The organism is Curtobacterium sp. MCLR17_054 (assembly GCF_003234335.2).
GTDB lineage: Bacteria > Actinomycetota > Actinomycetes > Actinomycetales > Microbacteriaceae > Curtobacterium > Curtobacterium flaccumfaciens.
In genome coordinates this window covers 1,530,258-1,587,928 of sequence record NZ_CP126263.1, presented here as the reverse complement: position 1 = coordinate 1,587,928, position 57,671 = coordinate 1,530,258, and the positions used below count along the sequence as shown (strand labels likewise).

Annotated in this window: 48 protein-coding genes (2 of these 48 cut by a window edge); 12 read left to right on the top strand and 36 right to left on the bottom strand. The window is 70.2% G+C overall.

What is annotated here, in order from left to right:
• Positions 1 to 15, bottom strand: partial view of a TetR/AcrR family transcriptional regulator gene (locus DEJ08_RS07590; RefSeq protein ID WP_111039135.1) — the 5' end (the start) only. It extends 633 nt beyond the left edge of the window; the window shows 15 of its 648 coding nt (coding positions 1–15); the start codon lies at positions 13 to 15; its stop codon lies beyond the left edge, outside the window.
• A gap of 153 nt (positions 16 to 168) precedes the next feature.
• On the opposite strand from DEJ08_RS07590, the gene DEJ08_RS07585 reads away from it, so the two are divergent.
• Positions 169 to 1,233 (top strand): App1 family protein phosphatidate phosphatase, encoded by a 1,065-nt coding sequence (locus tag DEJ08_RS07585; RefSeq protein ID WP_110864632.1) that lies wholly within the window; start codon positions 169 to 171, stop codon positions 1,231 to 1,233.
• Between the two features lie 78 nt (positions 1,234 to 1,311).
• Entirely contained in the window at positions 1,312 to 3,243 is a 1,932-nt protein-coding gene (locus DEJ08_RS07580) for a glycoside hydrolase family 15 protein (protein WP_111054983.1), read from the top strand.
• Between the two features lie 114 nt (positions 3,244 to 3,357).
• On the opposite strand, the gene DEJ08_RS07575 is transcribed toward DEJ08_RS07580, so the two are convergent.
• From DEJ08_RS07575 to DEJ08_RS07550, 6 genes are all read right to left on the bottom strand, one after another.
• Complete coding sequence (locus tag DEJ08_RS07575; RefSeq protein ID WP_071405720.1) at positions 3,358 to 4,731, bottom strand: glucose-6-phosphate dehydrogenase; 1,374 nt, start codon at positions 4,729 to 4,731, stop codon at positions 3,358 to 3,360.
• 158 nt (positions 4,732 to 4,889) lie between these two features.
• Positions 4,890 to 5,306 (bottom strand): cytochrome c oxidase subunit 4, encoded by a 417-nt coding sequence (locus DEJ08_RS07570; protein WP_111030352.1) that lies wholly within the window; start codon positions 5,304 to 5,306, stop codon positions 4,890 to 4,892.
• A gap of 4 nt (positions 5,307 to 5,310) precedes the next feature.
• Positions 5,311 to 7,047, bottom strand: coding sequence for an aa3-type cytochrome oxidase subunit I (gene ctaD / locus DEJ08_RS07565; RefSeq protein ID WP_027465266.1), 1,737 nt, complete (start codon positions 7,045 to 7,047; stop codon positions 5,311 to 5,313).
• A gap of 11 nt (positions 7,048 to 7,058) precedes the next feature.
• Positions 7,059 to 7,961: an aa3-type cytochrome oxidase subunit II gene (gene ctaC, locus DEJ08_RS07560; RefSeq protein ID WP_027465265.1), complete on the bottom strand. Its 903-nt coding sequence runs from the start codon at positions 7,959 to 7,961 to the stop codon at positions 7,059 to 7,061.
• 292 nt (positions 7,962 to 8,253) lie between these two features.
• Positions 8,254 to 8,622, bottom strand: coding sequence for a HesB/IscA family protein (locus DEJ08_RS07555; protein ID WP_035808216.1), 369 nt, complete (start codon positions 8,620 to 8,622; stop codon positions 8,254 to 8,256).
• A 58-nt stretch (positions 8,623 to 8,680) separates the two neighbouring features.
• The gene (locus DEJ08_RS07550) at positions 8,681 to 10,132 is read right to left on the bottom strand and encodes a dipeptidase (RefSeq protein WP_111054958.1); all 1,452 of its coding nucleotides are present in this window, start codon (positions 10,130 to 10,132) and stop codon (positions 8,681 to 8,683) included.
• Positions 10,133 to 10,184: 52 nt separating this feature from the next.
• Here DEJ08_RS07550 and DEJ08_RS07545 point away from each other — a divergent pair, with 52 nt between their 5' ends.
• Positions 10,185 to 10,760 (top strand): DUF3043 domain-containing protein, encoded by a 576-nt coding sequence (locus DEJ08_RS07545; RefSeq protein ID WP_111023129.1) that lies wholly within the window; start codon positions 10,185 to 10,187, stop codon positions 10,758 to 10,760.
• Positions 10,761 to 11,000: 240 nt separating this feature from the next.
• On the opposite strand, the gene DEJ08_RS07540 is transcribed toward DEJ08_RS07545, so the two are convergent.
• From DEJ08_RS07540 to hisD, 3 genes are read right to left on the bottom strand one after another with little or no spacing between them, the layout of a single operon-like run.
• Positions 11,001 to 12,077, bottom strand: a complete 1,077-nt coding sequence (locus DEJ08_RS07540) for a quinone-dependent dihydroorotate dehydrogenase (protein ID WP_084741082.1) — start codon at positions 12,075 to 12,077, stop codon at positions 11,001 to 11,003.
• Positions 12,074 to 12,574 (bottom strand): transcriptional regulator NrdR, encoded by a 501-nt coding sequence (gene nrdR, locus DEJ08_RS07535; RefSeq protein ID WP_111054959.1) that lies wholly within the window; start codon positions 12,572 to 12,574, stop codon positions 12,074 to 12,076. Before nrdR ends, DEJ08_RS07540 begins: the two co-directional genes overlap by 4 nt.
• 13 nt (positions 12,575 to 12,587) lie before the next feature.
• Positions 12,588 to 13,895: a histidinol dehydrogenase gene (gene hisD, locus DEJ08_RS07530; protein ID WP_111054960.1), complete on the bottom strand. Its 1,308-nt coding sequence runs from the start codon at positions 13,893 to 13,895 to the stop codon at positions 12,588 to 12,590.
• A 53-nt stretch (positions 13,896 to 13,948) separates the two neighbouring features.
• Here hisD and DEJ08_RS07525 point away from each other — a divergent pair, with 53 nt between their 5' ends.
• From DEJ08_RS07525 to DEJ08_RS07510, 4 genes are all read left to right on the top strand, one after another.
• A complete protein-coding gene (locus tag DEJ08_RS07525) occupies positions 13,949 to 15,307 on the top strand; it encodes a rhamnosyltransferase WsaF family glycosyltransferase (protein WP_111023125.1) in 1,359 nt (452 codons plus the stop codon).
• Positions 15,304 to 16,758: a glycosyltransferase family 2 protein gene (locus DEJ08_RS07520; protein WP_111054961.1), complete on the top strand. Its 1,455-nt coding sequence runs from the start codon at positions 15,304 to 15,306 to the stop codon at positions 16,756 to 16,758. The genes DEJ08_RS07525 and DEJ08_RS07520 overlap by 4 nt, the downstream gene beginning before the upstream one ends.
• Positions 16,758 to 19,346, top strand: a complete 2,589-nt coding sequence (locus DEJ08_RS07515) for a glycosyltransferase (protein WP_111054962.1) — start codon at positions 16,758 to 16,760, stop codon at positions 19,344 to 19,346. Before DEJ08_RS07520 ends, DEJ08_RS07515 begins: the two co-directional genes overlap by 1 nt.
• Before the next feature lie 147 nt (positions 19,347 to 19,493).
• Positions 19,494 to 19,649: a hypothetical protein gene (locus DEJ08_RS07510; protein ID WP_175529707.1), complete on the top strand. Its 156-nt coding sequence runs from the start codon at positions 19,494 to 19,496 to the stop codon at positions 19,647 to 19,649.
• An 18-nt stretch (positions 19,650 to 19,667) separates the two neighbouring features.
• On the opposite strand, the gene DEJ08_RS07505 is transcribed toward DEJ08_RS07510, so the two are convergent.
• Positions 19,668 to 20,246, bottom strand: coding sequence for an SGNH/GDSL hydrolase family protein (locus DEJ08_RS07505; protein ID WP_111030345.1), 579 nt, complete (start codon positions 20,244 to 20,246; stop codon positions 19,668 to 19,670).
• Positions 20,247 to 20,296: 50 nt separating this feature from the next.
• On the opposite strand from DEJ08_RS07505, the gene DEJ08_RS07500 reads away from it, so the two are divergent.
• Together DEJ08_RS07500 and DEJ08_RS07495 are read left to right on the top strand one after the other, a co-directional pair.
• Entirely contained in the window at positions 20,297 to 21,412 is a 1,116-nt protein-coding gene (locus tag DEJ08_RS07500) for a glycosyltransferase (RefSeq protein WP_111054963.1), read from the top strand.
• 44 nt (positions 21,413 to 21,456) lie between these two features.
• Positions 21,457 to 22,305, top strand: a complete 849-nt coding sequence (locus DEJ08_RS07495) for a DUF6270 domain-containing protein (protein WP_111109790.1) — start codon at positions 21,457 to 21,459, stop codon at positions 22,303 to 22,305.
• On the opposite strand, the gene DEJ08_RS07490 is transcribed toward DEJ08_RS07495, so the two are convergent.
• Both DEJ08_RS07490 and DEJ08_RS07485 read right to left on the bottom strand, forming a co-directional pair.
• Positions 22,295 to 24,034, bottom strand: a complete 1,740-nt coding sequence (locus DEJ08_RS07490; protein ID WP_111054965.1) for a glycosyltransferase family 2 protein — start codon at positions 24,032 to 24,034, stop codon at positions 22,295 to 22,297. The genes DEJ08_RS07495 and DEJ08_RS07490 overlap by 11 nt on opposite strands.
• Entirely contained in the window at positions 24,031 to 25,647 is a 1,617-nt protein-coding gene (locus tag DEJ08_RS07485; RefSeq protein ID WP_284180519.1) for a glycosyltransferase family 2 protein, read from the bottom strand. Before DEJ08_RS07485 ends, DEJ08_RS07490 begins: the two co-directional genes overlap by 4 nt.
• A gap of 63 nt (positions 25,648 to 25,710) precedes the next feature.
• Between DEJ08_RS07485 and DEJ08_RS07480 the strand changes: the two genes are divergently transcribed.
• On the top strand, positions 25,711 to 28,446 hold the full coding sequence (locus DEJ08_RS07480; RefSeq protein ID WP_111054967.1) for a bifunctional glycosyltransferase/CDP-glycerol:glycerophosphate glycerophosphotransferase: 2,736 nt from the start codon (positions 25,711 to 25,713) through the stop codon (positions 28,444 to 28,446).
• Here DEJ08_RS07480 and DEJ08_RS07475 read toward each other — a convergent pair.
• The 3 genes from DEJ08_RS07475 to DEJ08_RS07465 are packed head-to-tail and all read right to left on the bottom strand — an operon-like array spanning position 28,380 to position 30,657.
• On the bottom strand, positions 28,380 to 29,078 hold the full coding sequence (locus DEJ08_RS07475) for an acyltransferase (protein WP_258367168.1): 699 nt from the start codon (positions 29,076 to 29,078) through the stop codon (positions 28,380 to 28,382). The genes DEJ08_RS07480 and DEJ08_RS07475 overlap by 67 nt on opposite strands.
• 32 nt (positions 29,079 to 29,110) lie before the next feature.
• The gene (locus DEJ08_RS07470; RefSeq protein WP_258367169.1) at positions 29,111 to 29,839 is read right to left on the bottom strand and encodes an ABC transporter ATP-binding protein; all 729 of its coding nucleotides are present in this window, start codon (positions 29,837 to 29,839) and stop codon (positions 29,111 to 29,113) included.
• Positions 29,836 to 30,657, bottom strand: coding sequence for an ABC transporter permease (locus DEJ08_RS07465; RefSeq protein WP_111030339.1), 822 nt, complete (start codon positions 30,655 to 30,657; stop codon positions 29,836 to 29,838). The genes DEJ08_RS07470 and DEJ08_RS07465 overlap by 4 nt, the downstream gene beginning before the upstream one ends.
• Before the next feature lie 168 nt (positions 30,658 to 30,825).
• On the opposite strand from DEJ08_RS07465, the gene DEJ08_RS07460 reads away from it, so the two are divergent.
• Together DEJ08_RS07460 and DEJ08_RS07455 are read left to right on the top strand one after the other, a co-directional pair.
• Positions 30,826 to 32,196 (top strand): glycosyltransferase family 4 protein, encoded by a 1,371-nt coding sequence (locus DEJ08_RS07460; protein ID WP_111054968.1) that lies wholly within the window; start codon positions 30,826 to 30,828, stop codon positions 32,194 to 32,196.
• A complete protein-coding gene (locus tag DEJ08_RS07455) occupies positions 32,193 to 33,647 on the top strand; it encodes a glycosyltransferase family 2 protein (protein ID WP_111054969.1) in 1,455 nt (484 codons plus the stop codon). The genes DEJ08_RS07460 and DEJ08_RS07455 overlap by 4 nt, the downstream gene beginning before the upstream one ends.
• 59 nt (positions 33,648 to 33,706) lie before the next feature.
• Here the strand turns inward: DEJ08_RS07455 and DEJ08_RS07450 are convergent, their stop codons facing one another.
• The 20 genes from DEJ08_RS07450 to ftsL all read right to left on the bottom strand — a co-directional run.
• Entirely contained in the window at positions 33,707 to 34,510 is an 804-nt protein-coding gene (locus DEJ08_RS07450; RefSeq protein WP_111054970.1) for a hypothetical protein, read from the bottom strand.
• Complete coding sequence (locus tag DEJ08_RS07445; RefSeq protein WP_111033321.1) at positions 34,507 to 34,857, bottom strand: DUF2200 domain-containing protein; 351 nt, start codon at positions 34,855 to 34,857, stop codon at positions 34,507 to 34,509. The genes DEJ08_RS07450 and DEJ08_RS07445 overlap by 4 nt, the downstream gene beginning before the upstream one ends.
• A gap of 11 nt (positions 34,858 to 34,868) precedes the next feature.
• Positions 34,869 to 38,348 (bottom strand): DNA polymerase III subunit alpha, encoded by a 3,480-nt coding sequence (dnaE, locus tag DEJ08_RS07440; RefSeq protein ID WP_071245757.1) that lies wholly within the window; start codon positions 38,346 to 38,348, stop codon positions 34,869 to 34,871.
• 735 nt (positions 38,349 to 39,083) lie between these two features.
• Entirely contained in the window at positions 39,084 to 40,013 is a 930-nt protein-coding gene (locus DEJ08_RS07435; protein ID WP_111054971.1) for an RluA family pseudouridine synthase, read from the bottom strand.
• Positions 40,010 to 40,714, bottom strand: coding sequence for a signal peptidase II (lspA, locus tag DEJ08_RS07430; RefSeq protein ID WP_258367170.1), 705 nt, complete (start codon positions 40,712 to 40,714; stop codon positions 40,010 to 40,012). The genes DEJ08_RS07435 and lspA overlap by 4 nt, the downstream gene beginning before the upstream one ends.
• A 2-nt stretch (positions 40,715 to 40,716) precedes the next feature.
• Entirely contained in the window at positions 40,717 to 41,397 is a 681-nt protein-coding gene (locus DEJ08_RS07425) for a DivIVA domain-containing protein (RefSeq protein ID WP_071405424.1), read from the bottom strand.
• 185 nt (positions 41,398 to 41,582) lie between these two features.
• Complete coding sequence (locus tag DEJ08_RS07420) at positions 41,583 to 41,879, bottom strand: YggT family protein (protein ID WP_084741074.1); 297 nt, start codon at positions 41,877 to 41,879, stop codon at positions 41,583 to 41,585.
• A gap of 68 nt (positions 41,880 to 41,947) precedes the next feature.
• Positions 41,948 to 42,532, bottom strand: a complete 585-nt coding sequence (locus DEJ08_RS07415; protein WP_071405422.1) for a cell division protein SepF — start codon at positions 42,530 to 42,532, stop codon at positions 41,948 to 41,950.
• A 41-nt stretch (positions 42,533 to 42,573) separates the two neighbouring features.
• Entirely contained in the window at positions 42,574 to 43,299 is a 726-nt protein-coding gene (locus DEJ08_RS07410) for a YggS family pyridoxal phosphate-dependent enzyme (RefSeq protein ID WP_111054972.1), read from the bottom strand.
• Between the two features lie 7 nt (positions 43,300 to 43,306).
• The gene (gene ftsZ / locus DEJ08_RS07405) at positions 43,307 to 44,467 is read right to left on the bottom strand and encodes a cell division protein FtsZ (RefSeq protein ID WP_111054973.1); all 1,161 of its coding nucleotides are present in this window, start codon (positions 44,465 to 44,467) and stop codon (positions 43,307 to 43,309) included.
• A gap of 146 nt (positions 44,468 to 44,613) precedes the next feature.
• Positions 44,614 to 45,900, bottom strand: coding sequence for a cell division protein FtsQ/DivIB (locus DEJ08_RS07400; protein ID WP_111054974.1), 1,287 nt, complete (start codon positions 45,898 to 45,900; stop codon positions 44,614 to 44,616).
• Positions 45,897 to 47,318 (bottom strand): UDP-N-acetylmuramate--L-alanine ligase, encoded by a 1,422-nt coding sequence (gene murC, locus DEJ08_RS07395; RefSeq protein WP_111054975.1) that lies wholly within the window; start codon positions 47,316 to 47,318, stop codon positions 45,897 to 45,899. The genes DEJ08_RS07400 and murC overlap by 4 nt, the downstream gene beginning before the upstream one ends.
• A complete protein-coding gene (gene murG / locus DEJ08_RS07390; protein WP_111054976.1) occupies positions 47,315 to 48,412 on the bottom strand; it encodes an undecaprenyldiphospho-muramoylpentapeptide beta-N-acetylglucosaminyltransferase in 1,098 nt (365 codons plus the stop codon). The genes murC and murG overlap by 4 nt, the downstream gene beginning before the upstream one ends.
• Positions 48,409 to 49,674, bottom strand: coding sequence for a putative lipid II flippase FtsW (gene ftsW, locus DEJ08_RS07385; protein ID WP_027465248.1), 1,266 nt, complete (start codon positions 49,672 to 49,674; stop codon positions 48,409 to 48,411). Before ftsW ends, murG begins: the two co-directional genes overlap by 4 nt.
• Positions 49,637 to 51,172 carry a UDP-N-acetylmuramoyl-L-alanine--D-glutamate ligase gene (murD, locus tag DEJ08_RS07380; RefSeq protein WP_111023104.1) on the bottom strand — a complete coding sequence of 512 codons (1,536 nt, stop codon included), beginning with the start codon at positions 51,170 to 51,172 and terminating at the stop codon, positions 49,637 to 49,639. The genes ftsW and murD overlap by 38 nt, the downstream gene beginning before the upstream one ends.
• 4 nt (positions 51,173 to 51,176) lie before the next feature.
• Entirely contained in the window at positions 51,177 to 52,280 is a 1,104-nt protein-coding gene (mraY, locus tag DEJ08_RS07375) for a phospho-N-acetylmuramoyl-pentapeptide-transferase (RefSeq protein ID WP_071405416.1), read from the bottom strand.
• Positions 52,277 to 53,785, bottom strand: a complete 1,509-nt coding sequence (locus DEJ08_RS07370; protein ID WP_111047163.1) for a UDP-N-acetylmuramoyl-tripeptide--D-alanyl-D-alanine ligase — start codon at positions 53,783 to 53,785, stop codon at positions 52,277 to 52,279. The genes mraY and DEJ08_RS07370 overlap by 4 nt, the downstream gene beginning before the upstream one ends.
• Positions 53,782 to 55,428: a Mur ligase family protein gene (locus tag DEJ08_RS07365; RefSeq protein WP_071405414.1), complete on the bottom strand. Its 1,647-nt coding sequence runs from the start codon at positions 55,426 to 55,428 to the stop codon at positions 53,782 to 53,784. The genes DEJ08_RS07370 and DEJ08_RS07365 overlap by 4 nt, the downstream gene beginning before the upstream one ends.
• Before the next feature lie 14 nt (positions 55,429 to 55,442).
• Positions 55,443 to 57,212 (bottom strand): peptidoglycan D,D-transpeptidase FtsI family protein, encoded by a 1,770-nt coding sequence (locus DEJ08_RS07360; RefSeq protein WP_111023101.1) that lies wholly within the window; start codon positions 57,210 to 57,212, stop codon positions 55,443 to 55,445.
• Between the two features lie 49 nt (positions 57,213 to 57,261).
• On the bottom strand, positions 57,262 to 57,671 hold the 3' portion of the coding sequence (gene ftsL / locus DEJ08_RS07355; RefSeq protein ID WP_111054977.1) for a cell division protein FtsL. Its footprint extends 313 nt past the window's final position; the window shows 410 of its 723 coding nt (coding positions 314–723); its start codon lies beyond the right edge, outside the window; it ends in the stop codon at positions 57,262 to 57,264.

The following is a 57,671-nucleotide window of genomic DNA, read 5'->3' as shown; positions in this document are numbered from 1 at the left end:
CTCGGTGACGAGCACGTGTTCTCCTCTTGCGCTCCAGCGCGGTTGGTTGGTGTGACGGGGACAACTTTCGCAGAACGCACCTGGAACGTGGCTGCGACTCACCAGTTGCGACGCACCAGTTCTGTACAGCGCGCGGGTTTCGTCAGCCGCCCGTGGGAGGATGACGCCATGCCCGACCCGACGCCCCACGAGCCGTCGTTGGCCGAGCCGCTCCTGCACCGCGCGGCCCGCATCGAGGACGCCGTCCAGGAGTTCCGCGAGCACCGTGCACGCCGTCGCGGACTCGTCCCGACGGTGGTCCCGTACACCGGCTACGGCGCGCCCGGTTGGGTGCGCATCCTCTGCCGTGTGCTCCTCACCCGCCGGGGTCTCGCCTCGGACGTCTCCTACGCCGGAGTCCGCGGCTGGAAGAGCTTCACGAGCGTCGCCGTCGACCACGCCGAGGTCACCGTCACCGCCGGCGGCGTCTCCCACGTGGTGCAGACCGACCGTGGCGGTGTCGTCGACACCATCGTCCCGATCGACCTCGAGCCCGGCTGGCGCACGGTGCGGCTGTCGGCAGGTGGCGGGCGCGACGTCGAGGCCGACGTGTTCGTCGTGCACCCGGACACCCGCTTCGGGCTGCTGTCCGACATCGACGACACCGTGATGGTGACCTCGCTCCCCCGCCCCATGCTCGCCGCCTGGAACTCGTTCGTCCTGACCGAGCACGCCCGCCGCCCCGTGCCCGGCATGTCCGTGCTCTACGAGCGGATCCTCGCGCAGCACCCCGGTTCCCCGACGGTCTACCTGTCGACCGGAGCGTGGAACGTCGCGCCGACGCTGCAGCGCTTCCTGTCGCGCAACATGTACCCGTCCGGCACGCTCCTGCTCACCGACTGGGGTCCCACCCACGACCGGTTCTTCCGCAGCGGGCAGCTGCACAAGCAGGAGAACCTGCGCCGGCTCGCGAAGGACTTCCCGGACATCCGCTGGCTCCTGGTCGGCGACGACGGACAGCACGACGAGAGCCTCTACGGCGACTTCTCGCGGGAGCACCCGGACAACGTCGCGGGCGTCGCCATCCGGCAGCTGTCCACGAGCGAAGCGGTCCTGGCCGGCGGACGCTCGCGGGCGCAGGAACGCTCCCGTGACTCGTCGGCACCCTGGGTGTACGCACCGGACGGCGCCGGTCTGTGGAGCGAGCTCGCGCGGGTCGGCATCATCGAGTCCGACGCCTCCGACCCGGCCTGAGCGACCCTTCATCACGATCGCGGCCCGGAGCACCCGTGGTCGACCGCGGCGCTCGGGCACCGGGTGTTCGATCGGTCCATGAGCACCGAGCCGGCCGCGCCGCACCAAGCTGCACCCAACCAAGCCGCACCGCACACACCGCCGAACCGCATCGAGGACCACGCCCTGATCGGCGACACCGGCACCGCTGCCCTGGTCGGCCGCGACGGGACCATCGACTGGGCGTGTTTGCCGCGCTTCGACAGCTCGTCCACCTTCGCCTCGCTGCTCGGCACCGAGGACCACGGCCACTGGACCCTGCGACCCGTCGACGACGAGGCCACGGCCGAGTGGCGGTACCACGGCGACACCCTGGTGCTCTCGACCGTGTGGACCACCCGTGACGGTGTGGTCGAGGTCACCGAGTTCATGCCCGTCGGCGCGCACCGCCCCTCGATCGTCCGCCGGGTGCGCGGGCTCCGCGGCACCGTCGAACTCCGGCAGACGCTCCGGATCCGGTTCGACTACGCGCGGGCCCTGCCGTGGATCCGGCAGATCGGGGACGACGACGAACCGGCGCTGCTCGCGACGGCCGGTCCGGGCTCGGTGATCGTGCGGGGACCGCAGTTCCGCGCCGACGACCACCGGCACACCGCCGTCACGACGATCCACGACGGCGACGTGCTCGACACCGTGCTCACCTGGTACCCGTCGCACCGCGAGCCGCCGGAGCCACTCGACGTCGACGCGGCCCTCGCCCACACGGTGCAGTGGTGGACGGCGTGGACCGCCCCGGCGCAGACCACCGGTCGGTACGCCGACGCCGCACGACGGTCGCTGGTGTTCCTCCGCGCGATGACCCACGGCGACACCGGTGGCATCGTCGCCGCCGCGACCACGGGCCTGCCGGAGGACCCGGGCGGCGAACGCAACTGGGACTACCGCTACGTGTGGCTGCGCGACGCGTCCCTCGCGCTCGCCTCGCTCATCGCCCACGGGTACCGCGACGAGGCCACGCACTGGCGCGGCTGGCTGCTGCGCGCGATCGCTGGTGACCCCGCCGACGTGCAGATCATGTACGGCATCGCCGGCGAACGCGAGCTGCCCGAACGGGAGCTGCCCGAGCTGCCCGGGTACCTCGGCTCGACGCCCGTGCGCGTCGGCAACGGCGCCTCGACCCAGTACCAGGGCGACGTCTTCGGCGAGGTGCTCGCGGCACTGCACGACGCCCGCGAGCTCGGTGTCGAGGAGAACGCCGACTCGTGGGCGCTGCAGCGGGCGCTGCTCGGCTACGTCGAGGAGCACTGGCAGGAGCCGGACAACGGCATCTGGGAGATGCGCGGCCCCCGGCGGAGCTTCACGCACTCGCGGGTGATGATCTGGGCCGCGTTCGACCGCGGGGTCGCCGCGGTCGAGGAGTTCGGCCTCGAGGGCCCCGTCGACCGGTGGCGCACCCTGCGCGACACCGTCCGCGCCGAGATCGAGGAGCACGGCTGGAACGCGGAGCGCGGTTCGTTCCGCCAGCACTACGACACCGACGAGGTCGACGCGAGCCTGCTCGTCCTGCCGCAGGTCGGGTTCTGCCGCGCCGACGACCCCCGGATGACGGGCACCGTGCGCGCCATCGAGGAGGACCTGCGGGTCGGCGACGACGGCCTCGTGCTCCGCTACCGCACGACGGCCGGCTTCGACGGGCTGTCCGGCGCCGAGCACCCGTTCCTGGCGTGCTCGTTCTGGCTGGTGGAGCAGTACGCCGCCTCGGGCCGGGTCGAGGACGCCGAGCGCCTGATGGACGTGCTCGTCGGGTACGCCAACGACGTCGGCATGCTCTCCGAGGAGATCGACGTCGCCACCGGACACCACATCGGGAACACCCCGCAGGTGCTGTCGCACCTGACGCTCGTGTCGGCAGCGGACGCCATCGAGCGCGCCCGTGGCGCGACCGTCGGGCACCGCACGCGGTTGCCCGTCCACGACGGCGGCACCCGGTCGTGGACCGGCGAGGGTGAGCGCGCCGGCTCCCCCGCCTGATGCGTCCCGCGATGCCCTGATGGCGACCCCACGACGGACGGGAGGCCCGGTGCCAGCTGGCACCGGGCCTCCCGTCCGTCAGGGCGTCCGTTCAGGACGTCAGCAGCGCGTCCGTCAGGACGACGACTCCCAGTCCGCCGGGCCGCGCGAACCGGCGCGGTACTCCTCGAGCGGGACCTCGTCGGCCTTCCACGCGGCAACGACCGGCTCCACGATCTCCCAGCAGCGCTCGGCCACGTCACCGCGGATGGAGAGCAGCGGGTCGTCGTGGAAGATGCCGTTCAGGACCTCGCCGTACGGGGTGAGCTCGCCGTCGCTGAACGACGACGACAGGGTGACCTGGCCCATCTCGAACGGGTTGCCACCGCCGTTGGCCGACACGGTCAGCTCGATCTCGTCCGGGTTCAGGACGATGCGGAGCGTGTCCGCCTTCGGGCGACCGCTCAGGCCGGAGGGCAGGCGGGTGACCGGCTTGAAGGTGATCAGCACCTCTTTCCGGCTGTTGCCGAGTGCCTTGCCGGAGCGCAGCGTGAACGGAACGCCCTTCCAGCGGGCCGTGTCGACCTCGACCGAGATCTCGGCGAGCGTCTCGGTGCTCCGCGACTTGTCGACGCCGTCCTCGTCCTGGTACGACGGCAGCTCCTTGCCGTCGATCGTGCCGGCCGTGTAGACGGCGCGACGCGACGCGATCTTCGGGTCGCCGCCCTTGAGCTGGGTCGAACGGAGCACCCGGGCCAGGGACGAGCGGAACTCGACCGCGTCGATGTCCGCCGGGGCGTCCATCGTCACGATGCCGAGGATCTGCAGCAGGTGCGACTGGATCATGTCGACCATCGCGCCGGCCTCGTCGTAGTACTGGGCGCGGTTCTCGAGCCCGAGGGTCTCGTCGTAGAAGACGTCGACCTTCTCGATGTTGTCGGCGTTCCAGATCGGCTCGAACAGGCGGTTCGCGAAGCGCAGACCGATGATGTTCAGGACCGTGGTGCGGCCGAGGAAGTGGTCGGTGCGGTGCACGCGCTCTTCCGGGACCAGCTTCAGCACCGTCTCGTTGAGGGCCTGGGCGCTGGCGACGTCGGTGCCGAAGGGCTTCTCGAAGGCGAGGGTCGTGCCCTCGGGGAGCTCGACGTGCTCGAGAGCCTCGCAGATGTCGGAGGCGATCTGCGGCGGGAGGGCGAAGTACAGGATCGGCTCGGAGTCGGCCGCGGCCAGGAGCGCCTCGAGGTGCTTCGGGTCGGTGGGGTCGCCCTGGATGAACTGCGTCGACTCGATGGTCGCGTCGACCTCCGGCCCCTTGACGTCCTGCGACGCGAAGGACTGCGTGACGATGTCCTTCCACTTCTCGGGGCTGCGCTCGCTGCGGCCCGTGCCGATCAACTGCACGGGGACGGCACGGCCGCTCTGCAGGAACGTGCCGAGGCCCGGCAGGAGCAGGCGGGAGGCGAGGTCGCCCGTCGCGCCGAAGATGATGAGGGTGCGCTTGTCGGTCACCTGAGGTGACTCCTTTCGCTGTGGTGGGAGGTCCGCTCCAGTCAAGTCGCGGGCGGGCCCGTTTGTTCCGGATCGGGACCGGAGTTCGTCTCCTGGACGCACTTCGGGCGGCACCGTTCTGGTGCCGCCCGAAGTGTCAGGTGCGCTGCAGCGCCGGGTCAGTGCCCGAAGTTGCCGCGGTAGTACTCGTAGACCCAGCCGACCAGGGTGATCGCCACGAGGACGAGTCCGATCGGGACGATCCACAGGCCGGCGGCCACACCGAGGAAGCACACGGCGACCGCGGCGGCCAGCAGGATCGGCCACCACGACCAGGGGCTGAAGTGCCCGAGCTCGGCGTCGCCGTCCTCGATGTTGGCGTCGGGACGGTCCTCGGGCAGGACACCGCCCTGGGACGCCATGACCTTGCCCAGGTAGAACGCGATGAACGCGGACATCAGGCCGGTCAGACCGATGGCAACGGTGCCCACCCACTCGGGCTCGCCGTAGTAGATCAGCGCCCAGATCGTGTAGGCGGCGTCCGCCAGGATGAAGAACCCGAAGAGGATCCAGAACAGGTTGGTGTTCGCGCGCATGGCGTTACTTCACCTCGCCCTTCGCGGCGTCGTAGGTCGGGGCATCGGGGGCGTCCTTCGCGGGACCCACACCGATCGGCACACCGGCCTCGGGGTGGTTCAGGTCGAAGGCCGGGGACTCCGAACGGATGCGCGGGATCGACGTGAAGTTGTGGCGCGGCGGCGGGCAGGAGGTCGCCCACTCGAGCGAGCGGCCGTAGCCCCACGGGTCGTTCACGGCGACCTTCGGTGCGTTCCGGGCGGTCACGTAGACGTTGAAGATGAACGGCAGGAACGAGATCGCGAGGATCATCGAGCCGATCGTCGACAGCTGGTTCATCCAGGTGAAGCCGTCGTTCGGCAGGTAGGTCGCGTAGCGACGCGGCATGCCGATGACGCCCAGCCAGTGCTGGATGAGGAACGTGGTGTGGAACCCGATGAACAGGAGCCAGAAGTGGATCTTGCCGAGACGCTCGTTGAGCATCTTGCCGGTCCACTTCGGCCACCAGAAGTAGAAGCCGGAGAACATCGCGAACACGACGGTGCCGAAGACCACGTAGTGGAAGTGCGCGACGACGAAGTACGAGTCGGACACGTGGAAGTCGAGCGGCGGCGACGCCAGGATGACACCGGTCAGACCACCGAACGTGAAGGTGATCAGGAAGCCGAGGGCCCAGAGCAGCGGGGTCTCGAACGTGACCGAACCGCGCCACATCGTGCCGACCCAGTTGAAGATCTTCACGCCGGTCGGGACCGCGATCAGCATCGTCATGAGCGAGAACCACGGGAGCAGGACTCCGCCGGTGACGTACATGTGGTGCGCCCACACCGTGACCGAGAGGGCCGCGATGGAGATGGTCGCGTAGACCAGGGTCTTGTACCCGAAGATCGGCTTGCGGCTGAACACCGGGAAGACCTCGGAGACGATGCCGAAGAACGGCAGCGCGATGATGTAGACCTCGGGGTGCCCGAAGAACCAGAACAGGTGCTGCCAGAGCAGGGCCCCGCCGTTGGCCGGGTTGAAGATCTGTGCGTCGAACACGCGGTCGAGCCCGAGGCCGAAGAGCGCCGTCGCGAGGACCGGGAAGGCCATCAGGACGAGGAGCGCCGTCACGAGGGTGTTCCACGTGAAGATCGACATGCGGAACATGGTCAGACCCGGGGCACGCATCGTGATGATCGTCGTGATGAAGTTCACCGCGCCGAGGATCGTCGAGAAGCCGGTCATGCCGAGCCCGAAGACCCAGAGTGTTCCGCCGAGCCCTGGTGTGAACGTCGTGTCACTCAGTGGCGCGTAGGCGAACCACCCGAACGAGGCAGCGCCCTGCGGGGTGAGGAAGCCGCCGACCGCGATGAGCGAGCCGAACAGGTAGAGCCAGAAGGCGAAGCCGTTGAGTCGCGGGAAGGCGACGTCGGGCGCACCGATCTGGAGCGGCATGATCGCGTTCGCGAAGCCGGAGAACAGTGGCGTCGCGAACATCAGCAGCATGATCGTGCCGTGCATCGTGAACAGCTGGTTGTACTGCTCCTTCGTCGCGACCACGTGCAGGCCGGGTTCGAAGAGCTGGGCACGGATCACGAGGGCCATCACACCTGCGAGCAGGAAGAAGATGAACGACGCGATCAGGTACATGTACCCGATGGTCTTGTGATCGGTGGAGGTGATCCACCGGACGACGATGTTGCCCTTCCGACCCACCTTCGACGCCTGGAAGTCCGGCGACGAGGTCTGGGTCGGTTGGCCGACGAGTGACGTTGTCATCTGACGAGCCCCTACTTGTTCTCGCTGGACGCCTCGACCGGCGCCTTGTTGTTCGGTTCGTTGGTGTTGGTGTTGTACTCGTCACCGAGCAGACCGACCTTGCCCTGGTCCTTCAGGGTGTCGAGGTAGTCCTGGTACTGCGCCGGCGTGACGACCTTCACCTGGAAGAGCATCAGCGAGTGGTACTCACCGCAGAGCTCCGCGCACTTGCCCTGGTACGTGCCGAGCTTCTCCGGGATGAAGTACTCCCAGTTGGTCTTGCCCGGGAGCATGTCCTTCTTGTACAGGAAGTCGATGACCCAGAAGGAGTGGTCGACGTCGCGCGAGGAGAGCTCGATCGCGACCTTCTTGCCCTTCGGCAGGTAGAGGGTCGGCAGCTGCGACTCGTCGATCGCCCCGTTGGCGTTCTCTTCTTCCTGGGCCTGGATGCCCTGGTAGTAGACGCTCTCTTCGGGGTTGTCCTTGTTGATGTAGTTGAAGTCCCACGCCCAGCGCTTGCCGTACACGTGCACGGTGGCGTCCGGGTCTGCGAAGGGCTTCTCGATCGCGGCCTGGTCCTTCGCGGTGAAGGCGAAGAAGCCGAGCACGAGGATCAGCGGCACGATCGTGTAGAAGATCTCGAGCGGCATGTTGTACCGCATCTGCACGGGCAGGCCGGTCTGGCCCTTCCGGCGGCGGTAGACGATCGCGGCCCAGATGATCAGGCCCCAGACGATGAGACCGACGGCGAGGAGAACGACCCAGCTGGTGGTCCACAGGCCGACGATGCGGCTCGTGTGGTTGGTGACGTTCTTCGTCTCCTCCGTGCCGGGGAGCCATCCGTTCATCTGCTGCTGCGTGCAGCCAGCCAGTGCGATGACCAGACCGACGGCCACCGGGACGGCCGCCCAACGTATACGGCGATTCGAACGCACTGTTACCTCTCGCAAAAGACGTGAGCTTCGGAGGTCAGCCCGTCGAGTCCGACGGCGAGCCGCACGAAGGCGGCGCATGGCTGGCTCCCAGCTTGATTGGAACACTCCTAGCTTACTCGCAGCTCGGTACCGCTCGCGCACACACGACACGGTTCTGGCCTCGATCCGCACGTCTGCGGGCACGATTTCGCCCGGTCACACCGCGCCCCGGCGGGCCACGTCCGGTCACACGAACGCGAGCGGGGAGCAACCCTTCCGGTCGCTCCCCGCTCGCGTGTCGGATCGCTGGCGATCAGTGGAAGCTGTCACCGCAGGCGCAGCTGCCCTGCGCGTTCGGGTTGTCGATCGTGAAGCCCTGCTTCTGGATCGTGTCCTCGAAGTCGATCGTCGCGCCGTCGAGGTACGGGACGCTCATCTTGTCGACGACGACCTCGACCCCGTCGAACTCGGCGGTGACGTCACCGTCGAGCAGGCGCTCGTCGAAGTAGAGCTGGTAGATCAGGCCCGAGCAGCCGCCGGGCTGGACGGCGAGGCGCAGGCGCAGGTCGTCGCGGCCCTCCTGCTCGAGCAGGCTCGCCACCTTGCCGGCAGCGGCGTCGCTCAGGAGGACGCCGTGCGACTGCGTTTCGGTCGCCGGTGCTTCGGTGATGGTGTCGCTCATCGCGCGTCTCCCTCCGGGCGGTGCTGGTCACCGCGCCTGGCGTCGATTGTAAGCACCCTCAGCTGCGCGTCGCGAGCCTGGCGAGCAGGATCGTCTCCGACGCGATGGCACGGTGCAGGACGCCGAGGTGCTGCGACTCGTTCGGGCTGTGGGCGCGCGTGTCCGGGTCCTCGACGCCGGTGACCAGGATCTGCGCGTCCGGGAACTCCGCGGCGAGGTCGGACACGAACGGGATCGACCCGCCGATGCCCTGCTCGACCGCCTCGGCGCCCCAGCCCTCCCGCATGGCCGTTCGGGCCTCCTGGACGGCCCAGCCGGCGGTGTCGACGAGGAACCCGTCGCCGCTGTCCGGCTCGGTGATCTCCATCCGTGCGCCGAACGGGACGTGCTCGCGCAGGTGCCGCTCGACGGCTGCGGACGCCTGCCGGGCGTCCTGGCCGGGGGCGACGCGGACCGAGACCCGTGCCGAGACCGTGGGCAGCAGGGTGTTCGAGGCGTTCGCGACGCTCGGCACGTCCATGCCGGTCACCGTGATCGACGGCTGGAACCACATGCGGGACAGGACGGCGCCGGTGCCGATCGGGCGGACACCGGGCACGAGCGCGGCGTCGACGGCGAGTTCGTCCTCGGTGCGCTCCGGCACGTCGGCCTCGTACGATGTCAGCCCCTCGACGGCGACCGAGCCGTCGGCGTCGTGCAGCGAGGCGAGCAGCCGCACCATGGGGATCATCGCGTCCGGGGCTGCTCCCCCGAACATGCCGCTGTGGCTGGCGTGCTCGAGCGTGGTGAGGGTGAGCTTGAAGGTGACGTTGCCGCGCAGGGAGACCGTGATCGACGGGACCTCGGTGGACCAGTTGTCGCTGTCCGCCACGACGATGACGTCGGCGGCGAGGTGCTCCTTCTGCTCGCGCAGGAACGTGCGGAACGAGCGGGAGCCGAACTCCTCCTCGCCCTCGACGAAGAGCACGATCCCGAGGTCGAGGTCGTCACCGAACTGGGCGTGCACCGCGCGGAGCGACGCGATGTGCGTCATCACGCCGGCCTTGTCGTCCGAGGCACCGCGGCCGTACAGGCGGTCACCGCGGAGGGTCGGCTCGAACGGCGGCGTCTCCCACAGGGCCTCGTCGCCCTGCGGCTGCACGTCGTGGTGGGCGTAGAGCATCACCGTCGGCTTGCCGTTCCGCGCCGGGCGCACCGCGAGCACCGCGGGCTGGCCGAGCTCGGCCTCCGCGTCGGCCTCGGCGACGTCGGCCGTCGAGCCGGACACCGCGGACCGCACGATCCGGACGTCGTCCGCGCCGAACACCCCGGTCGACCGGGCGAGGTCCGCGACGGCCTCGGCACTCGCGCGCACGTTCGCCGGGTCGAAGGCCGACCAGGACACCGACGGCAGGCGCACCAGCGCGGACAGGTCGGCGATCGTCGTGGGCAGTGCACCCTGCACGTGTTCGCGCAGGGCGTCGAGGAGCGCGGGGTCGGTCGCGGGGCTGTGCTGTTCGCTGTCGGTCATGCCCGGTAATCTAGAGGAGATCCCGCACGCACACCGCCGTTAGGAACGCACCGTGGCGAAGGCAGCCCCCAAGACCAACACGACCGTCAACCCGACCGAGGCCGAGCTCCTCGAGCAGGGCAAGGGCCGCCCCACGCCGTCCCGCCGCGAGCGAGAGGCAGCGAACCGCCGCCCCCTCGTCGGCAACACGCCGGTCGACAAGAAGGCCGCCCGTGCCCGCCTCAACTCGGAGCGCGAGCGTGCCCGGGTCGGCATGGCCAACGGCGAGGAGCGCTACCTGCCGGCGAAGGACCGTGGTGAGCAGCGACGCTTCGTCCGCGACTGGATCGACGCCCGCTGGAACGTCGGCGAGGTCATGATGCCCGTGCTCGTGCTGTTCCTGATCGTCGGGTTCGCGGCCGCGCAGACGGTCATCGCGTCCTACTCGCTCCTGCTCGTGTGGGCGTTCGTGGCGCTGTTCATCATCGACTGCGTGGTGCTGTGGCTGTCGCTCCGCCGCAAGCTCACCAACAAGTTCGGCGAGTTCCAGCGCGGCACGTTCCTCTACATCCTCACGCGGGCGTGGCAGCTGCGCTTCCTGCGGCTGCCGAAGCCCCAGGTCCGGCGTGGGCAGTACCCCACGCTCTAGCTCTACGCGCACGACGAAGCGCCGCCCGGCCTGCCGGGCGGCGCTTCGTCGTTCCCGCTCCCCTGTTCCCACTCCCCCACTCCCACGCTCCGCATCGGCGATCGAGTGAGCAGAACACGACGGGTCGACTGGCGAGCCACGGCGTGTTCTGCTCACCCGATGGCGCAGGCGCGCCCCCAGGACGGACTGGAGGCCCGTGGCGGTGTCGCCACGGGCCTCCAGTCCGTCAGGTGGTCGCGTCTACCGCGCGGCGCGACGCAGCCGCCGACGGCGCAGCCGGTTGATGCGCGCGGCCCAGGTCGGCCCCTCGTAGAGGAACGCCGTGTAGCCCTGCACGAGCGTCGCGCCGGCGTCGATGCGGTCCTGCACATCCTGCTCGGTGGTCACACCACCGACGGCGATGACGCAGAAGTCGGCGGGCACTGCGGCGCGGACGCGACGCAGGACCTCGAGCGAGCGGGCGGCGACCGGCGCACCGGAGAGGCCCCCGGCACCCATCGCCTCGACGTCGGACGGATCCGCCGTCAGCCCGTCGCGGGAGATCGTCGTGTTGTTCGCGATCACCCCGGACAGCCCGAGCTCGACCGCGAGGCCCGCGATCGCGTCGATCTGCTCGTCGGTCAGGTCCGGTGCGATCTTGACGAGCACCGGCGTCCGGCCGGCGGCGTCACGCACCGCGGACAGCAGCGGTCGGAGCTGGTCGAGTTCCTGCAGCCCGCGCAGACCGGGCGTGTTCGGCGAGCTGACGTTGACCGCCAGGTAGTCCGCGAACGTCGCGAGCCGGCGGGTGGACTCGAGGTAGTCGTCGATGGCGTCCTCGACGGAGACGACCCGGCTCTTGCCGATGTTCACGCCGATGACCGGTCGGCCGGGGTTGCGGCGGGCGCGCTCGAGGCGTCGGGCGGCCGCTGCGGCGCCGTGGTTGTTGAAGCCCATGCGGTTGATCAGGGCGCGGTCGCCGATCAGCCGGAACAGGCGCGGGCGCTCGTTGCCGGGCTGCGGCTTGGCGGTGATGGTGCCGACCTCGACGTGGCCGAAGCCGAGCAGGCCCAGACCGGCGATGCCGCGGGCGTCCTTGTCGAACCCGGCCGCCAGGCCGAAGCGCGACGGGAAGTGGATGCCCATCGTGGTGATGCCGTCGGCCGCCGCGGGACGGCAGTACCGCTCGACGACGCCGCTCAGGAACGGCACGCGGGGCAGCCCCGCGATGACGGCGAACGCCAGGTGGTGGGCGCGCTCGGGGTCCATGTTCGCGAACACGGAACGGAACACGACGCGGTAGCCGCCGCGCACGATCCGTTCGGCGATGCCGCTCACGCGCGCGTGCCGGACGGTGTGGACGACCCGGCGGCCGTGTCGGATGCCCCGTGGTGGTCGCGGCGGAGCTGGCCGATGGCGTCCTCGAAGTCCTCGAGCGAGTCGAACGCCTGGTAGACGCTCGCGAACCGCAGGTAGGCGACCTCGTCGAGCTCCCGGAGGGGTGCGAGGATCGCGAGGCCGATGTCGTTCGCGTCGATCTGGCTGGATCCGGAGGACCGCACGGTCTCCTCGACGCGCTGCGCGAGCACGGCCAGGTCACCGTCGGTGACCGGGCGCCCCTGGCACGCCTTGCGGACGCCGGAGACGATCTTGTCGCGGCTGAACGGCTCGGTGACACCGTTGCGCTTCACGACGTTGAGCGATGCGGTCTCGGTGGTCGAGAACCGTCGACCGCAGTTGGGGCACTGTCGACGGCGGCGGATGGAGGTTCCGTCGTCGCTCGTCCGTGAGTCGACGACGCGGGAGTCCGGGTGGCGGCAGAAGGGGCAGAACATGTCGTTCCCCAGGCTATCGGTTCGTGCGCTCCGTCACGGCGGCCCCGTGCGCGGGGAGCTGCTCCTCGGTGGACAGGGCGACGATGTGCGGCGCGACCTCGGCCAGGGCCTCGGGCGTGTACCGGACGATCTGCTGGGGTCGCAGGAACGTCGACGCGGACAGCCCGGACCCGAACCGGGCCTGGCCGCCCGTCGGCAGCACGTGGTTCGACCCGGCCAGGTAGTCCCCCAGGCTCACCGGCGTGCTCGGCCCGACGAACACTGCACCGGCGGCGTCGATGTCGGCCAGCACGGCGTCGTCGTCGACCGTCTGGATCTCGAGGTGCTCCGGCCCGTAGGCGTTGCTCACGGTCGCGGCGTCGGTCAGCGAGTCCACCAGGACGATCGCGGACTGCGGTCCGTCCAGGGCGGTCTGGAGGCGCGCAGCCGTCCCGAGCACCGCCGTGCGTTCCGGAATGGCGGCCTCTACCGCGTCGGCGAACGTCGCGGACGTCGTCACCAGCACGCTGCCGGCCTGCTCGTCGTGCTCGGCCTGGCTGATGAGGTCGGCGGCCACGAACCCGGCGTCGGCAGTGTCGTCCGCGATCACGAGGATCTCGGTCGCCCCGGCCTCGGAGTCGATGCCCACCACCCCGCGCACCAGGCGCTTGGCGGCGGCGACGTAGTTGTTGCCCGGACCGGTGACCAGGTCGACCGGCTCGAGGTCGATCTCGGCGACGCCGTACGCCAGCGCGCCGACGGCTCCGGCGCCGCCCATCGCGTAGACCTCGTCGATGCCGAGCAGCCCCGCCGCGGCGAGGATCGTCGGGTGGACCGCGCCGCCGTGGTCGCGCTGCGGCGGCGACACCAAGGCGATCGAGGGCACGCCCGCGACCTGGGCCGCGACGACGTTCATCACGACGCTGGACGGGTAGACGGCCTTGCCACCGGGCACGTAGAGCCCCACGCGGCGCATCGGCTGCCAGCGCTGGTGGACCTCGGCGCCGTCGGCCAGGGTCGTCACGGACGGGGCGGGGATCTGCGCGGCACTCGCGGCGCGGACGCGGCGGATGGCCTCGTCGAGGGCTGCCCGGACCTCGGGCGTGAGCCCGGCCACGGCGGCGGTGATCTCGGCAGCGGGGACCCGGACGTTCGCGGGAGCCCCGCCGTCGAAGCGCTCGGCCTGGTCGTGCAGGGCCGCGGCCCCACGGTGTCGGACGTCCTCGATCAACTCGCGCGCGGCGTCGACCGCGTGCGACACGTCACCCGCGGCGCGGGGCATGAGTCGGAGGAGTTCGGCACGGGCGGGGAGGCCGCCGCGGAGGTCGATTCGCTGCATCATGAGGGGTCCGATCCTACCGAGCCGAACGCCGACGCCCAGTAACGTGAGGGCTGATGAACTTCGAGAAGGCACGGCGCCTCGTGAGCGACCTCGTCCGGGTGAACGAGCGGTACGCCCGCGACGGCCACTACCGCAACGACGTCCGTGAGCGACTCGGCCGGACGGTGTCCCGGGTCGACGTCGGTGTGGCTCGGCGAGAACGCGATCGCGCGCCGCTGGCCGCGCGCCCGTTCGACGGCCTGGTGGAGACGAGCCTGTCGCTCGCCGGCATCCGCACCGTGGACCGCGATCCCGAGGTGGTGCTCGTGGTCGACGAACTCCGCGAGGGTGCCGCCTTCGCCGGGGTGCAGACCGCCCTGGCCGTCGCCCTCGCGCTCGGCGACCGGCTCGGCCGGCGGGTCCGCGTCGTCATGGTCCGGTGGACGACACCCGGCAACAGTGCCGCCGCAGCCGAGGCGCTCGTCGCCGACCGGTTCCCGGAGTCGCGCGTCGACGGACGTCCCGGCGTCCGCGTGGTCCGGCGCGAGGACGTCCTGGACACCGAGTTCGGCCGCGACGACGTCTGGGTCGCCACGCACTGGAAGACCGCGCACCCGATCGACGTCGCCGTCACCGCCGGGGTCGTCCCCCGGCACCGCGTCGTGTACCTGGTGCAGGACTACGAACCCGGCTTCAGCCCGTGGTCGACCGAGTACGCGGTCGCTGCCTCGACCTACCGCGCCGGCTTCCGGATGCTCGTGAACTCCGAGCCGCTGCGCCGGTACCTGGCCGACGTCGAGGGCCTCGACGTCCCCTCCGAGCACACCTTCGCACCGCACCTCGACCTCGAGCTGCTCGAACGCGTGGCCGCTGCCCGCAAGCACGAGGACGTGGTCCGGGTCCTCTTCTACGGCCGTCCGAGCAAGCACCGGAACCTGTTCCGCCTCGGCGTCGCCGCGCTGCGGGTCGCGGTGCAGGAGCTGGCCGACGACGGCATCCGGGTCGAGTTCCACTCGGCCGGTGAACAGCACGGCGACGTCGAGCTCGACGGGGGCCGGGGCGACGTGAAGCTCGTCTCGCACGGCACCATGCCCTGGGACGACTACTTCCGGTTCATCGCATCGACGAACGTGGTGCTGTCGCTCCAGCACAGCCCGCACCCGAGCCACCCACCGTTCGACGGCGCGGTGTCCGGCGCACGCGTCGTGACGAACGAGTTCCGCGGCACCCGGGCGCACCTGCACCCGAACCTCGAGGCGGTCCCCGCCGACGCCCGTTCCCTCGGCCTGGCCGTCGCCGACGCCGTCCGGCAGGCAGCTGCGGACGGCCCGACCGGGCACGTGCCCCTGGCCGCGGGGGTGCTCGGTGGCCCGCTGGAGACCGCCGTCGACGCCCTCGCACGTGCACTCGAAGCAGAGGAGTCCACCCGATGACCCGCTCCACCCTCGTCGTCGTGCCCGTGTACGGCGACCTCGACTCCCTGCTGCGGTGCGTCGACGGGCTCCTCGAGCACCTCGACACCGAGCGGCACCGCGCCCTGTTCGTCAACGACTGCGGGCCCGAGGCCGACGCCATCGAGCGGGCGCTGCTCGACCGGATCGGCGACCGCCCCGGATTCCGGTACGAGCGGAACGACCACAACCTCGGGTTCGTCGGCACGTGCAACCGTGCTGTGGACGAACTCGACCGCGGTGCCGACGAGCCCGACACCGAGGCCGTCCTGCTCCTCAACAGCGACGCCGTGCCGACGGCGGGGTTCCTCGACGCGATGCTCGCGGTCCTCGACGAGGACCGCACCGGCGTCGTCACCGCGCGCAGTGACAACGCGACGATCGCGAGCATCCCCTACCGCCTGACCAACCGGGGCGCGGCCCGCACCGAGGACCGCACCCGACGGGTCTGGGGCGAGCTCGCACCGCTGCTCCCGGTGTCCCAGGTCCTGCCCGTCGCGATGGGGTTCTGCTTCCTCACCCGCCGCGAGCTGATCGCCGAGCACGGTCTGTTCGACGAGGCCTTCGCGCCCGGTTACGGCGAGGAGAACGACTACTGCCTCCGGATCGCCGCCCACGGCTGGCTCGCCAAGATCGCCAACCGCGCGCTGGTCCTGCACGCCGGCGGCAAGAGCTTCTCCGGCAACCGCAGCGCCCTGCGCGCCGCACACCAGCGCGTGCTCGAGGGTCGCTACCCGTTCCTGCCGGACGCAGTGGCCGCGTACCAGCGGCACGGCATGACGGCGACCGAGCGATTCGCCGACGTCCTCGTCCCCTCGGGGCAGCGCCCGCGGCTCGCCGTGGACCTGCGGCACGTCGAGGACGCCGACACGCTCGTCCGCCAGGTCGAAGCGGCCTTCGGGGACGGCTTCGACCTGGAGGCCCGGCTCCCCGCCGGCACGTCGGCACCGGCCGCGTGGACCGTGACCACCGGAGACCCCAGCCCCGACGACCTCGTCACCGTCGCCGTGCTCGTGGACCCGGCGCCCGCGGACGTCGTCACGGCAAACCGCCGGGCGCTCCACCTGGTGGTCGTCCGGGCCGCGCAGAACGCGGTGCCGTGGTCGTCGCGAGCGCACCGGACGGGCGCCGACACCCTCGCGGCCGTCGTGGACCACTTCGCCGTGGTCGTCGCACCGGGCGCGGTCACCGACGCCCGTGCACGCATCGAGGACGCGCTGACGGCCCCGCTCGCGGGCACGGCCGACGCGCTCGAACGTCGGTGGGCGGCGCTGCTCCCCCTCGACCTCACGGCCGCCGACGTCGCCGCAGCCAGCGCAGCGGACGAGGTCGTGCGCCTGCGCCGCGAGCTCACCGACCTGCGCGCGAGCAGGTCCTTCCGCACCGGCCAGGCGATCGCGAAGGTCGCCGCACGACTGCCGGGGCGCCGCTGATGGCCGAGGCGAAGGGCATCGGCCGCGTCGCACGGCGCCTCGCCCGACCCTTCCGGGGCCCGGACAGACCGCTGACCGTGACCGACCGGCTCGACCGCTGGGCCCGTCGGATCGCCGAGTTCGAGGTGCTGGACCGCGCGTACTTCGAGGCACAGACCGGACGGACGTTCGACACCGACGCCGACGCCGTCGCGTTCTACGTGCACAACGACGGGCAGCGGGGGCTCTCGCTGCACCCGCTCATCGAGCACGAGTGGATGCGCGAGCACCAGCCCGTCCCCGCGATGTCCTGGTACGACGCCCTGCACCAGGAGGGCCCCGAGCTCTTCCAGACCGGGCCGCTCTTCGACGCAGGCGTGTACGCCGCCTCGGTGCCGGGAGCCGACCGCCCGGCGTCCACGCTCGATGCGCTCCGGCACTTCCTGCGGAACGCGACCGATGCGACCACGCTCCCCGTGCCTCCAGGCCGCCGTGGCGACGCTCCCACCTGGGGCGCCGCACGCGACGCAGCCGTCGCCGATGCGCGCGCCTTCGCCGGTGCGCAGCACCGCACCCGGCGACGCTACCGGTCCACGTGGGACGGGCCCGAGGTCGCCGAGGCCCTCGGCCGGTACCCGCGCGGTGTCGCGCGGCGCGACGCGGAGCAACCGCTCGTGTCGATCGTGATGCCGGTGTACCGGCGCGCCGACGTGGTCGGTGCGGCGATCGCTTCGGTGCGAGCGCAGCAGCACACGAACTGGGAACTCCTCGTGGTCGACGACGGGTCCGGCGACAACACCGTCGACGTCGTGCGCGGGCTCGCTGCCGAAGACGGGCGCATCCGGCTCCTCGAGCGGGAGAACGGCGGTGCCGGCGCCGCACGGAACACCGGAATCGCGGCCGTGCGTGGCGACTTCGTCGCGTTCCTCGACGCCGACAACACCTGGCGTCCGGAACACCTGACCGCAGCCCTCGCGGCACTGCTCGAGACCGACGGGCCCGCCGTGCACACGGGGCTGCGGATGGTCGGCGCGAACAACGCGGACGACCGGACCGCTCCCGTCGAGACGTACCGTGGCGAGGACGGCACGCTCGACGACCTGCTCGCGGGCAACTTCATCGACCTCAACGCGCTCGTGGTCCGCCGTGACGTCGCCGCAGGGGTCGGCCCGTTCGACGAGACGCTCCGACGCTGGATCGACTGGGAGTGGCTGCTCCGCATCGGGCAGCGGTTCGGGGTGCCCGCGTACGTGCCCGTCATCGGCGTCGACTACGACAACGTGCGGGACCAGCGACGGGTCTCCTCCGCCCAGCCCGCGTCGTGGCAGGAGGTCGCGCTCGCCCGCCACCGCATCGATTGGGACGCCCTGGCGTCCGCAGCACCGACGCGCGACACCGGACTCGTCTCGATCGTCGTCCCGGTGTTCCGCGACTGGAGGATGACCCGGCGCGCAGTCGATGCCGTCCTCGGCGCGGCCGACCACGACGGCGACCGCGTCGAGGTCGTCCTGGTCGACAACGGCTCTCCGCGATCGGTCTCCGCGATCCTCGGTGCATGGTTCCGTGACGAATCCCGGGTGGTCCTGCAGCGCGAGGACCGGAACCGGAACTTCGCCCTGGGCAGCGACCTCGGACTCGCCCGGTCCTCGGGCGGCACCGTCGTCATGCTCAACAACGACACCGAGGTCACCACCGGCTGGCTGCGGCCGCTCGTCAGCGCGCTGGACGACCCGTCGGTCCTCGGCGCGCAGCCCCTGCTCGTGTACCCGGACGGCGTCGTGCAGGCCGCCGGCACGGTGTTCGGCGGGGACAAGGTGCTGCCCTGGCACTTCCTCGGCGAGCACCCGCGGCACGACGCCGACCGCGTGTTCGGGTCGGGCTCCGCCGGCGCAGCGCGGTTCTCGGCGATCACCGCAGCCGCCGCGGCGTTCCGTGCCGTCGACCTGATCCGCTGGCACGGGTTCGACCCCGTGTACGCCAACGGGCTGGAGGACGTGGACCTGTGCCTCCGCGCACTGACGACGTCACCGGCGGGCTCCGCCTTCGTCGTCGTCCCGTCGTCGGTCGTCGTCCACCACGAGAGCCGCACGCCGGGCCGGGACGACGCCCGCGTCGACAACCGCCGCGTCTTCGACGAGCGCTGGCGCGGGCGGTACCCCGACGCCGACGCCGACGCCCGGTACGACGCAGCCGGACTGCGCTACCTCGGAGTGGACCCCGGGCTCCCCAAGGGCCACGGCGTGATGGTGCGGTCCTCGCGACCGGTCGTCGTCCGGGAGGAGGGGGCTGCAGGCTTCCGTGTCGCCGTCAAGCACGACGGCACGCGCGTCGCGGACGTGTCCGCACTGGTCACCGCACTCGAGGCCGCGGGACACGTGGTGCAGGTCGACATGCCGACGTCCTGGTACCGGGGATCCAGCGGGTTGGACGAGGTGACCGTGCTGGTCGTGGGGGCACCGTCTTCGGGGCCGGGTGGTTCGTCGTTCGTGCCGCAGCCGGGGGCGCGGAACGTCGTGTGGCTGGCTGAGGGGCAGTCCGTCGCGGACGGGGACTTCGCCGTCGTGGTCGGGGCTGTGGCGGAGGCGGGGCAGGTCGTCCGGTCGCTGTGAGCGCTCCCTCGGCGCAGGTGGCGAGCGAACACCACGAGCCCGCGGAGCTGAGCGCGTTTCGATTCTGAGGCGGATTCTTCGGGCACGTTCACCAGGTTCCGAGACAAACGAGGCCTGCTGTTCACCTTGCCGGAGCAGGCTGCTCGCATGTCGCTCCTCTCGGATGCAATGCGGTCGACCTTCACGACCAAGTGCGCTGTGTGCGGCGCGGTCATCCGGAAGCGCGATGCGCTCGACCACGAGGGGCTGGCGTTCTGCTCGGTCCTCCACGAGGCCGAGTACATCGTCGCGACGCTGGACTGAGCGCCGACCGACCTCATCTCACTGGTTGAGACCCATCGTCGCCGCTGCCTGCCGGATGAACAGGCGCATGCGGACCGCCGCCTCTGCGGAGACGTGCGGGAGCGGGTGCTCGCCGTCCTCGGACATGCCGCCACCCCACGAGTTGTTGGAGGCCCGGGCGAAGGCGAACGGATCCGCGACCACCCACCCTCGTCGCGCACCGAGGTCGAACAAGTGCCGGTTCGCCACGACACCGTTCGTACGCTGGTTCACCGTGCCGTTGGTGCGGTTGTTCGGCGGGACCAAGCAGATCAGGGGTGTCTGACACTCCGCGAACCGCACGATCTTCTCGATGTTCGCGGTCATCTCCTCAAAGGGCACGCCCTCCCGGACGTCGTTCATGCCGATCATGACCACGAGCACGTCGGCCAGTGAACGACGGACCTGACCGAACGCACGCTCGGACGTCGCACCGTCCTCGGCGAAGCCTCCGACCAGCCGAAGACGGCGATCGCCGAGCTGGTCACGCCAGGACTCGGGGCGGGCCGTGACCGAGTCACCCGACACGGCGAAGGTCAGCGGTGTATCGGTGGTGATCTTGGATCGAGCTCTGAACATCCCTCGATGCTATCGACCGGAGCACCGGCGACCCCTCGTAGGATCGCCATGTGGCTCCAACAGCGCGCTCGCGTCCTCGCGACGGCCGTCCACCGCGGCTCGCGGTCTTCCCCGTCTACCGCGACAACCCGTACCTGAACCTCATGCTCCTGGCTCCACGCGCCTCGGGGTGGGACGTCCTCGAGTCCGCGAGGCTCGAGCGTTTCGAGCACGACCTGAGCTCCCTCGGCACCGGAGACGTCGTGCACGTGCACTGGACAGCTCCGATCGTGCAGCGTGCGGACGACGCCGCCGAGGCCGTTGCCCGACTCGCTCGGTTCCGAGCCGCGGTCGACGGAGCGCGGGCACACGGCGCCCGGGTCGTCTGGACGATCCACAACGCGCTCGCACACGATGTCCGGCACGAGGAGCACGAGATCGCGCTGAACCGCTACTTGGCCGCGACCGCGGACACGGTGCACGTCATGAACTCCCGCACGAGCGACGTGGTGGCGCCGTTCTACGACCTCTCCGGGCGAACGGTCGAACACCTCCCCCACCCGAGCTACCGCGGCATCTACGACGGCAACGGGTCCCGGGCGGAGGCACGAGCACGTTTCGGACTCGATGACGACGACGTCGCCGTGCTCTTCTTCGGACAGATCCGTCCGTACAAGGGAGTCGACGTCCTGATCGAGGCCCTGCAGCAGGCGTCCGCCGCCGGCCGGTTCGTCCTCCTGCTCGCCGGGAGGACGTCGGCCGAGGACGAAGCGACCATCGATCGGCTCGTGCCCGAAGGGCTCCGCACCGTCCGTCACCACGACTACGTGGCCGACGCCGAGGTCAAGCGCTGGTTCGACGCCGCGGACATCGCGGTGCTGCCGTACCGGCGCGTCCTGAACTCCGGCAGCCTCCACCTCGCCGCGACCTTCGGCGTGCCGGTCGTGCTGCCCGACGAAGCGCACCTCCGGAGCGACTTCGGCGGTGAAGCCTGGGTCCGGTGGTTCGAACCCGGTGATGCCGGCGCGCTCGCCCGGGTGCTGTCGGAGCCGTTGCCGGAAGGCGGTGCCGCACTCGGGTTCACGGCCCGGCTCGCGCCGTTCGCGGTCTCCCGCCGGTACGAGGCGCTCCTGCGGCGCACGACGGCTGGCCTGCCGACGCGGACCGCCACGCGCCCTGAGGCATAATCAACCCTTGTTGCTGGCTCATGCTCGATCGAACGGAGAACTCGGTGTCACGGATCAAGGTGGCCATCATCGGCTCGTGCGTCACGCGAGAAGCGTTCATCACGCGGAACAACCCGCACTACAAGGACGTCTACGACCTCGGTCCGCTCGCGTGGCAGACCGGTCTCGTGAGCTTCCTGTCGGCGCCCGTCGCTCCGGACATCGCGCTACGGATCCAGCCGGGTGACAAGGTCAACGAGCACGGGGCGCGCACGATGGCGCGCGACATCGCCAAGTCGGACCGCGCAGAACTCGAGTCGTTCGCGCCCGACTACCTGCTGTTCGACCTCTACTCCGACGTCCGGTACGGGCTCGCGCGGATCGGCGACGCGACCATCACGAACAATCCGAACAGCTTCCGGAAGACGGACTTCTTCGCGGCGGGTGAGGGGTTCACGACCCTGCACATGGCGAACGCGAGCGCCGAGTACGTGCCGCTCCTCGAGCAGGCCGTCGACGAGCTCGTGGCATGGCAGCGACAGGCGCTCCCGGAGACGACCCTGGTGTTGAACTGCTTCCGGTACAGCTCGTACTACCGGACGAGCACCGGCGACCTGGAGTTCGTGAAGTACCGCGGAGACCAGAAACGGGATGACCTGTACAAGCGGCTGCTGCGGGAGAACGACCGGTACGACTCGCTCTACCGTTCGATCGCTGCCCGTCACGACCTCCGTACCATCGACAACCGCGACCGTTCGTACCACTCCGACGGCGCGCACCCCTACGGCATCTCGCCCTGGCACTTCGGCCGACCGTTCTTCCAGGACTTCATGGCCGACCTCGACCGCATGGTCATCGGCGATGCCCTGACCGCCGGGCACCCGGCCGACGAACTCGCCGGCCTCAGTTCCTGAGCCTGGCGCGCGCTGCGCGCAGGAGCCGTCGGGCGAAGTGCCCGCTCGGCACCCGACGGTCGACGAGGAACCGCCAGCCGTCCGCACGGTCGGCCAGGGGCTGCAGTTGCACGCCGCTCGGAACGGGCGGGAGCGGCATCCTCGCGGTCACGACCGGGAAGTCGAGCCGGAGACCACGGAACGAGATCCGGACCACGGCACGGTGTCTGCCGGTGGCGATGTCGCCGTTCTCCAGGCGCAGCGACCAGCGGGATGAGCGGTGATCGACCCGGAGGACGGCCTGGGTACCCGCTGCCCCGGCTCCGGTCAGAGTGGCGTTTTCGGTCGGGGTTGCGGTCAGGACCATGTCGAGGGAGACCCCGTCAGGCACCGTCCCGGCCACTGGTCCGCTCAAGGTCAGGCCGCCGGCGTCCGGGTGCGCCTCGTCGACGACGAGCGGTGCGAGGTGCCGCACCATCGAGACCAGCTGCACTGCGAGCGGGTCCTGCCCGTGGACGGCACCCGCCATAGCGCGCAGGAGTTCGGAGTTCCCTTCGACCCCCGCCGTCAGCGGACCCAGGTCCGTGACGGCGGATCCGAGCACCGACACGTCGGTGTGCTCCGCGCGGTTCGCCAGCAGGACCAACGGCCCGTCGTTCACGAGGGATCCGCGATCGAGTGCGAAGACCGCTTCCTCTCCGAGCACACCGACCGAGCGGATCACGTCCACCCAGGCGCGGAGCAGCACCGGCGGCACGTCGCGGTCGTCGCGCGCGTCGTGCAGCGCAGACGCGAGGCGCACGGCGATCTCCCCCGCTCCGTTGGCCACCGCGAACCAGAGCGCTCGTCGCTCGGCACGGAGCGCCTGACGATCGGCGGTCGGCACGACCGCGAGCAGATCGTGCACCGCTCCGATGACCCGGTGCAGGTCGTTCGCATCCGGCTGGCCGCGGAGGAACCGTTCGAGGTGGACGTACCCGTCGGCGTCGAGGACGACCTCGGCGTGCGCGCGGCGGACCTCCGGGGCGGCATCGGCGAGCAGTGATGCCACCTCGATCTCCTGATCGAAGTAGCTCAGCACGCCATCGATGCCCGACGCCCTCGCGGTCATGGACGAGGCTCCCGGACGCTCGCGGTAGAGGTAGACGACCTCCGGCACCACCGCGACACGGTCCGCGGCGAGGAACGCGCGGACCATCGGCACGATGTCGTTGGAGCGCGGGGCGTTCGGGAACCGGACGCCCGACGCGCGCAGGAAGTCGGTGCGGAAGACCCGGTTCCAGCATGCGCGGTTCGCCAAGAGCCTCGGCATGGCCTGGAGGTCCGTCACCGACTCGGTCAGGACGTCGTACCAACTCGACATGGGCTCCCAGGCCGACCCGGAGCTGAACTTGAGGTGCCGTCCGAGCGCGATCACGGCGTCGCTGCGCTCGGCTGCGTCGATGAGCGCCCGGTACGCCCCGTCAGGTACCAGGTCATCACCGTCGGCGAACACCACGTACTCGCCCTGCGCGAGGTCGATCCCCTGGTTGCGGGCGGTGCCTCCCCCCGCTGCTCGGGATCGGTGCAGTCGCACACGGGGGTCGCGGGACGCGATCCGCTCCACGATCGCGACCGTCTCGTCGGTGGACCGGTCGTCGATGACGATCACCTCGAGGTCGACATCCTGCCGCAGGACACAGTCGAGCTGCTCCTCGATCCACGGCGCGACGTCGTGCACCGGCATGACGACGGAGAGCTGTGCACTCACGGCCGACTCCTCGTCCTGAGCACGGCGGCGACGCGGCGCAGTGCCGACGGTGCGACGGCCACCTCGACACGGTGGATCCGCCTGTCGCGCAGCGTGAACTCGACGCTCCACCGGTCACCGGGCCGAGGCCTCGCCGACGAGACGACCGTGTCCGATGACAGCACGCCCCGGTGCACTGCCGTCCGGGTTCCGTCGCGCTCGAGCACGACGTTCCCCGGTGCCGGGTGCTCGAGACCCGTCATGCTGATCCGGAGACCACCACGGTGTCGGACCGCGGTCGCACGGACGCGACGGTTGCGTCGGAGGAACACGACGTCGTCCACTGCTCCGTCCCGCAACGCGGACAGCACGACCTGTTCGTGCTCGTCCAGCCCACGGCCGACGAACTCGTCCCAGAACGCCGCGACGAGCTCTGGACGGACAGGGAGCGGATCGCCGCGCTGTGCGGCATCGACGACCGGCCGGAACAGGCGTTCGCGCCACAGGTCTGCGCCGCGCTCCGTGTCGGGACCGAGCGCCCGCTCGCACTCGGCGGCGAGGCCGCGCCACCGCATGACGACGTCCTCTGCCGGGCGGTCGAACGTCTCGACGAGCTCGGCCGCGAGTCCCGGCTCCTTCGCCCGGAGCAGGGCGTAGGCGGTGCCGGGGTACGCGCTGAGGTCGTCGAACTCCGTCTCGTCGACCCAGGTGTCGATCCACCTCACGAAGTCGGCGAGCAGGCGGGCGCCGACCGGGTCGAGCACGCCGATCCCGCGGACCCGCGTCCACGCCTCTCGGCGGATCAGCCGCCGTCCGAAAGCCTCCGTCGCCCCGTCCGCCCCGTGTGCCGCGTACGTCTCGACTGCTGCACGGGTCTGTTCGAGCCAGTCGTCCAGGTCGTCGCCCCGGCCGATGCCCGACGTCACCGACCCGTCGTGTCGCCGGTGGCGGTACACCACCTCGGGCAGCACGTCGACCCTCGCTCCCACCGCGAGCCGCGCCCACCAGGAAACGTCCTCGCAGGTGGTGCCGGTCGGGAACTCGACGCCGGACTCGAGCAACCACGTGCGGTTGAAGACCTTGTTCCAGGGTGTGTGGTCGAAGGCCAGCTGCGGCGTGTCCGAGAGCCGGAGGCCGGTCCCCCCGGTCGTCCAGAGTGCGTCGTCCGTCGTCCAGTAGGTCGACTCGCGCCCGTCCCCGGTGAACTGCTCAGCCCTCCCGCTGACGATCTCCGGACCGAACTCGGTGAACACGGCGAGGAGCCGTTCGTAAGCAGCGGGCGGCACGAGGTCGTCGGCGTCCGCGAACGCGACGAAGTCGCCGGTCGCGACGCCCAGCCCGGTGTTCCTGGCGTTGCCGGCTCCGCCACGTTCCCCGATCTCGAGCACGACGATGCGCGGGTCTTCGGTGGAGAGCGACCGGACGGACTCCGTCACCCCGGAGCTGAGCCCGTCGAGCACGAGGATGATCTCGAGCCGACGGTGGGTCTGCGACCGGAGCGCCTCCAGCGCGACGTCGAACCACGGGCCGACGCTGCCGACCGGCACGACGACCGACAGCAGAGGAAGGGGTCCGCCCACAGCACTTCTCCTGGAGTTCATCACGTTCGGGTTGCGCAGTGCGCGACGAGCCAACCTCGACTTCAGCCCTAAACTATCGCAGCACGTGCATCACGACGACAGGGAGCCGATCGACCGATGGACTCAGCGATCCGGACCACACCACTCATCTCCGTCGTCGTGGCGGCGCTCGACGTGGAACGGTACCTCCCGACGCTCCTGCGGTCGTTCGAACGGCAGACGTTCGACCACGACCGTGTGCAGTTCGTGTTCGTCGATGACGGGTCGACCGACTCGACGGGGTCGCTCCTCGACGACTGGGCCAGGTCCGCTGGAGCCGACGTGACCGTGATCCACCAGGACAACGCCTGGATCGCCGACGCACGGAACACCGGATTGACCCGTGCCACCGGGCAGTGGGTCACCTTCGTCGACGCCGACGACGAGCTGGAGGAACGGTACTTCGAAGAGGTCGCGAAGTTCATCGAGTTGCACGCGTCGGACGATGTCGCGCTCCTCGCGGCCCATCAGCTCCTCCTGGACGACGACGGCGGCGTGACGGACGGGCACCCGTCCCGCAAGCGCTTCGAGAAGGGATCGCGCATCGTCGACATGCGGTTGGACCCCATCGTGCAGACCGGCGTGAACGCGGCGTTCATGCGTCGTGACCTCGTCGAGGCGGCGGGTCTCCGGTTCGACGGTCGTGTCCGACCCACGTTCGAGGACGCCCACTTCGTCGCGCGCTACCTGCTCCGCAACGGACTGCACCGGATCGGTCTGATGGCCTCGGCCAAGTACCGCTACCGTCAGCGCGGCGATGGCAGCTCCACCATGCAGACCAGCCACGAGGACCGACGGAAGTACACCGACGTGCTCCGTCACGGTCACCTCGGGCTCCTCGACGAGGCGTCGGCGACCGGACGCATCGATCGTTGGGTGGCGAACACCGTCCTTTACGACCTCGTCGGGTACTTCCGGCGCGAGCGTGCGATCCGGTCGCCCTCGGCCCTCGCCCCCGCCGATGCGTTCGACGAGTTCCACGAGCTGGCGGCTGCGGTCCTGCAGCGAGTCGGTCCGGAAGCGGTCCGCTCCTTCGACCTGCTGCCCGTGGAGTTCGCGGTGCGGCGGGCGATGCTCGTCGGGTACCGGGACGAACCGGACCGCCCGAACACCGTCAACCTCGCTCAGGTCGATGAGGCCCACCAACTCGTGCAGCTCCAGTACTGGTTCACCGGCGAGATCCCGGCGGAACAGATCGCTGTCGACGGACACGAGGTTGTCCCCGAGTTCGAGACCGTCCAGGACTTCGTCTTCTACGGTCGGCCGCTGGTTCGCCGGCGCGTGATCTGGATCCCCCGCGGCCACGTCACCGAGATGTACGTGGACGGACAGCAGGTCGTCTTCGCCCGGGGTGAAGTGCCGAACCACTACGCAACCCTGACCCGCCGCCAGCTCGAACCGCAGATCCTGGCCCAGCGCCGACGCGTGGTGGATCCCAACGAGGTGGAGCTGACCAACAAGCAGCACGTCTGGCGAGCGGTGCGCGAGCGTGCGATCACGACCCGGAACTCCCTGCAGAAGACCGCACTCCGGAACGCCCTGGCACCGACGCTGGCCCGCACGCGCCGCGCACGCGAACGGTTCCAGGGCGCGTGGGTGTTCATCGATCGGGACACGGACGCGAACGACAACGCGGAACACGCCTACCGGTACGTTCGACGGCACCGTCCGGACATCAACGCCTACTTCGTGCTCAACCGCGATTCCAAGGACTGGGACCGCCTGCAGCGCGAAGGGTTCCGGATGATCGCGTTCCGGTCGCTCGAGTGGGTGCAACTGATGCTCCACGCCGAGCACGTCGCGTCGTCGCACATCGCGGACTTCGTCACCAAGCCCCTGCCCACGTCGAAGTTCGGGCAGCCGCGGTTCCACTTCACCTTCCTGCAGCACGGCGTGATCAACTACGACCTGTCGCGGTGGCTCAACTCGAAGCGACCCGACCTGTTCGTGGTCTCGACCCCGCAGGAGCGGGACGCGATCGCGGGCCACGGGCAGTGGATCTTCTCCCAGCACGAGGTCGTCCTGACCGGGCTGCCCCGCTTCGACGCGCTCCTCGAGAAGAGCCGGGCGAAGCAGGAAACCGAGCGCGACCTCATCCTCGTCATGCCCACCTGGCGTCACTACCTCGTCGGGGCGCAGGTCGCCGGATCCGGAGCGTGGGAGCGTGACGACCGGTTCATGGAGAGCCGTTTCGCCAAGGAGTACACGGCGCTCATGTCGTCGCCGGAGCTCCGCGCACTCGCGAAGCGGACCGGGAAGCGCCTCGCGCTCATGCCGCACCCGCTCCTCCGTCCGTACCTGACCGACTTCCACCTGCCCGACGACGTGGAGATCCTCGACTTCGCCGTCGACGGCGTGCAGGACGTCCTCGCCCGGAGCGCTGCGTTCGTGACCGACTTCTCGTCGCTGGCCTTCGACGCCGCCTTCATCGACGTCCCGGTGGTGTACTTCCACTTCGACCTCCGCGAGTTCTTCGGCGGCTCGCACAGTGGTCGTCGCGGGTACTTCGACTACGACGAAGCCGGGTTCGGCGAGGTCACAGGGTCCGTCCGGGAAGTGGAAGGCGCTGTCGAACGGATCGCAGAGGCCGGGTTCCGCCCGTCGGACACGTTCCGGGAACGGGCGCGACGGACCTTCGTCACGCGGGACGGGCGCAATTCGGAACGCGTCATCCAGATGATGGAGTGGTTGACGGGCGGACCACGACCAGCCGAGCCCCAGCCCGAGGCCGCGCTGCCCGCCGAGGATCAGTCGTCGGCTTCCGTGAGCTCCCAGAACGGCGAACGCTCGACCGTCGACGCGTCCGGCTTGTAGAAGGGCTCCTTCAGCGAGAGGTGCGGCCGCTCCCAGGCGACGTCGCGCCGCACGACCCGTGCCGGCGTCCCGACGGCGATGCAGTTGTTGGGGACCCGGCCCGTCACGATCGACCCGGTCCCGATCACGGAGCCGCGTCCGACGGTGGTACCGCCGAGGACGGTGACGCCGAGTGCGAGCCAGACGTGGTCACCGATGTCGATCGACCTCGACACGTTGACCCGCGCTCCGGTGCGGACGTCGAAGATCGGGTGCGCGTCGTCCGCCCGGATCTGGACGTGCGAAGCGATCATGACGTCGTCGCCGATCCGCACGGTCGTCCCCTCCGTCGCCGAGATCACGCAGTTGGCGGTGGTGGATGCGTTGGCGCCGACGAGCACGGACGAGTCCTGCCCGATCCTGATGTTCGCGACGAACGCCGGCGCACCGTGGTTCTCCGCGATGTCGAGCAGACCGTTGTCACAGTCCATGCTCACCACGATCCGCCCGAGACGCGCACGTTGGTGAACCCGCACGACGTTGTTCGACCCGCGGAACGTGATCTTGACGTTCCCCCGTTTCGGGCCGGCGTACTCGATACGGTTCCCGCGGTCGTCCGAGTAGGCCGACAGCTCCTCAACATCCGTTTGCACGGCTCCAGCCTAGGTGCAGCGCAGGAGCACGCTCAGACGGTCGCCTCGTACGCCGACACGACCTTCTTGGTCGGGCCGATCATCTTCAGCTCGCCCTCGTTGAGCCAGGCGACCTGGTCGCACATGTCCTTGACGGTCCCCATGGAGTGCGAGACGAGGATGACCGTGCGGCCTTCGTCCTTCATCTCCTTGAACTTCGTCTGGCAGCGCTTGCGGAACGTCGCGTCGCCGACGGCCAGCACCTCGTCCACGACCAGGATGTCCGGCGTGACCGCGACGGCGACGGAGAACCCGAGCCGCACGTACATGCCGGACGAGTAGTTCTTCACCGGCTGGTCGATGAAGTTGCCCACACCGGAGAACGACACGATGTCGTCGAACTTCCGCGCCACTTCCTTGCGGCTCATCCCGAGGATCGAGCCGTTCAGGAACACGTTCTCGCGACCGGAGAGCTCGGGGTGGAACCCGGAGCCGACCTCGAGCAGTGACGCCTGCTTGCCACGCGCGGTGATCGAGCCCTCTTCCGGCCAGAGGATCTTGGCGAGGCACTTCAACAGCGTCGACTTGCCGGACCCGTTCTTGCCGATGAGGCCGAACGTCGATCCGTGCGGGACCTCGAACGACACGTCCTTCAGTGCCCAGAAATCCTCGTGCACGGACTTCTTCCCGCGCATGACCATGCTCTTCAGCGAGTCGTTGCGCTCGTGGTACATGCGGAAGCGCTTGGAGACGTGTTCGACGGAGACGGCGGAGTCGTTCACAGGAGTTCAGCCAGCTTCTTCTCGTTGCGGGAGAACACGACGTAGCCGATCGCGAGCGAGGCGCACCCGGCGATGGCACACGCGACCAGGTCGGTCCAGTTCGGGAGGCGGTTGTCGTACATGAGGTTCCGGAAGACCTCGGAGAACCGCTCGATCGGGTTGAGCTTGTAGACGTGGATGATCCACGGATGTCCGGCCTTGTTGGCGGCGTCCTCGACGAGCGAGAGCGGGTAGATGATCGGCGACAGGTACATCCACATCTGCAGTGCGATGCCGACCAGGTGCTGCATGTCGCGGAAGTGCACGTTGATGATCGACAGGATCAGCCCGAGGCCGGCGGAGAACATGGCGAGGAACACCATCGTCAGGGCGATCAGCGGCAGGTAGAGCCAGAAGTTCGACCCGGCGATCGCGAGCGCGATGAGCAACACCCCCATCTCCACCAGCCACGTGAACCCGAAGGACCCGACGGCCGCGAGCGGCAGCGTCATCCGCGGGAAGTACACCTTCTTGATCAGCGAGCCGTTGGCGACGATCGACGTCATGCCGGAGTTGATGACGTTGCGCGCGAAGATCCACGGCAGCAGCCCGCACATGAGCCAGAGCGGGTAGATGTTGAGCCCGCTGGGGTCGCCGACCTCGAGTCGTGCCCGGAAGATGAACGAGTACACGATCGTGTAGATCAGCATCGTCGCGAGCGGGTTGATCAGGGACCACAGTTGCCCGAAGACCGTGCGGCGGTACTTGCCCTTGACCTCGCGGGCGGTGAGGTTCGCCAGGAGTTCCCGCGACGACATGAGCTCGTTCAGGTACGTCATGCTTCGGGTGCAGGCTCCTCCGGGGCGCAACGCAGCGCTCCTCACAGGGATTCGGGGACGAGACATTCTCGCACAAAGGTTGCACTTGCCACGTTCGACTCGGTGACGCATGTCCGCTGCGGGCGCCGCGGAGACGAACACCTGGTGAAACCTGAGTAGGGTTGGTGGGTGATCGTCAGCTTCGCCAACCACTCCACCGCACCGGTGAACCTCGGCGGGGCGGAACGGTCACTCATCCGCTTCGTGGAGGACTGGCAGGCGCAGGACCCGGCCATGACGCCGACCTTCATCACCAAGGCCCCGCGCGGCAAGTTCATCGATGCCCTCGACGAGCGGGGCTGGTCGTACGACGCGTTGCGGTTCCGCGGCTGGGCCCTGCCGAGTCCACAGCCCGCACCGGCTGCGGAACGCGCCGCCTTCGCGACCGTCGACTACGCCGCCGTGAACGCGATCATCCGGAAGTACGAGCGCGAGCGCCCGGACCTCGTCGTCACCAACACACTCGTCGCCCCGTGGGCGTCGTTCGCCGCCGCGGTCCTCGGGATCCCGCAGGCGTGGTTCGTCCGTGAGTACGGCGACCTCGACCACGGCCTGCAGTTCCAGACGGGCCGTGCGGGCGTCCTCGGCGACATCGGCTTGCTGTCCGGCGCCGTCGTGACCAACTCCGAGGCCATGCGCGAGCACTTGGCGCAGTACATTCCCGCCGACAAGCTCTCCGTCGCCTACCCGACGGTCGACACGAGCCGACTCCTGGCGACGAAGGACGACACGCCTGCCGTCACCCCCTTCCCGCAGGCAGAACCCGGCCTCCGGATCACGGTCCTCGGCCGCGTCGAGGAGTCCAAGGGTCAGCACCGCGTCGTCGACGCGCTCGGCGCGCTGCGCCGACGAGGCGTGACCGCGAGCGTCTGTTTCGTCGGGAGCTGGAAGCACCCGGGTGAGGACCAGCGGCTCACCGACCGCGCCCGCGCGCTCGGTGTCGCCGAGCACGTCGTGTTCGCTGGCGAGCAGCACACGCCCGCGCCCTTCATCGAGGCGGCCGACGTCTGCGTCACACCGTCCACCATCGAGGCCTTCGGTCGCACCACCGCCGAGTACATGGCGCTCGGCAAGGCCGTCGTCGCCACGCGCCAGGGCGGCAGCGCGGAACTCGTGGAGCCCGGTGTGACCGGCGCGCTGGTCGATGCCGAGGACACGAACGCCCTCGCCGATGCCCTCGCCGCGTACGCGGCCGTCCCGGACACGGCCAGGAGGCACGGTGCGGCTGCACCGGAACGCCTCGCCACCGTCACGGGTGCGGGCCACGACAACGCCGCGGCCATCGCACGGTTGGTCGCGCTGGTCGGCACCGAGGGCTACCGGCTCCCCCAGGCGGCGCGCTACTGGTTCGAGCTGCCCGGCGCGTACGCGTCGCTCGGTGCGACGAGCGCCAGAGCCGCCGTCGGACTCCTCGCGAGCCGCGTGCGATCCCGTTCCGGGGCCGTCGGCCGACTCATCGCCCAGCCCGGCGTCGTCGTCCGGAAGCTGGCTCGGCGATGACGCGCGACCGTCGTCCGGTCACGATCGTCGTCCCCATCTACGACGACCTCCCCGGTCTCGAGCGCTGCATCGAGGCACTGCTCGAGACGGTGGACTTCGCCGTCGACCGCGTGCTCCTGGCGAACGACATGGGCCCCCGCGTCGACGCGATCGAGGCCCGGGTGCTCGAGCTCGTCCGTGACCACGAGGGGTTCGAGTACACCCGCAACAGCCGCAACCTCGGCTTCGTCGGCAACTGCAACCGGGCGGTCCTCGAGCTCGACCGCACGGGCAACGACGTCCTGCTCCTCAACAGCGACACCGTCCCGATGCCGGGGTTCCTGGACGAGATGACCGCGGTCCTGGCCTCGGACGACTCGATCGGCGTCGTGTGCGCGAGGAGCGACAACGCCACGATCGCGTCCTTCCCCTACGCGCGGCGGAACCCGCGCGCGAGCCTCGCACCGCGCCGCACCCGCGAGCTGCACGGCCGGACGAAGTACCTGCTCCCGCGGCACACGGTCTCCCCGGTGGCGATGGGCTTCTGCTTCCTCATCCGGCGCGAGATGGTCGACCGCTTCGGGTTGTTCGACGACGTCTTCTCCCCCGGCTACGGCGAGGAGAACGACTTCTGCCTGCGGATCAACGAGCACGGCTTCACCTCGGTGTTGGCGAACCGCGCGTTGGTCCTGCACACGGGCTCGACGAGCTTCAGCGGGGATCGCGGTCCCTCGCTCCGACTCGAGCACGAGCGGATCCTGCTCGAGCGCTACCCCTTCTACGGCGGCGCGATCGCGCTCTTCCTCGCCCGGTACCGTGACGCCGTCGACGTGTTCGCCGATGCGTTCCTGCCCGACGACGACGTCGTCCGCGTGGCGCTGCACCTCCCGGCCGACCTGACCGACGAGGTCATCGCCCGGACCCGCAGCACCCTCGCTGCAGCGCCGGATGACGTCGTCGTCACGGTCATCGTCGCGAAGTCGCAGATCCGAGACGCCCGTGAGGCGTTCCCGGGCGCTGCGATCGCCGTCGGCGGCCGGCCACGGCAGATCTTCGACGTCGCGGTCGCCCTCGGCGCCCTGACCACGTTCGCGCAGCTCTCCGCGCTCAACGCCAACGCTCCCCGCTGGATCCTCGTCGACCCCGTGTCGCAGGACGTCCGGTGGTCACACGCGGTCGCGAACCACCGTGCGTCGGCGATCGACCGCATCCTGCGCCGCTTCGAGAACCAGAGCACGAGCTGGCGCGACGGGGACGACCTCGTCCGGCTCGTCCGCACAGCCGCCGCGAACGAGATCGACCCGGCGTCCCTGCGTGCTCGCTGGCACGCGGTTTCGGACATCGCCGAAGCGACCGGGCTCCTGGTGCACCGCGCGACGGTGTCGGTCCGACGCCTCGCCGCGCTCACGTTCGGTGCGCGCAACCCGCGCATCGTCGCCCGCCTCCGCGCGATCGCCGGCCGCGGCGCCTGAGCGACGACCGACGAGCGGACGGGAGGCCCGTGGCGGCGCCGCCACGGGCCTCCCGTCCGTCACGCGAGTGCGTCGACGACCGCGCGGTGTCGCGCGACGCTGGCCCCGTCGAACGCACCGAGCAGGTGCAGCGTGGCGATCCGGAACACGAGGGCGCGCAGGAGCAACTGCCGCCACTCGTGTTCGCCCTCGCCGAGATCGTCGAGGCGGTCGACGGACACGCCGTGCCAGCAGACCGCGTCGACTGCGGCGATCGCGGCTCCCGTGCCGGCCGGACGCCAGTAGGGAGGCCAGTCGATGATCCCGGGCGCGAGTCCCTCCGCGAACAGGACGTTGCCGAGCAGGTCCCCGTGGACCAACTGCGCCGGCGCGTGGACGGGACGGAACGCCGCGGCCAGGCGATCGAGGGTCGGGTCGGTCGGCAGTGGTGCCTCGCCCCAGGCCATGCGGTCGGCGCGACGCCACGGGTCGTCGGTCTCGGGGTCGGCCGTCCGGAGGAACGCGGGGCACCCGACGCCGGCGACTGCGCGGTGGAAGGCCCGACCCGCTCGGATGACGTCGTCGACACGGGTGTCGTCAGCTGCCCCGGCGACGAACTCCCACGCCTCCCACTCCCCGCACCGCCAGGCACCGGCGCGAGTGGGCACCGGTCTCGGAGTCCGGAACGCCGACGTGTGGCCCAGGTCCGCGAGCACCGCAGCGCGCCAGTCCGTCACGAGCGCACCGTCGTGGGGCCGGAGGACGATGTCGCCCGCCCGCCAGGAGCGGCCGCGGCCGCCCACGAGTGGCACCGGTGTGGCTGCTCCCGCACCGAACGCGGCGAGCACTCCGGGATCCGGTGGTGCCGGCTGGCCGTCGGTCACGCGGTCCGCAGGATCTTCACCATCGGCCGGCCCTTGGCGACCTCGTCGACGAGCTTGTCGAGGTACCGGATTTGCCGCATGAGCGGGTCGTCGAGCTCCTCGATCCGCACCCCGCAGATCACCCCGGTGATCAGCGGGGCGTTCGGGTTCAGGTGTGCGCCAGCGAAGAAGTCCTCGAACGTGGTCCGGTCGGCCAGGTGCTGCGCGAGCGCCCGGTCGTCGAAGCCGGTCAACCACTCGATGACGGTGTCGAGCTCCGCCTTCGTGTGGCCCTTCCGCTCCACCTTCGCCAGGTAGTGCCCGTAGACGTCCGCGACGGGCGTCCCGAAGATCCGGTGACCGGCCATGGTCGGCGCACCTACACCAGGCAGCGGGGTCCGAGCAGGCTCTTCAGCTCGCCGAACAGGTCGGGGGTCAGGTTCACCGGGAACGGCAGCTCGAAGGTGCGCGCCACGTCGTCCTTGAGCAGCTTCAACCGCACCTCGGTGTCACCCTGGTGGCGGCCGAGCACGGCGGCGAGTTCCGTCACCGTGGTCGTCGTGGCCTGGCGTTCGGGCAGCGACAGGGTGAGCGGGCCGGAGCCCATCGCGTCGCCGACGTTCGGCTGGAACATGCTCACCGCGTGCAGGGCCTTGCCGTCGTCGCGGACGTTGACGCGGCCGCGCAGGACGACGATCGAGTCGGGCACCAGGGACGGGCCGAACTCCTGGTAGGTCTTGCCCAGGAACATCACGCCGATCTGGCCGCCGAAGTCCTCGATGTCGACGATGCCGTACGGGTTGCCGCTCGTCTTCGCCACCCGGTGCTGCACGCTCGTCAGCAGGCCGGCGACGGTGACCGTCTCGCCCTCGATCGAGTCGTCGGCGGTGAGCAGGTCGGCGATGGTGATCGACTGGTGCTTCGCGAGCTCGATCTCGAGACCCGCGAGCGGGTGGTCGGACACGTAGAGCCCGAGCATGTCCCGCTCGAAGGCCAGCTTGTCGCGCTTGGACCACTCCGGACGGTCCGGCACCTGGGACACCGCGGCGCTCGGGGCGTCCTCGGCTGCCTCGGCGAAGAGCGAGTCGAAGTCGAACCCGACGTTGCCGTGGGCCTCGTCGCGCTTGACCTTCACCGCGCCCTCGACCGCGCCCTCGTGGATCTCCACCAGGGCTCGGCGGGTGTCACCGAACTCGTCGAAGGCGCCGGCCTTGATGAGCGACTCGACCGTGCGCTTGTTCGCCGACGAGATCGGGATCTTGCGCAGGAAGTCGTGGAACGACTCGAAGGCGCCCTTCTCGGTCCGCGCCTTGACGATGTCGTCGACGACGTTGAACCCGACGTTGCGGATGGCACCCATGCCGAAGCGGATGTCGTCGCCGACTGCGGCGAAGAAGCCGATCGACTCGTTGACGTCCGGCGGCATCACCTTGATGCCCATCCGGCGGCACTCGTTGAGGTACAGGGCGAGCTTGTCGCGGGCGTCGCCGACGCTCGTCAGCAGCGCCGCCATGTACTCGGCCGGGTAGTGCGCCTTGAGGTACGCGGTCCAGAAGGACACCACACCGTAGGCCGCCGAGTGCGCCTTGTTGAACGCGTAGTCGGAGAAGGGCAGCAGGATGTCCCACAGCGTCTTGATCGCCGCGTCGGAGTACCCGTTGTCCTTCATGCCCTGCTGGAAGCCCGCGTACTGCTTGTCGAGCTCGGACTTCTTCTTCTTGCCCATCGCGCGGCGGAGGATGTCCGCCTGGCCGAGGGAGAACCCGGCGACCTTCTGCGCGATGGCCATGACCTGCTCCTGGTAGATGATCAGGCCGTAGGTCGTGCCGATGATGTCCTTGAGGGGCTCCTCGAGCTCCGGGTGGATCGGCGTGATCGGCTGCTCGCCGTTCTTGCGGAGCGCGTAGTTCGTGTGCGAGTTCGCACCCATGGGCCCCGGGCGGTACAGGGCGATGAGCGCGGAGATGTCCTCGAAGTTGTCGGGCTTCATCAGCCGCAGCAGGCCACGCATCGGCCCACCGTCGAGCTGGAACACACCGAGGGTGTCGCCGCGCTGCAGGAGCGCGTACGCCTCGGGGTCCTCGAGCCCCATGTTCTCGAGGTCGAGCTCGGTCCCCCGGTTCGTCTTGATGTTGTCGAGGGCGTCACTGATGATCGTGAGGTTGCGGAGCCCCAGGAAGTCCATCTTGATCAGGCCGAGCGACTCTGCTGCCGGGTAGTCGAACTGCGTGACGATCTGGCCGTCCTGCTCCCGCTTCATGATCGGGATGATGTCGATGAGCGGATCGCTCGACATGATGACGCCGGCCGCGTGCACGCCCCACTGGCGCTTCAGCCCCTCGAGCCCGAGTGCGGTGTCGAAGACGGTCTTCGCCTCGGGGTCGGTCTCGACCACGGTGCGGACGTCGACGGCTTCCTTGTAGCGCGGGTGGTCCTTGTCGAAGATCCCGGTGAGCGGGATGTCCTTGCCCATCACGGGCGGCGGCATCGCCTTGGTGAGCTTCTCGCCCATGCCGAACGGGAACCCGAGGACGCGCGAGGAGTCCTTGAGCGCCTGCTTCGCCTTGATCGTGCCGTACGTGACGATCTGCGCGACGCGCTCCGACCCGTACTTCTCGGTGACGTACTTGATCGCCTCACCGCGGCGCCGGTCGTCGAAGTCGACGTCGAAGTCGGGCATCGAGACGCGGTCCGGGTTGAGGAACCGCTCGAAGATCAGGCCGTGCCGGATCGGGTCGAGGTCGGTGATGCGCATCGCGTACGCCACCATCGAGCCGGCGCCGGAGCCACGACCCGGACCGACGCGGATGCCGTTGTTCTTGGACCAGTTGATGAAGTCCGCGACCACCAGGAAGTAGCCCGGGAACCCCATCTGGTTGATGATGCCGACCTCGTAGTCGGCGCGGTCCTGCACCTCTTTCGAGATGCCGTCCGGGTACCGGTAGTCCAGCCCCTTCGCGACCTCTTTCTCGAACCAGGAGTGCTCGGTCTCGCCCTCGGGCACCGGGAACTTCGGCATGTAGTTGGCCGAGGTGTCGAACTCGACGTTGCAGCGTTCCGCGATGAGCAGCGTGTTGTCGCAGGCCTCGAGGTTGTCGCGGAAGACGTGCCGCATCTGCGCCGGGGTCTTCAGGTAGAACTCGTCGGCGTCGAACTTGAAGCGGTTCGGGTCGTTGAGGGTCGAGCCGGACTGCACGCAGAGCAGTGCCGCGTGCGACTTGGCGTCGTGGGCGTGCGTGTAGTGCAGGTCGTTGGTGCCGACCAGCGGGATGTCGAGGTCCTTCGCCAGGCGGATCAGGTCGCTCATGATCCGGCGTTCGATCTCGAGGCCGTGGTCCATGACCTCGGCGAAGTAGTTCTCCTTGCCGAAGATGTCGCGGTAGTCGGCGGCGGCCTGCACCGCTTCGTCGTACTGGCCGAGCCGCAGGCGCGTCTGGATCTCCCCCGAGGGGCAGCCGGTCGTGGCGATGATGCCCTCGTGGTACTCCTGCAGGAGCTCGATGTCCATACGGGGCTTGAAGTAGTAGCCCTCGAGCGACGCCTTGGACGACAACCGGAACAGGTTGTGCATGCCCGTGGTGTTCTCGGCGAACATCGTCATGTGCGTGTACGAGCCGGCGCCGGACACGTCGTCGCCCCCGCCGTCACCCCAGCGCACACGGGTCTTGTCCGAGCGGTGAGTGCGGGGCGTGATGTACGCCTCGGTCCCGATGATCGGTTTGACGCCACCGGCCTTGGCGGCCTTCCAGAACTCGAAGGCGCCGAACATGTTGCCGTGGTCGGTCACCGCCACGGCGGGCATCCCCTGCGCGGCGGTCTCCGCCACGAGGTCGGAGAGCCTGGCGGCACCGTCGAGCATCGAGTACTCGCTGTGCACGTGCAGGTGGACGAAGGAGTCGGAATCCGACACGGAACCTCCGGTTCGTACGGTGTGCTGCGGGGTGGGAACAGCCTAACCGCGGCCGCCCACATTCCCGCGCGCGTCGCGGCGGACGGGAGGCGCGGGGCGGGGCCGCAGCGCGCCTCCAGACCGGCATCGGGTCGCGACGCGCGCGGGGCGCCACGCCGAGGGGGCAGGACACGCCGCAGGCAGACCGCCGCGGGTGCAGAAAGCGTCGCCTGGCGGCGCCCCAGCCGACAGTTCGTGACCCCTCGGCGCAAGCGCCCGGGCGTGCCGGGAGGCGCGTGGCGGGCCAGCACCGCGCCTCCAGACCGGCACCGGGTCGCGACACGCGCGGGGCGCCCCGCCGAGGGCGCAGAAAGCGTCGCCTGGCGGCGCCGCAGCCGACAGTTCATGACCCCTCGGCGCAGGCGCCCGGGCGCGTCGGTCTGGACACGCGCGGGGCGCCGCGCCGAGAGAGCAGGACACGCCGCACGCCGGCCGCCGAGGGCGCAGAAAGCGTCGCCTGGCGGCGCCGCAGCCGACAGTTCGCGACCCCTCGGCGCAAGCGCCCGGGCGCGGCGGACGGGAGGCGGGGCGCCCCGCCGAGACGGCAGGACACGCCGCACGCGCTCCGCCGCGGGCGCAGAAAGCGTCGCCTGGCGGCGCCGCATCCGACAGCTCACGACCACTCGGCGCAAGCGCCCGGGCACGTCAGAGCGACGCACTCCGGATCTGCTCCAGCGCTGCCTGAAGGTCCTCCGGGTACTGCGCCTCGAAGGACACCCACTCGCCCGTGCGGGGGTGGTCGAAGCCGAGCCGGACGGCGTCGAGCCACTGGCGCGTCAGCCCGAGCTCGGTCGCCAGCACCGGGTCGGCGCCGTACATCGTGTCCCCGACGAGCGGGTGGCGTGTGGCAGCCATGTGCACCCGGATCTGGTGGGTGCGCCCGGTCTCCAGGTGCACCTCGAGCAGGGTGGCGGCCCGGAAGGCCTCGAGCGTCTCATAGTGGGTGACGCTCGGCTTGCCCTCCGACGTGACCGCGAACTTCCAGTCGCTCGACGGGTGCCGCCCGATGGGGGCGTCGATCGTGCCCGAGGTCGGGTCGGGGTGGCCCTGCGCGAGCGCGTGGTAGACCTTCTCGACGGTGCGCTCCTTGAAGGCCCGCTTCAGGTGCGTGTACGCCAGCTCGGTCTTCGCGACGACCATCAGGCCCGAGGTCCCGACGTCGAGGCGGTGCACGATCCCGGCACGTTCGGCGGCGCCGGAGGTCGCGATGGTGAACCCGGCGGCGGCGAGGCCCCCGGGCACGGTCGGACCGTCCCACCCCGGCGAGGGGTGCGCGGCGACACCGACGGGCTTGTCCACGACGACGATGTCCTCGTCGTCGTGCACGATCGTCATGCCCGGCACGGCCGCCGGCACGATGCGCGGCGGCTCCTTCGGGGTCCACTCGACCTCGAGCCAGGAGTCGGCGTGCAGCCGGTCCGACTTGTCGACGGGGACGCCGTCGACGCGGACGCCGCCGGCCGCGACGACGTCGGCCGCGAACGACCGGCTGAAGCCGAGGAGCTTCGCGATGGCGGCGTCGACGCGCTCACCGGCGAGCCCGTCGGGCACGGGAAGAGAACGCGATTCGCTCACGTGGCGTCGTGGCCCAGCGTGTCGCGACGGTCGCGGTCCTCCGGCCTGGAGGCGCGGGTCGGCTCGTCGAGAGCGGCATCGGCCGACGAGAACGCGGCCCCACCGTCGATGGGCTGCGCCGCGTCGACCGGCTGCGCCGCGTCGACCGGCTGCGCCGCGTCGAGCTGAGCCTGTCGCTTGGCCGAGAGCGTGCGGGTGCCGTCGAGGTTCACGCCGAGGATCACCAGCAGCACGAAGACCACCATGCTGATGCAGATGAAGGAGTCGGCGACGTTGTAGATCGCCGGCATCATCCACGGCGTCGAGATGAAGTCGACGACGTGGCCACGACCGAAGCCGGGCTCACGGAAGAGCCGGTCGAGCAGGTTGCCCAGCGCGCCGCCGAGCAGCATGCCGAGCACGATGGCCCACCACATCGACCGGATGCGACGCGAGTACACGATGATCGCGACGACGACCGCGGCCGAGATGACCGAGAACACCCAGGTCATGTTCACCGCGAACGAGAACGCGGCCCCCGGGTTCCGGACGTACAGGAACTGCAACGCCCCGCCGAGGACCGGGACGGGGGTGCCGTACGGCAGGTTCGCGACGACCAGCGTCTTGGCGACCTGGTCGAACGCCACCACCACGACAGCGGCGAAGGCCAGTGCCGCGATCGCGCGGACACTGACCTTCGCTCGTGATGCTGGTCGTGACAACGTCAGTTGCCGAAGCCCTGCGCCGAAGCCGGCGCCGGGGTGAGACCGGACTGCTCGCCCGAGGTGTCGAGCTCGGAGAGCTGACCCTGGATGTAGCTCTTGAGCTGCGCACGGTAGTCGCGCTCGAAGGTCCGGAGCTCGTCGATCTTGCCCTCGAGCTGGCGCTGCTCCTGCTCGAGCACCGCGACACGCTGACGGTTCGTGTTCTCGGTGTCGGCGATGATCTGGCGCTGCTTCGCCTCGGCCTCGGAGACCAGGCGAGCCGCCTGGGCCGTGCCCTCGGCGATGAGCGCGTCGCGCTTCTCGATGCCCTCGCGGACGTGCTCCTCGTGGAGACGACGCGCCAGGGTCAGGAGGTTCGTGGTGCCCTCGGTGTCCTCGTCGGCGGGGACCGTCGTGGCCGGAGCCGCCGCGGCGACCGGAGCGGGCTCCGGTGCTGCCTCGACCGGGGCCGGGGTGGGCTCCGGCTCGGCTGCGGGAGCGGGCTGCTCGGCCTGCGCCGGCTGCGGGGCCGACTCGGCCGCCTGCAGGCGCTGGCGGAGCTCGTCGTTCTCCGCGGTCAGGCGACGGAGCTCGACCACGACCTCGTCGAGGAAGTCGTCGACCTCGTCCTGGTCGTAGCCCTCGCGGAACTTCGTCGGCTGGAACCGCTTGTTGACTACGTCTTCCGGCGTCAAAGCCATTGCCGTCACCTCAATAGAACTGCTGAACGTGTGGAACCGCGTGCGGTGCGACCGAATCTACCAGTCGTACCGTGCGGTGCGGATGCGCCACCGGAGCGGGCATCGATCCCGACCACCGTACACCGACGATGGGGCGGAACCGTGACCTGCGCCGGGCGTGGCGCGTGTCGCGGACGGGAGTCCGCTCAGATACCGCGTGCCAGGGCGGCGACGACGAACCGGGCGATGATGACGACGAGCATCACGATCGTCCAGCCGAAGTCGAGCGCCACCGGCCCGAGTCGGAGCGGCGGGAGGACCCGTCGCACCGCTCGGATGGGCGGATCCGTGACCGTGTAGACGAACTCGGACACCACGAGCATGCCCCCGCGCGGCCGCCAGGAACGGTTGAAGCTCTGCACGAGGTCGAGCGCGAAGCGCCCCCACATCACGAAGAAGTACAGGAGCAACGCGAGGGAGATGATCCCTAGGATCACGGACACGATGGGGCTCGCTCGTCTCGGGCGAGCGTCGTCGGACGACGCTCAGGGGCGGGTGTGCCGGGTACGGCTCAGGACTGGGCGAAGAAGTTCGCCTCGATGTCGGACTCTACCTCAGCGGGCTCACCGCTCACTGCGACGTGAGCCGGCGACAGGAGGAAGACCTTGTTCGTGACGCGCTCGATCTTGCCGAACAGGCCGAGCGACAGCCCGGAGGCGAAGTCGATCATGCGTCGGGCGTCACCCTCGGTCATCTGCGAGAGGTTGATGATGACGGGGATGCCGTCGCGGAAGCTCTCGGCGATGGACTGGGCGTCCTTGTACTCGCGCGGGTGGACGGTGAGGATCTCGTTCATTTCCTGGACCGGGGTCGCCTTCTGTGCGGTCGTGTGCGAGCGGCGGAGCGGAGTGACCTGGGCGCCGCGCTGGTGGGTGTGCGTCTTGGTGGGAGCCGGCGCCGCTGCGGGAGCGGCCGCCGGGGCTGCTGCCGCGGCAGGGGCTTCCTGCGGTTCGGCGGGCGCCGGAGCAGCCGCTGCGGCCTGGCGAGCAGGGGCTGCCTGCTGGCGCGCGGGCTCGGCCTGCTGCTCGTCCTCGTAGTCGAGTTCCTCATCGGCGAGGCCGAGGTAGACCATCGTCTTCTTCAGCGGGTTGGCCATGGTTCCTCCGGGGTTCGTGCTCGTGGTGCCCTGCAACGAGGCTAGGGTGCGGGCGGCCGGTTTCCCGTGATTGCGGTGCCGATCCGCAGGTGTGTCGCGCCCTCGAGGATCGCCTCGGCGTAGTCCCCGCTCATGCCGGCCGAGATGTCGGTGGCGCCGGGCTCGAGCGACACGACCCGTTCGGAGATCGAGCGGAGTCGGGCGAAGGCGGCTCGGGGCACCTCGTCCAGGGGCGCGACCGCCATCACACCCCGCAGTCGGATCGTCCCGGTGGCCAGGACACGGGCCACCATCGCCTCGACGTCGTCCGGCTGCACCCCGCCACGCCCGGGGTCGTCGGTGAGGTTCACCTGGACGAAGCCGTCGATGACCGGCGGCTCCGGCTCGGCCTCGGTCGGGGCGAACGCGTCGACGACGGAGCCGCGGTCGAGCGACTGCACGACGTGGGCGTACCGACGGGCCTGCCGGGCCTTCTTCGACTGCAGCTGCCCGACGAAGTGCCAGGTCAGGCCGAGGTCCGCCAGTTCGGCGGCCTTCGCCTGCGCCTCCTGGTGGCGGTTCTCCCCCACGTCCGTCACGCCGAGTTCGGCGAGCTCGCGCACGAGCGACGCCGGGTGGTACTTCGTGACGACGACGAGCGTGAGTTCGTCGGGTGAGCGCCCTGCGGCTCGCGCCGCGTCGGCGATGCCGCTCCGGACGGACGCAACGCGCGCCTCCAGTCCGTCGTCGTGAGACGAGGCGGACGGGAGGCGCGTGTCGGCTACCAAGGGTGGGTTACTTCAGGAAGTCGGGGACGTCGAGCTCGTCGTCGTCGTCGAACGCCGGGTCGGCGGCGCGCTGCACCGGCGGCTGGTGCTCCTGCGAGGCCCAGGAGGGGCTCGACGTGGTGGAGTCCTCGATCGCGCCGGTCGAGGCGGCGACGGGCGCCGCTACGCTCGACTCCGGGTCGACGTAGCTCGAGCGACGTTCCTTCTGCTGCTGCGCCGGCTCGCCGCCGTCGAAGCCCGCGGCGATGACGGTCACGCGGACCTCGTCGCCCAGGGTGTCGTCGATGACCGCACCGAAGATGATGTTCGCCTCGGGGTGCACGGCTTCCTGCACCAGACGCGCGGCGTCGTTGATCTCGAAGATGCCGAGGTTCGAACCACCCTGGATCGACAGCAGCACACCGTGCGCACCGTCGATGGAGGCCTCGAGCAGCGGCGACGCGACGGCGAGTTCGGCCGCCTTGATCGCACGGTCGGCGCCGCGCGACGAGCCGATGCCCATGAGCGCGGAACCCGCACCCTGCATGACGCTCTTGACGTCGGCGAAGTCGAGGTTGATCAGGCCCGGGGTCGTGATGAGGTCCGTGATGCCCTGCACACCGGCCAGGAGGACCTGGTCGGCCGTGGCGAAGGCCTCGACCATGGAGATGCCGCGGTCGCTGATCTCGAGCAGGCGGTCGTTCGGGACGACGATGAGCGTGTCCACCTCGTCCTTGAGGCCCGCGACGCCGTTCTCGGCCTGCGACTGGCGACGCTTGCCCTCGAAGCTGAAGGGCTTCGTGACGACACCGATGGTCAGTGCGCCGATGGACTTCGCGATGCGCGCGACGACCGGTGCGCCACCGGTGCCGGTGCCGCCGCCCTCGCCCGCGGTGACGAACACCATGTCGGCGCCGGCCAGGGCCTCTTCGATCTCCTCGGCGTGGTCCTCGGCGGCACGACGGCCGACCTCGGGGTCCGCGCCGGCGCCGAGGCCGCGGGTGATCTCGCGGCCGACGTCGAGCTTGACGTCGGCGTCGCTGAGCAGCAGTGCCTGGGCGTCGGTGTTGATCGCGATGAACTCGACCCCACGGAGACCGAGCTCGATCATGCGGTTGACGGCGTTGACGCCGCCGCCGCCGACACCGACGACCTTGATGACGGCGAGGTAGTTGTGGTTCGTGGTCACGTCAGTCAGGCCTCCGGTAGAACCCTCAACCTCTACTTGAAGTTCAGGGGCAATGCTGGTAGATGTGGTGCTGGCTCCGACGCTACGGGTGCGTTCGGCGCAGTGTCGCCCCGCCACGCCGCGTGTCGCCGATCAGGTCCGGCAATTCAGTCCTTGGCACGGATCACGCCGTTGTCCGGTGCCGAGACGTCGTACTCGACGACGACGCCGGGGTTCCGCGCCGCGTGGTCCTTGACCAGTGCGGTGAGCAGTTCGGCCTTCGCGTCCGAGTCGTCCGGGCTCCCCCACACGACGGTCGAGCCGTCCTTGAGCGTCAGGGTGACGTCGTCGGCCGTCGACCCGGCGACGCGCGTCACCTGGGACCGGACCGTCGAGGGCAGCGCCAGCACGACCTCGGTCATCGTGCGGAAGCTCGAGGACCCCAGGCGCGCGCGGGCGATGTCGGCGAGCGGCATGGTCGCCGGGCGCTTCGGCGACGACTGCACGACGATGCCCGCGGGGTCGACGAGGTCGAAGGTGCTGCCGGAGCGCACCGCGACCACCGGCGTGCGCTCGGTCACCGTGACGACGAGCGTGTGCGGCGGGGCCTCTTCGGTCACGTAGCTCTCGATGAGCGGGAACCCGGCGACGTCCCGCTTGATCGCGTCGAAGTCGAGCCGGGCCAGGGGCGTGCCGATCTGGTCGGACAGCGCCTGGCGCAGCGCGGACTCGTCGACGCGGTTGGTGCCCTTGACCTCGATGGTGCGGAGCGCCATCAGCGGGGAGAACACCGCGACGAGGATCGAGACCCCGAGCACCAGGACGACGCTCGCCGCCGTGATCCACGCGGCGCGACGGTGCCGGCTGCGCCGGGTGAACCGGCGGACCTCGGCACGCTCGAGCAGCCGACGGCGCCGCTTCGCGATGCGCGCCTCGCGGGCGGTCTCGGCAGCGCGCACCCGCGCCCCGATGGGCGCCTCGGCGTGCTGGTCGGTCCGGGAGGCACTGCCCGCGTCGAGCACGTCGGTCACGGTCGCGTCGCGGTCGGCTCCACCGCTCGAGGCCGCTCGGCGTTCCGCGTCGCGACGGTCGGCCTCCGGGTCCCGGTGGTCCTCGTTCGGGGTGTACTCGCGCAGGCGGTCGGCGACGGTGGAGAGCCCGGCGCCGAACCGGCGTCCGGCCGCGCCGGCGAACGCGCCGACGCGGTCCCGGTGCGGACCCGACGTGTCGGCGGCGGGCCGGTCCGCGGGGGTGGGCTCGGCGGTGTCGGCGACCGTCTCGTCGACCGGGGCGTCCGGGGCGGACGCGGGACGGGCCTCCCGGTCGTCGGCGACGCGTCCGCGGAACGGCAGCCGCGGCTTCGAGGGACCACGACGCTGCCGGGGCGCTTCCGCGGCCTCGGCCGGGGCGTCCCTGCGGGCGTCCCCCTCGTCGAACCCCTCGGGGCGCTTCACCGGGACGACGCTCCGTCGGTGCCCAGGGCCCCGAGCACCTGCGGGATGATCCGGTACACGTCGCCGCAGCTGAGCGTCATGATGATGTCGCCGTCACGGGCGACCGCGGCCGCGCGGGCCGCCGCTTCGTCCCAGTCGGGCAGGAACTCGACGCGCGACTGGTCGGCGAAGCGCTCCTGCACCAGGGCACCGGTCACGCCGGGCTCCGGGTCCTCGCGGGCGCCGTAGACGTCGAGCACGACCGTGTGGTCGGCGAGCTCCTCGTACACCTTGGCGAAGTCGCCGGCCATCAGGCGGGTGCGCGAGTACAGGTGCGGCTGGTGGATCGCGATGATGCGACCGTCACCGACGACGTTACGGGCGGCCTTGAGCGCCGCGGCGACCTCGGTCGGGTGGTGCGCGTAGTCGTCGTAGACCGAGACGCCGCGCTCGACACCGTGCAGCTCGAAGCGGCGCTGGGTGCCACCGAACGCCTCGAGCCCGCGGACCGCGTCGGCCGGGGCGACGCCGAGGCCGGTCAGGACCGCGAAGGCGCCGACGGCGTTGATCGCGTTGTGGCGGCCGGGCACTCGGAGGGTCAGGTGGTATGCCTCGCCACCGGCGCGGAAGTCGACCTCGACGCCCGCCGACTCGGTGATGCCCTCGATGCGGACGTCCGCGTCGACGGCCTCGCCGAACGTGACGATCTCGGGGGCGTCCGGGCGCTGGCGGATGCCGGCCGTGACCGTCTTCGCGCCGGCGTCGTCGCTCGAGATGACGACGCGCTCGCTCGCCTTCGCGGCGAACTCGACGAAGGCCTCGGTGAAGGCCTCCTCGCTGCCGTAGTGGTCCAGGTGGTCGGCGTCGACGTTGGTGATCAGGGCCACGGCGACGTCGTAGAGCAGGAACGAGCCGTCGGACTCGTCGGCCTCGACCACGAACAGGTCGCTGGACCCCGGGGCCGAGCTGGTGCCGAGGGACTGGATGACGCCGCCGTTGACGAAGCTCGGGTCGAGGCCGAGCTCGACCATCGCGGTGACGATCATGCCGGTCGAGGTGGTCTTGCCGTGCGCACCGGCGACCGCGACCAGACGGTGCTCGGCGATCAGGGCGGCGAGGGCCTGCGAGCGGTGCAGCACCGGCAGACCGCGGCGCTGTGCCTCGAGGAGCTCGGGGTTGTCGGGCCAGAGGGCGCTCGTGACGACGATGGTGTCGGCCTCGCCGACGTTCGCGGCGTCGTGACCGATGTGCACGGTCGCGCCGAGGTCGCGCATCGTGCCGGTCGTCTCCGTCTCGCGGGAGTCGGTGCCCGTCACCCGGTGCCCGGCGGCGAGGAACATCCGCGCGATCCCGCTCATCCCCGCGCCGCCGATGCCGACGAAGTGCACCGTGCCCAGGTCGTCCGGGATCGGCTGGGTCAGGTCCGGCTTGATGGTCATCGTTCCTCCGTGGTGCTGGGGGCCTGCTTCGCGGCGTCGAGGACCAGGTCGGTCATCCGGTCGGCGCCGTCGCGGTGGCCGACGCTGCCCGCCCGCACGGTCATGTCCGCGATGCGGGAGCGGTCCTGCAGGATGCTCAGCAGCTGGAACGTCACCCAGTCCTGGTCGAATTCCCCGTCCGCCACCAGGACGGCTCCCCCGGCGTCGACGACGTCCTTCGCGTTGTGGCGCTGCTCACCGTTGCCCACCGGGTACGGCACGAGCACGCTCGGCAGCCCGACGGCGGTCAGCTCGCACACCATGCCGGCGCCGGAGCGCGACACGACGAAGTCGCTCGCCGCGTACGCCAGGTCCATCCGGTCGCAGTAGGGCAGCACGTGGTAGCCGTCGAGGTCGCTCGGGCCGATGTCCGACGCGGCGCCCACGACGTGCAGGACCTGCCAGCCGGCTCCGACGATCGCGGCAGCGGACTTGTTCATCGTCCGGTTGATGCTCCGTGCGCCCGAGGAGCCACCGGTCACGAGCAGCACGGGCCGGTCCGGGTCGAGCCCGAACTCGGCGAGCCCCTCGGCCCGGACGGCACGGCGGTCGAGCGACTCGATCTCGCGACGGAGCGGCATGCCGACGACGCGGCCGTGACGCAGGCGGGTGTTCGAGAAGGTCAGGCCGACATGCTCGGTGAGGAAGGCGGCGAGGCGGTTCGCCAGCCCGGGCTTGGCGTTCTGCTCGTGCACGACGATCGGGGTGCCGGTGCGGCGGGCGGCGATGTACGCCGGAGCGGCCGCGTAGCCACCGACCCCGAGGACCACCTCGATCTCGTGGTCGCGGATGATCTGCTCGGTCCGCTTGACCGCCACCGCGAACCGCTGCGGGAAGCGCAGGGCGGCTCCGTTCAGCTTCCGCGGGAACGGCAGGCGCGGGATCGTCAGCAGCTCGTAGCCGCGCATCGGGACGAGACGGGACTCCAGGCCCTCGGCGGTGCCCAGCACGAGCACCTCGGCGCCCGGGTCCCGCTCGGTCAGCCGGTCGGCGACCGCGAGCAGGGGGTTGACGTGGCCGGCGGTGCCGCCGCCGGCGAAGAGGTACTTGCTCACCGCAGTGATCCGTTCGTGGAGGTCCGGCCGAGTGGGGCGTTCGTCAGGCCGGGGTCGTTCTTGCCGGGCAGGTCACGGGCGAAGGAGAGCACGACGCCGATCGCCACCAGGGTCATGATGAGGGCCGAACCACCGGCCGAGATGAGTGGCAGCGGCACACCGAGCACGGGCAGCAGGCCGAGGACGACCGCGATGTTGATGAGCGCCTGGCCGATGATCCACGCGAGGATGCCACCGGTGACGGTCTTCACGAAGGGGTCGCGGGACTGCCGGATGATCTTGATCATGCCGACGGCGAGCACCACGAACAGGCTGAGCACCACGACGGCGCCGATCAGGCCGAGCTCCTCGCCGATGATCGCGAAGATGTAGTCGTTGTCCGCCTCGGGCAGCCACGACCACTTCGCCTTGGAGTTGCCGAGGCCGACGCCGAACACGCCGCCGGACGCGAGCGCCCACATGCCGTGCACGGGCTGCCAGCAGATGTCCTGGTACTGGCTGGTGTCGGTGCACCCGGACAGCCAGGCGCTGATGCGGGTCGAGCGCGAGGCCGAGGCCATCGTCACGAACGGCAGCATCACGGCGAACGCACCGAGGCCGACGAGCAGGTGCCGGGCGCGGACGCCGCCGATGTACAGCGCGCCGAACACCAGGATGAGCATGACCATCGCGGTGCCCTGGTCACCGCCGAGGACGACGAGCCCGAGCGAGAGCATCGAGGCGATCCCGATCGGGATGAACACCTCTTTCCAGTCGTCGAGCTTGTCCCGCTTGACGTAGATGATGGCGCCGATGCCGAGCACCAGCCCGAGCTTCACCACCTCGGACGGCTGCGCGGTGAACGACCCGAGTTCGATCCAGTTCCGGTTGCCCTGGATGTCGATGCCGAGCGGGGTGAACACGAGCAGCTGCAGGACGAGCGCCGCACCGAGCAGCCGCATCGCCCACTTCCGCCAGATCCGGGTCGGGACCCGGCTGGCGATGAGCATGAGCGGCACGCCGAGCACGGCGTACAGGCCCTGGCGGGACGCCGCCCCGAAGAAGTCGTGGGTCGCCGCGTACTCCTCGACGCTCGACGAGGACAGCACCATCACGACGCCGAAGACGACGAGGAACAGGGTGACGCCGAGGATCGTGTAGAAGGTGCTGGACTCCGCGACGAAGACGTTCTTGACGGCGACGATCGCGCCGTTGGTCCGTCGTGGGGTCGACGCGGTCCGGCCGTTACGGCTGTTCGGAAGATCCGTCGGTGTCGTCGCCATCGACTTCTCCTCCCAGGTGCTCGTTGACCGCGGCCGCGAAACGCTGCCCCCGGTCGGCGTAGGAGCCGAACTGGTCGAACGACGCCGCCGCCGGGGCGAGGAGGACGGTGTCGCCCGGCCTCGCGACCGATGCGGCATGCCGGACCGCCTCGCGCATGACCTGATCAGTGTCCGTCGTCTCCACCTGGAGCACCGGGACCGTGGACGCGTGTCGCGCGAATGCCTCGAGGACCGGGGTCCGGTCGGTGCCGATCACCACGACGGCGCGGACGCCGGGGCCGAAGCGCTCGACCAGACCGTCGACGTCGACGCCCTTGAACAGGCCGCCGACGATCCACACGACGGTGTCGAACGACGCGAGCGACGCGGTGGCGGCGTGCGGGTTCGTGGCCTTGGAGTCGTCGACCCAGGTGATGCCGTCCGCCTGGGCCACGAGCTCGGTGCGGTGGTGGTCGGCACGGAACGCCCGGACGGCCGACTGGATGGCGCTCGGCTGGACGGTGCCGGCACGGGCCAGGGCAGCGGCGGCCAGGACGTTCATGGTCATGTGCGGGCTGGCGAGCCCGGCGGCCTCGAGGTCGGCGATGGTCGACAGCTCGAGCGCGCTGTTGCGGCGGTCCTCGTTGAAGGCCCGGTCGCACAGGACGTCCTCGACGATGCCGACGTCACCGGGAGCGGGGACGCCGGGGGTGAAGCCCACCGCACGGCAGCCCTCCACCACGTCGGCCTCCTGCACCATCTGCCGGGTGGCCTCGTCCGAGGTGTTGTAGACGCACGCCATCACGGTGCGCTCGTAGACCTTGGCCTTCGCCGCGCGGTACGCCTCGGCGGAGCCGTGCCACTCCAGGTGGTCGTCGGCGATGTTGAGGCAGGCGCTCGCGAGCGGCACCACGGCGCCGTCACCGGACGTCGCCGCGTAGTGCAACTGGTGGCTCGAGAGCTCGACGACGAGCACGTCGTAGCCGACCGGGTCGCGGACGACGTCGAGCACCGGCACGCCGATGTTCCCGCACGCGACGGCACGCAGGCCGCCGGCCTCGTACATCGCGGTCGTGAGCTGTGTCGTCGTGGTCTTGCCGTTCGTGCCCGTGATCGTGATCCAGGGGGCCGCGACCGGGCCGCGGACGACCTTGTCGCGCACGCGCCAGGCGAGCTCGATGTCGCCCCAGACGGTGCTGTTCGTCACCGACCACTGCACGGTGGCGTTGTGCGGGGGCAGCCCCGGCGACACGATGACGACGTCGGGCGCCTGCTGCACGAGGGCGTCCGGCACGGTGTCGAGCGGGGTCTGCAGGAACCGGGCACCGATCACGTCGAGCAGCTCGACGCTGTCGGCGGGGGCGTCGGACGAGTAGACCGTCACCTCGCTGCCGAGCTCCACGAGCGTGTCGGCGACCGAGAACCCGGTGGCACCGAGGCCGAGGACGGCGACGTTGAGCCCCTTCCACCCCTCGGAGTACCAGCTGTCGAGGGACTGGAGGCGGGACGGCGAGGACACCGGGTCAACCAACGCGTGCGATCCATTCGAGGTAGAAGAGTCCGACCCCCGCCGCGACGAAGAGCCCGGCGATGATCCAGAAGCGGACGACGACGGTCACCTCGGCCCACCCCTTCAGTTCGAAGTGGTGGTGCAGCGGACTCATCAGGAAGATGCGCTTGCCGTGGGTGATCTTGAAGTAGGCCCGCTGCAGGATGACGGAGCCGGTGACGATGAAGAACAGGCCACCGATGAGGATGAGCAGCAGCTCGGTGCGGCTGAGGATCGCGAGGCCGGCCAGGGCACCGCCGAGGCCGAGCGACCCGGTGTCACCGAGGAAGATCTGCGCCGGCGAGGTGTTGTACCAGAGGAACCCGATGAGCCCACCGCAGACCGCGGCCGCGACCACGGCGAGGTCGAGCGGGTTCGAGACGGTGTAGCAGGCGTGTGCGGTGTTCGAGTCGAGCCGTGCCCCGCCGCAGATCTGGTTCGACTGCCAGAAGCCGATGATGACGTACGAGCCGATCGCCAGGATGCTCGACCCGGTGGCCAGGCCGTCGAGCCCGTCGGCCACGTTCACGCCGTTCGACGTGGACACCGTCAGCAGGACGATCCAGGCGAGGAACAGCACGGTGCCGATGACGGTGCCGAGCGCCATGAAGTCGAGCCACGGCACGTCGCGGATCGCCGAGATCATCGTGGACGCCGGCGGCTTGCCGTTCGACGTGGGCACGACCAGGGCGATCGTCGCGAAGATGACGCCGACGATGACCTGGCCGAGGATCTTGGCCCAGCCGCCGAGCCCGAGGCTCCGCTGACGGCGCACCTTGAGGAAGTCGTCGATGAAGCCGACGAACCCGAGCCCGACCATCAGGAACAGCACGAGGAGCCCGGACAGCGTGATCGAGTCGCCTCCGATCAGGTGACCGACGAAGTACCCGATCACCGCACCGATGATCAGGACGATGCCGCCCATGGTGGCGGTCCCGCGCTTGGTGTGGTGGGACTGCGGACCGTCGTCACGGATGAACTGCCCCCACCCGAGACGGTGGAAGAGCTTGATGAAGGACGGGGTGAGCAGCAACGTGAACACCAGCGACGTGGCGCCGGCGATGAGGAGCGCGATCATTCGGTGACACCTCCGAGGCGGTCGCCGAGGAATCGCAGTTCGGCAGACTTCGAGGACTTGACGAGGACGACGTCGCCGGGGCGGAGCATCTCCTGCATGGCACGGACGGCGTCGTCGACGTCCTCGATGTACACGGACTCGCCGTCCCACGATCCCTCGAGGGTGGCGGCCTGGTGGATGGGCATCGCGCCGCGGCCGACGACCACGAGCTGTCCGATGCCGAGGCGGACGACGAGCCGACCGATGCGGTCGTGCTCCTCGACGGAGTACTCACCGAGCTCGGCCATCTCACCGAGCACGGCGACGGTCCGCTCCCCCGGGCGCACGATCTGCGCCAGGGTCCGCAGCGCCGCCGCGGTGGAGTCGGGCGACGCGTTGTACGCGTCGTTGATGACGGTGACGCCCTCGGGGCCGCCCTGGAGCAGCTCCATGCGCCAGCGCTCGGCGCGCGTCATCGACGCGAGCGCCGCGGCGCCGTCGGCGAGCGGGACGCCCCACAGGTGGGCGACGGTGAGCGCGGCGGACGCGTTCATGGCGTGGTGCTCACCCAGGATCGCGAGGCGCACGTCGACGTGATCCGGGCCTCCAGACAGGGTCGCGTCGGTCGGACGGTCGCCTTCGTGGCGGACGGGAGGCGCGGTGAGTGTGAAGCGGGTGCCGCTGCGGTCCGTCTCGATGCCGGTGATGCGGTAGTCGGCCTCGGCCGACGTGCCGAAGCCCACCACCCGCGCGGCCGTCAGGTCGCGCATCGACGCGACGCGGTCGTCGTCGACGTTGAGCAGGGCCGTGGCGGTCTCGGGCAGGTCGGTGACCATCTCGGACTTCGCGCGCTGCGTCGCCTCGATGCCGCCGAACTCGCCGGCGTGCGCGAGGCCCACCTTGAGGACGACGCCGAGGTCGGGCTCGGCGATCGAGACGAGCTTGGCGATGTGGCCGACGCCGCTCGCGCCCATCTCGACCACGAGGTACCGGGTGTCGTACGTCACTCGGAGCATCGAGATCGGTGCGCCGACGTGGTTGTTGAACGAGCCCTCGGGCGCGACGGTCGCGCCGTGCTGCTCGAGGATCGTGCGGAGCATGTTCTTCGTGCTCGTCTTGCCGTTCGAGCCGGTGATGCCGACGACCCGCAGGGGTGCCGGGCGACCGTCGGCGTCGACGCGGTCCGCGGTGCTCATCCGGACGCGCGTGACGACCTCGTGCGCGAGCGCGGCGAGGGCCTCGTACCCGTCGGCGACGACGATCTGCGGCGCGGTCGTGTCCACGCGCTCGGGCGTGATCACCAGGGCGGCACCGGCGTCGACCGCTGCGGGCACGAAGCGTCGGCCGTCGGTGACCTCACCGGGGAGGGCGAAGAAGACGCTGCCGGGGCGGACCAGGCGGGAGTCGGTCTCGACCGAGCCCTCGACGACCAGGTCGCCGGGCTCGGCGACGTCGGTCGCCTGCGCGCCGCCGATCAGCTCGCCGCCGACCGCGGTGGCGATCTCGGCGAGGGTCATGGCGATCATCGGACGTCCTCCGCCGGACCGGAGTTCGGCTCCCAGCCGGCCTCGCGCAGGGCCACGCGGGCCTCGTCGCGGGCGGAGTACGGCGTGCGGACGCCCTGGATGTCGCGGTAGTCCTGGTGACCCGGGCCGGCCCAGAGGATCGAGTCCCCCTCGCCGACCAGGCTCACGGCCGTGCGGATGGCGGCCTCGGGCGGGCTGACCTCGTGGATCTCGTGGTCGGGGTACGCCGCACGTGCGGCGTCGACCAGGGTCTTCCGGATCGACGCGGCGTCCTCGAAGCGGGGGTGGTGGTCGGTGACGACGAGGATGTCGCTGCCGGCCGCGGCCACGCGTGCCATGTCGCCGCGCTTCGTGGTGTCGCGGTCGCCGTCGGCGCCGAACAGCATGAGGACCTTGCCGGAGGTGAACTGCCGGACCGCGGCGAGGGTGTTCTCGAACGCGTCGGCGCTGTGGCCGAAGTCGACGTAGACGCTCGGGCCGTGCTCGCCGGAGACGCGCTCGGTGCGGCCGGGCAGGTAGCACTCGATGGCGGAGACGCGGTGGGTCTCGCCGTCACGCTCGCTCGCGTCGTCCTCGTCGGGGTAGCGGCGGTGGTTGCTCTCCAGCGCGTGCGCGATGGCACCCAGCTCGAACCCGCCCTCGACGAGCATGACGATCGCGAGTGCCGCGTTCGCCGCCATGTGCCAGCCGATCAGCGGCACACGGGTGGTCAGCTCGCGGCCCTCGGGGCCGGTCAGACGGAACTCGGTGTAGGCGGCGTGCGCCTCGACGATGTCGACGTGCCACTCGGCCTCGACGTCGGGGTGCACGGTGATCGTGGTGACCGGGATGCGGGAGTCCTGCACCACGCGGTGGCCCCAGTCGGTGTCCAGCGAGACGACGCCGCGACGGGCGTGCTCGGGCTGGAACAGCGGGAGCTTCGCCTGGTAGTACTCCTCCATGTCGGCGTAGTCGTCGAGGTGGTCGTGCGACAGGTTCGTGAAGGCCGCGACGTCGAAGACGATGCCGTCGACGCGGTGCCGGCTGAGGGCCTGGGCGCTGACCTCGACGGCGACCGCGCGGACCTCGCTCTCGCGCATGCGTGCGAGGAGCGCGTGCATCTCGCTGGCCTCGGGCGTGGTCAGGCGGCTCGTCACGCTGAGCGAACCGATGTGGCGCTCGGCGGTCGAGCTCAGGCCGGTGACCAGGCCGAGCTGCTTGAGGATGCCCTCGAGGATGTAGGACGTGCTCGTCTTGCCGTTCGTGCCGGTGACGGCGAACAGCTGCGGCAGGTCGGTGGCCTCGTCGGGGTGCGTGCGGTAGACCCACGCCGCGACGTCGCCGAGGGCGGCGCGGGGGTCGTCGACGACGAGCACCGGCAGCCCGGACGGCTCGACCAGTGCGACGCCGTCCTGGTCGGTCAGGACGGCGACGGCGCCGCGCTCGGCGGCCTCCGTCGCGAACTGTGCGCCGTGCCGGTTCGCACCGTGCACGCCGACGAACAGGTCACCCGGCTGCACCTCGGTGGCGCTCAGGGTGACACCGGTGGTCTCGATGCTGTCGACCGAGCCGACGACTCGCAGACCGAACGCGTTGGCGAGTTCGGAGACGGCCCTCGGGGTCGGGTGTTCGGGTCGGAGGACCGGGGGGATCCGTGCGGACAAGTGTTCCTTCTTCCTCACCACGTGGACGGGTAGAGCTTCGCCTCGGACGCGGAGGGGGCTACTCGGTACTTCTCGAGCACCTGGGACATGAGTGTGCGGAACGCCGGAGCCGCTCCGCTGGACCACTTGTTGGTCTGCGGCTTCGTGAACGTCACCGTGACAACATACTGGGGGTCTTCGGCGGGTGCCATTCCGGCCACCGACGTGATGCGCTGACCGCCGTAGCCCTGCGACCCCTCGGCCACCTCGGCGGTCCCCGTCTTCGCGGCGATGTTGTAGCCGGAGATCGGCTTCATGCCCACCAGCGTGCCACCCGTGACGACGCTCTGCAGCATGCCGGTGACCTGCGTGGCGGCGGCTGCGGAGACGACCCGCTGCTTCTGCACGTCGGGCGCGTCGATCGTCTTGCCGTCGGCCGTGGTGCAGCCCTTGACGAAGTGCAGCGGGATCCGGACACCGTCGTTCGCGATCGTCTGGAACACGCTCGCGACCTGCACGGCCGTCGTCGAGATGCCCTGACCGAACATCGAGTTGATGTTCGTCTGCTGGTCCCAGTTCGGGCTCGTGCCGTAGTCCATCGAGGGCTGGCCCGGGTAGTCGATGGCCGTCTCCGGCTCGAACAGCCCGAACTTCTTCATGTAGTCGAAGCGCTGCTGAGCGGTCAGCCGTGCACCGAGCTCGGTGATGCCGACGTTCGACGAGTTCTGCAGGATGCCGGTCAGCGTGAGGTTCTCGGTGGGGTGGAACTCCGAGTCGTGGATCGTGCCGCCCCAGGGGAACGTGCGCGAGTACGGCACGACCGCCTGGTCGGTGGGGTTCGACTTGCCCTGGTCGAGCAGCGCGGCGGCGATGGCGGCCTTGATCGTGGAGCCCGGCTCGTACGACGCCGTCAGGGCACGGGAACCGAAGGCGCCCTTGTCGGTCGTGGCGTCGACGTCGTTCGGGTCCACCGTCGGGTAGTCGGCGACCGCGAGCAGCTCACCCGTCTTGACGCTCGTGACCGTCGCCGTCGCGGACTCCGCCTGCAGGGTCTTGGCGGCGGACGCGATGGTCTGCTGCGCCATGTACTGCAGGTCGCTGTCGATCGTGGTCTCGAGCGTGCCGCCGTCCTTGGCCTTCTTCGTGGTGACGGTGCTGCCCGGGAGCTGCACGCCGTCCTCGCCGCGCTCGTAGGTCTCGGACCCGTTGGTGCCCGCCAGGCACTGGTTGTAGGAGTACTCCAGGCCGGCCTGGGCGCCGTCGGTGCCCATGAAGCCGGTGAGGTTGCCCGTGGTCGCACCCGTCGGGTACACCCGCGCCGCCTGCGGCTCCGGGTACAGCCAGGGGATGCCGAGTGCCCGCACGGCCTCGTAGTGCTGCACGTCGAGGCCCTTGACCAGGTAGGCGAAGTCCGACTTCGGGTTCGCGGCGATGTTCTTCCGCATGGTCGCGACGTCGCCGCCGGAGGCCTTCGCCAACGCGCTGAGGGCGGTGCCGACGCTGACGTCCTTGATGCGGGTGCCGCCGAGCTTGCCCTTGAACTGCTTGACCAGACGCGGCGAGGTCGTGATGTTGTACCGGGTGACGCTGTCGGCGAGTTCGGTGCCGTTGCGGTCCACGATCGACCCCCGGGTGCCGTAGATCGTCACGGGGATGCTGCGCTTCTGGGCCGACGCCTTGTTCAGCTCGGACGCCTGGACGACCTGGATGTCGACGAGCCGCACCACGAACACCCCGACGAGGGCGATCACGGCGAGCATCACGATGCTGTAGCGCAGGCGTCGGTTGCGGATCGTCTTCGTCACGCGGTGCGGTCCTTCCCGGGCGGTGCTGAGGGTGCGGCGGACCCGCCGGTCACCGGGTGGAGGGCGCCTGGAGCGGGTTCGCGTCGGACTCTACGGACGACTTCGCCGTCCCCTGGTCCGACGCGCTGGCGCCGCTCGTCTTCTCAGACGTGGCGGTGCTGTCGGTGGTTCCCGTAGTACCCGTGGTGCCCGTGGTGCCCGACGACTCCTTCGTGCTCGACGTGCCCGACGTGTCCGTCGCGCTCGTCGTGCCCGTCTCCTTGCTGGTGGAGGTGTCCCCCGGCTTCGTGGCCAGCGGGACGTCGTTCAGCAGCGAGTTCGGCACCTGGTTCTCGGTGGACGCCGTGGCCTCGTCGGGCTTCGCCGGCGTCGGCGTGCCGTACACCCGACCGGTCTTCGGGTCGAGGTACACGGGTGTCGAGTTGGCGATCATGCCGAGCGACTGCGCGTTGCGGGCCA

Bases quoted from the DNA above. Each gene is read 5' to 3' on its own strand.
- DEJ08_RS07585 (WP_110864632.1), top strand. From the start codon at position 169: ATGCCCGACCCGACGCCCCACGAGCCGTCGTTGGCCGAGCCGCTCCTG.
- DEJ08_RS07580 (WP_111054983.1), top strand. From the start codon at position 1,312: ATGAGCACCGAGCCGGCCGCGCCGCACCAAGCTGCACCCAACCAAGCC.
- DEJ08_RS07570 (WP_111030352.1), bottom strand. From the start codon at position 5,306: ATGCGCGCGAACACCAACCTGTTCTGGATCCTCTTCGGGTTCTTCATC.
- ctaD (WP_027465266.1), bottom strand. From the start codon at position 7,047: ATGACAACGTCACTCGTCGGCCAACCGACCCAGACCTCGTCGCCGGAC.
- DEJ08_RS07555 (WP_035808216.1), bottom strand. From the start codon at position 8,622: ATGAGCGACACCATCACCGAAGCACCGGCGACCGAAACGCAGTCGCAC.
- DEJ08_RS07550 (WP_111054958.1), bottom strand. From the start codon at position 10,132: ATGACCGACAGCGAACAGCACAGCCCCGCGACCGACCCCGCGCTCCTC.
- nrdR (WP_111054959.1), bottom strand. From the start codon at position 12,574: ATGTTCTGCCCCTTCTGCCGCCACCCGGACTCCCGCGTCGTCGACTCA.
- hisD (WP_111054960.1), bottom strand. From the start codon at position 13,895: ATGATGCAGCGAATCGACCTCCGCGGCGGCCTCCCCGCCCGTGCCGAA.
- DEJ08_RS07525 (WP_111023125.1), top strand. From the start codon at position 13,949: ATGAACTTCGAGAAGGCACGGCGCCTCGTGAGCGACCTCGTCCGGGTG.
- DEJ08_RS07520 (WP_111054961.1), top strand. From the start codon at position 15,304: ATGACCCGCTCCACCCTCGTCGTCGTGCCCGTGTACGGCGACCTCGAC.
- DEJ08_RS07515 (WP_111054962.1), top strand. From the start codon at position 16,758: ATGGCCGAGGCGAAGGGCATCGGCCGCGTCGCACGGCGCCTCGCCCGA.
- DEJ08_RS07510 (WP_175529707.1), top strand. From the start codon at position 19,494: ATGTCGCTCCTCTCGGATGCAATGCGGTCGACCTTCACGACCAAGTGC.
- DEJ08_RS07505 (WP_111030345.1), bottom strand. From the start codon at position 20,246: ATGTTCAGAGCTCGATCCAAGATCACCACCGATACACCGCTGACCTTC.
- DEJ08_RS07480 (WP_111054967.1), top strand. From the start codon at position 25,711: ATGGACTCAGCGATCCGGACCACACCACTCATCTCCGTCGTCGTGGCG.
- DEJ08_RS07465 (WP_111030339.1), bottom strand. From the start codon at position 30,657: ATGACGTACCTGAACGAGCTCATGTCGTCGCGGGAACTCCTGGCGAAC.
- DEJ08_RS07455 (WP_111054969.1), top strand. From the start codon at position 32,193: ATGACGCGCGACCGTCGTCCGGTCACGATCGTCGTCCCCATCTACGAC.
- DEJ08_RS07445 (WP_111033321.1), bottom strand. From the start codon at position 34,857: ATGGCCGGTCACCGGATCTTCGGGACGCCCGTCGCGGACGTCTACGGG.
- dnaE (WP_071245757.1), bottom strand. From the start codon at position 38,348: ATGCTCGACGGTGCCGCCAGGCTCTCCGACCTCGTGGCGGAGACCGCC.
- DEJ08_RS07425 (WP_071405424.1), bottom strand. From the start codon at position 41,397: ATGGCTTTGACGCCGGAAGACGTAGTCAACAAGCGGTTCCAGCCGACG.
- DEJ08_RS07415 (WP_071405422.1), bottom strand. From the start codon at position 42,532: ATGGCCAACCCGCTGAAGAAGACGATGGTCTACCTCGGCCTCGCCGAT.
- murC (WP_111054975.1), bottom strand. From the start codon at position 47,318: ATGACCATCAAGCCGGACCTGACCCAGCCGATCCCGGACGACCTGGGC.
- ftsW (WP_027465248.1), bottom strand. From the start codon at position 49,674: ATGGCGACGACACCGACGGATCTTCCGAACAGCCGTAACGGCCGGACC.
- mraY (WP_071405416.1), bottom strand. From the start codon at position 52,280: ATGATCGCGCTCCTCATCGCCGGCGCCACGTCGCTGGTGTTCACGTTG.
- DEJ08_RS07370 (WP_111047163.1), bottom strand. From the start codon at position 53,785: ATGATCGCCATGACCCTCGCCGAGATCGCCACCGCGGTCGGCGGCGAG.